Source organism: Beijerinckiaceae bacterium (assembly GCA_004564215.1).
In the GTDB taxonomy this organism is placed as follows: Bacteria; Pseudomonadota; Alphaproteobacteria; order Rhizobiales; family Beijerinckiaceae; genus Methylocapsa.
In genome coordinates, this window is record CP024846.1 from 345,756 (window position 1) to 399,723 (window position 53,968).

Here is a 53,968-nt window from a genome sequence, read left to right on the forward strand (position 1 = left end):
ATATGGCGCGTCGTCGACTTGGTGAGCTTGCCGAATTCGGCGATCAAGCCGAGGGATGGGTCGATGTCTACCATTTGCATGAGCGCTCCTGCCTCACGGTTTCACGGTGGAAGGATAGCCGGCCTCGGTGGTCGCCTTGATGAGCGCCGCCGATCCCGCCTGGTCCGGATCATAAGTGACAGTGGCAGTCTTGTTGCCGAAATCCACCTTGACCTCGCTGACGCCCGTCACCTTCTCCAGCGCTTTCCTCACGGTCAGCGGGCAGACCAGACAGGTCATTTTCTGCACGTCGAGCGTTACCGTCATCGGTGCTCCGGCTAAAGCCACCATGGGCATCGCGACAAGCGAGAGAATTAGAAAACTGCGCAAGGGAAGTCTCCTCGGCTAATAGAACAACGGGGCCGAAAAGGGCACGGCCAGCAAGCCAAAAAGCAATATCGTCACGATCCAGAACGTGAGCCTTTGCCGCTTAAGCGCATCCGTTCCAGCACAGGACGCACCAGGGTTGCATGACCGCGGCACCAGATAGAGCTTGCGGAAGGCAAGACCAAGGAACATCAACGTCAAGCCGCTGAAAATGGAGCGGTAAGGCTCCAGCTCGGTGAGGTTTCCGATCCAGGCGCCGCTTATGCCAAACCCGAGCAATACGAGCGGCCCGACACAGCAGACCGACGCGGCCACGGCGGCCATGGCGCCAGCGATCAAGCTTCGATTTGCAGTCGATTCGGCCATGCGATTATTTTGAACTCACCAGTCGATCGCAGTGTAAACTCTGTACGCAGGTACGGAATCAAGAGGAATTTGCATGGCCCAAGAAGTCACGATTGGCGGCCTAGCCAAACGGGCCGGCGTGAATGTCGAGACGATCCGCTATTACCAGCGGCGTGGTTTGCTCGCCCTCCCCGACCGGCCGCAAGGCGCCTACCGACGCTACGCTGTCGACTTGGCGCAACGGATCCATTTCATCAAACGAGCCCAGGCGCTGGGCTTCACACTGGCTGAAATCGCCGGACTCCCGCGGCGAGACGCAACGCAGGCCTGCGTCACAACGCGCGAACTGGCACTGCATAAGATTGCCCTTATCGATGCCAAATTGGCGGATTTGGCTGCGCGACGCGAGACGCTATCGGCGCTGACGGCGCAATGCTGCACCGAGCTCCAAGGAAACGACTGCCCCATCATCCAGAGCTTGGCGCAAGATGAGAAGATGATCCACGAACCAGTTTCGCGATAAAATCGTGCGAAATGGGCAGCTTAGAGCGAAAGTGCGTTCAAGACACGCGCCCAGCTTCGGGTTCCTTTTTGGAAAGAGGAAAGCTCATATTTCTCGTTCGGCGAGTGAATGCGATCATCTTCGAGACCGAATCCGATCATCAAACTGTCCATCCCCAGATCTTTTTTGAAGGCACCAACGATCGGAATCGATGCGCCGCATCCGGCGAGCACAGGATCGCGGCCCCATTCGGCTTCAAGCGCCCTGCGCGCTCGCGACAAGGATTCCGAACTGAACGGCAAATGCACCGCACCCGAGGCTCCGTGCGAGATAAATTCGGCGCTGCAATCAGCTGGAAGCCGCGCTTTGACGAAGGTTCGGAAGGTTTCCGCGATCTTGTCCGGGTTCTGAGTTCCAACCAGGCGAAACGAGAATTTGGCACTGGCCTCGGCCGGCAGAACGGTTTTCGATCCCTTGCCGGTATAACCGCCAATGATGCCGTTCACGTCGCAGCTTGGGCGCGCCCAGACCATTTCAAGGACGCTTCGGCCCTTTTCCCCGGCGGGCACCGAAAGCCCGACCTCGCCCAAAAATGTTTCTGCGCGAAAGCTCAATTCCTGCCATTGCTGAGCAATCTCCTCCGGCAATTCGGCGACACCGTCGTAAAAGCCCGGAAGGGTAATCTTTCCATTTTCGTCGTGCAGATCGGCGATAATGCGCGCCAAGACATGGATCGGATTGATCGCCGCGCCCCCAAAAATCCCCGAGTGAAGATCGCGGTCGGCGGCACGAATGACGACTTCCTCAAGCACCAGGCCGCGCAGCATGGTGGTAATCGCCGGCGTCGCGCGATCCCACATCCCGGTATCGCAGACGATCGCTAGATCGGCTTGCAGCTCAGCTTTGTTCGCGGCAAGAAAGCCGGGGAGCGAAGGCGAACCGGTTTCCTCCTCGCCTTCCAGCAGGAAGGTGATGTGGCAGGGCAAGTCGCCGGTTTGCTTGTAGGCACGACAGGCCTCGATGAAGGTCATCAACTGGCCTTTGTCGTCCGCGACTCCCCTCCCGACAATGCGTTTACCCGTTTCTGCCTCGACAAGGCGGGGTTCGAAGGGCGGGGTCTCCCAAAGATCGAGGGGATCGGGCGGCTGCACATCGTAATGGCCGTAAAAAAGTACATGCGGGACGTCCGGACGTGCGGCCTTCGCGTGTCCGACGATCATCGGATGGCCAGGCGTCGGGCGTACCGACGCCTCGAAGCCAATGTCTTTCAGTTCCGCCACAAGCCAGTCAGCGGCCTTTGCACATTCACCCGCATAAGCGGGGTCGGTCGAAACGGACGGGATTTCAATCAATTTGAAAAGCCGCCCCAAGGCAAAATCAAGATTTGCGTCTATCTTCGCCAACACCGTTTCGAGCGCCGCCATAGATTCTCCTAACCAATTGTCCCGCAAAGCGGCGGGAGGCCGAATATGGAACATACCCGGTTTACGCCCGGCCTCAACTGCCCGCGCAGCAATATTGCGATCGCGCCGGGATTGCGCCACATAAGGAGGCATTCAAGAAACCACGGTGGTCTCTTTTCAATTGGCTGGCACAGATGAGACGTCCGACGTGACCGATGCAGCCGCTCGACAGGCAGCCTCCGCCGGAGTCCTTGCGCGCCTCGAATCGATCGTCGGCAATAAAAATGTCATCACCGACGAGGCCGCGATGGACGGGTTTCTGCGCGAACCCCGCGATCTCTTTCGCGGCAAAGCGCTGTGCGTCGTGCAGCCCGGTTCGACGCTAGAAGTCGCGGCCGTACTAAAACTTTGCCATGACACCGATACCCCGGTCGTCCCGCAGGGAGGAAATACCGGGCTCGTCGGCGGCCAAAGTCCGAACCTGCGCGGCAATGAAATCGTGCTGTGGCTGGGCCGCATGCAAGCGCTCCGCGAAATCGATCTTGCCTCGAATACCATGACGGTCGAAGCCGGCATGATCTTGGCGCGGGTCAGAACGGAAGCCGAGCACGCCGGGCGGCTGTTTCCGCTTTCGCTTGCTTCCGAAGGTTCCTGCACGATCGGCGGCAATCTTTCCACGAATGCCGGTGGCACACATGTGATCGCCTATGGCAATGCGCGCGATCTCGTCCTCGGACTCGAAGTCGTGCTCGCCGATGGGCGAATTCTTTCCGATCTCTCGAAACTCAAAAAGAACAACACCGGCTATGACCTGAAAAACCTCTTCATGGGCTCGGAAGGGACACTCGGGGTCATCACGGCGGCGGTCTTGAAACTCTTCCCGAAACCCCGCGCCATCGAGACCGCCTTTATCGGTCTCGATTCACCCCGCGCCGCACTCGCCTTGCTTGATCTTGCGCGTGAAGCGGCTGGCGGTGAAATCACAGGTTTCGAACTCATTCCGCGGATCGGCGTCGAATTCGTTCTGGCGCATAGCGAAGGCGTGCGGGATGTGCTGCCCACCAAGCACGCTTGGTATGTGCTGCTCGAACTTAGCTCGCAAAATGAAGCAGGGCTGAACGCCCGGTTGCTCGCCCTCCTCAATGCAGCAAGCCAGAAGCATATCATCGGAGACGCCGTGATCGCCGCCTCCCTCGGTCAACGCGAGAGCTTCTGGAAGCTGCGCGAATTCATGTCCGAGGTTCAGCGCCGCGAGGGCGGATCGATCAAACATGACGTCAGCGTCCCGATTGCGGATATTCCCGCGTTTTTGGAAGAGGTCGAGCACGCCGTCGTTTCCGCCATTCCGGGGGCACGGCTGGTCGCCTTCGGCCATATGGGCGACGGCAACATTCATTGCAATGTCTCGCAGCCGGTCGGCGCCAATAAGGAAGCGTTTTTGGCCCGCTGGGATGAGATCAACGCGCTCGTTTACGAAATCGTCATCGCCCATAAGGGGTCGATTTCCGCCGAACATGGGATAGGGCAATTAAAGCGCGATCTTTTGCCGAAAGTGAAGGATAAGACTTCGATGGAACTGATGCACACGATCAAGCGTGCGCTCGATCCAAAGGGTATTTTGAATCCCGGAAAAGTCCTCTAAAGCGGGATGAGGAAAAGTGGAACCCGGTTTTCCGCCCGCATCCCGCTCTAAGCTTTTGGAATCGATCACGTTCATGATTTTGGATTGAGTCGATCCAAAATCATCGTGATCTAAGGACCTCCGCAGATGCGACAAGAAAGGTTTTTGTGATGCCCCTGACCCGCATATCCCTCTTGAAAGGCAAGCCGCCGGAATATCGTCGCGCCATCACGGAGGGTCTCTATCAGGCGATGCGAGATGTATTCGACGTGCCCGAAAACGATCGGTTCATGACCATCGACGAATATGACAAGAGCAATTTTGTCTTTGGCGAAAACTATCTGGACATCGCCCGCGATGACAATCTGGTGATCATTCAGATCACCGCCAACAATACCCGTGGCCCGGACAAGAAGAAGGCGCTTTACGCCCGCATCGCGGAGCTGTTGGCCAAGAACCCGGGGATCCGGCCGGAGAATATTTTTGTGAATATTCTGGAAGTTCCGAAGGAGAATTGGTCTTTTGGAAACGGCATTGGGCAATATGCCTAAATCTTTCGCCGGTATCGCTGCATGTTATCGCCGGGTATTTTTTATGTAGGCGTCAGGTACACAGGGTAAAACCTTGTCCCTGCCGGCGGCTGCATCTTTTTGGGTTTCGAAGGGACCCAGGAAAGACGATACAAATCCTGGCGTGAAACCTTCAATTTCAGCCGACAACTCCGTGCGTGCGGAGACGTTGCATTTTTGAGCTGCCTGGTTTTTCACGCGCTCTGCCGAACTGAAGGCTAGGTCCCCGTTGCTGGCAGCGAAGGATCCAAGCATCACATACCAGCCGCCGGTCACCGACGTCGGTTGAGTGGGAGAGATCACGGGGGATAGTGTTGGAGGTGGCGATGGGGCGGTAGCTGGAGCTGGCGTCGGAGATATGAGCGGAGCTGGGGCGGGCGGCGAAGAGGGCGAAGGCCATGCGGCTTGATTTTTTCCTGACGGATTTTGAGCCTCGGTCTTAAAATCCGTAAAGATCGTCGGCCAAAAAATGCATAAGGCCAGTATCGCAATACCGGTCAAAAAACTGAGCACGCGAGGAAACGGACCAAGCGCTGGAATTTTTATTTCCTTAACTTCGATTCCACCCCCCAGTATGGCAATGACTACAAGTGCTAGCCCCACCAGGAATGTGATGGACCCGATTGAAAAAAGCATGCAGTCCACCCCGTTGATAGCTAAGCCTAGCCGGCCTGAACAAAACTCTCCAAAACCATTTTGCGGCCGGCCTTATCGAAATCGACGGTGAGCTTGTTGCCGTCGACGGCCGACACTGTTCCATTGCCGAATTTGGTATGAAAAACCCGCGCGCCTTTTGCAAAGGAAGACCGGGCGCCGGAACTGGCGACGAGTTCGCCCTCGATCTGCATCGGACCGCGCCGCGCCCGGCTTTCCTGAAAAGTTTCGGCTCGTCCCTGTGCCTGCCTTGCCTCCTCACCACGACGCTTTGCGCGCTGCCAGCCCGGGGTTGCATAGGATGACCCGTAAGTGTCCATATTGGCAAACCGGGACTGGGCGTAGCCGCCATAAGCGGAACCCGTCGAAGCCTCGACCACTTCGACATGCGGTTCCGGCAATTCATCCAAGAACCGCGAGGGAATGGTCGTCTGCCAAAGACCATGAATCCGCCGGTTGGTAGCGAAATAGATCTTTGCCCTGCGCTTGGCGCGGGTCAGGCCGACATAGGCGAGGCGGCGCTCCTCCTCGAGTCCAGCACGTCCCGATTCATCCAGCGAACGCTGATGCGGAAAAAGACCCTCCTCCCATCCGGGCAGAAACACGGTCTCGAACTCAAGGCCTTTCGCGGCATGCAAGGTCATGATCGAGACGCGCGCGCCGGCATCCGCATTCGTGACCTCCATCACGAGTGAAATATGTTCAAGGAAGCTGCCAAGATCGGGAAACTCCTCCATCGAGCGGACGAGCTCCTTTAGATTTTCAAGACGTCCGGCGGCGTCGGCGGTGCGGTCCTTGCGCCACATATCCGTGTAGCCGGATTCCTCCAGGATGATTTCGGCGAGTTCGCCCTGCGGCTTCGTTTCGATCAAGCTGGCCCAGCGTGAGAAATCAGTCAGGAGACCTCGTAAGGTCTGGCGCTGCTTCGGTTTTAATTCCTCGGTCTCGACGAGCGCCGTTGCCGCTTGAATCAGGGGGATGCGGGCGCGTCGCGCATGATCGTGCAGGATCTGCAGAGTGGCGTCGCCGAGGCCGCGCTTCGGCTGATTGAAGATACGCTCAAAAGCCAGATCGTCGGCGGGCTGCGCCACACAACGCAGATAGGCGAGCGCATCACGAATCTCGGCGCGCTCGTAAAAGCGCGGACCGCCGATCACTCTGTAAGGCAAGCCAAGGGTAATGAACCGTTCCTCGAATTCGCGCATCTGAAAGGAGGCGCGCACGAGAATCGACACTTCGTCCAGGGCATGGCCCTTACGCTGCAACTGCTCGATCTCTTCGCCGACGACACGGGCCTCTTCTTCGGAATCCCAGACCCCGGTCACGGTTGGCTTCTCGCCTAATTCGCCATCGGTGAAGAGCGTTTTGCCAAGCCGACCCTCATTATGCGCGATGAGACCGGCCGCGACCGCCAGAATGTGACCGGTCGAGCGATAATTGCGTTCCAGCCGAACGATTTTAGCGCCCGGAAAATCGGTCTCGAAACGCAGAATGTTATCGACCTCGGCGCCGCGCCAGCCATAGATCGATTGGTCGTCGTCGCCGACGCAGCAAAGATTCTGGCGCCCTTGGCCGAGCAATCTCAGCCACAAATATTGAACAATATTGGTGTCCTGATACTCATCGACGAGCATATAGCGGAAGCGGTCCTGATAAAGTTTCAAGACATCAGGATTTTCGCGAAAAAGTCTCAGGCTTTCAAGAAGCAGATCACCGAAATCGGCAGCATTGAGAATCTTGAGCCTTTCCTGATAGAGAGCATAGAGAATTCCGCCCTTGCCGTTGCCGAATGCCGCCGCCTCACCAGCGGGAACGTGCGGAGGATCGAGGCCACGATTTTTCCAGGCATCGATTTGATACGCGAGCGCACGGGCGGGCCAGCGCTTGTCGTCGATATTCTCGGCTTTCAACACCTGTTTCAATAAACGAATCTGATCGTCCGTATCGAGGATGGTGAATCCCGATTTCAAGCCGACGAGTTCGGCATGACGGCGCAAAATCTTGGTCGAAATCGCGTGGAATGTGCCAAGCCAAGGCATGCCTTCGGCCACTGGACCCGCGAGCATTTCGACGCGCTCTTTCATTTCCCGCGCCGCCTTGTTGGTGAAGGTGACGGCAAGAATTTCATGCGCGCGCGCGCGACCCTGAGCGAGAATATGGGCAATTCTTGTGGTTAGAACGCGGGTCTTCCCGGTGCCCGCGCCCGCCAACACCAAAAGCGGACCCTCGACGGCCTCGATCGCCTCGAGCTGTTCGGCGTTCAATCCGTCAAGATAGCGGCGAGGCCCGGCGGCCGCTCGGGCACGAGCGGCAATTCCCCCAGGCGCAGGTGCATCGAGAGCGGCAAGGGAAAGTTCGTCGGTCAACCGGGCTCGGGCTCCTCAAAGCATGTCAGAAACGAATCACCACGTTGTTGCGCATTATGCGTCAAATCAGCGGGCGCCGAACCTACCGCTTGAGTTGGGTCGCTTCCCGCAAAACGAACACCCGGATCGCCGAGGAAAGATTGGCGCCGCCACGCCCCGCGTCGATCGAGGCGATTATCGAGGCGACCGATTCTCCGCGGGTGTTCGCTATGCCCTTAAGCTCTTCCCAAAACGCAGCTTCGAGAGAAACGCTGGTGCGATGTCCCGCAATTGCGAGGGAATGTTTGACAACAGCGTTCGAGGCCTCCTGCTTTGCCTCATTCATGATCTTCGCTTCCGCGCCCCTCTCGCCGATGCGCTTCGAGGCGGCTCAATTCCAACGCCCTCGCCTCGCTCTCCGCAACGCGGGCTCGCGGGCTTCGGCCGAATTCAATCCGCTTTGCGGTGGCGTCATTGGCGGCCGCTACGCGGGCCTTTTGCTTCCGCGCGCGGCGCAGATTGACGATGTCGCCCATCAGCTCTTCTTGCGAAAAGCTTCGATGGAAACAACTTTTGCTTCACCCTGCGCGGCGGTTTCGGCACCGTCCCCGGCCTCCTCCAGCCCCGCTGAAAGCGCGGCGTCGTTTTCTTGCCCTAGGGGGGGAAGGAGCGGCGCCTGCTCGGGCGGCGACGTTTCGAAAACAAGCGGAGAGGCGCTCTGCGGGTGCGGAAAACCCTTATCATTGGCGCCCGTCTCGACCAGTTCATCGGCGAGTGTAAATTTCAAGTCGAACTCGGCCGACGGATCCGAAAAACGGGTGATGGCGTCGAACGGTATGAGCAGCATTTCCGGAATATTCTTGAACGACAGCCCGACTTCAAACGCCTGGTCGGTGACGTTGAGATCCCAGAATTGATGCTGCAGAACAATCGTCATTTCGTCCGGATACGCTTCGCGCATCCGTGACGATAGCCGCACGCCGCGCGCATGGGTCCGGAAGCTGATGTAGAAATGATGATCGCCGGCAAGGCCGTCGCGCGCCGCATCGGAAAGAACTTTTCGAACGACCCCCCGCAAGGCGTCCTGAACAAGCAGATCGTAACGGATCAGGTCAGCCGCCATTCAGCGCCATCCAAAAGAGAGCTTCCACCCAAAAAAGCCTAATGCTTCGACGCCCAAAAATCCAAGCATAAAGTGGAGGCTTCTGTTGCCAGGTGCCTCCGAACCCCGCCTTAAAGTGCAACCTCCAAGGGCTTTATTTCGGTACCATTACCGCATTACGCAGCAACAGCCACCGGAGCATAGTTGTCGTTGGCAACTATAAGTTCGGCCCGATGACGGCGGAACCATGCCGGGCAAAAGGACATCCTTTACACTCCCCGTCGAACCTATTTCGCCCCCGCCAAAACCCGCCTCCCGCAGAATTGCGGGACAGGCTTTGGTGGAGGCGCCGGGTACCGCCCCCGGGTCCGAAGAGCTTATTTCGACGCCGTTTATCGCCATAGCCGCCGAGGCGGCAAAATGAATATAAGCATTACCGCGCCATTTTCAAAGTTGAATGGCAAACCGCCAAATCCCTTAGCTGAAGACCGGTGGATAACAAGCGTCGCAAGCAGCGGGCATTCCCCCGCCCGTGCTTGGCTGGAAACGGCAGGTGCTGTAGCCTCAGGGCCGCCTCCAAAATTCGCCTCGCTTAAATCCCAGGTCATGAAAGGCAGTTAGACGGTAGTCCGGCACGATTCGCTGTTTCATGTTGTTACCTGTACCTGCGAATGCTCGCTCAAAGAGGAGAAAACCGATGGCCAGCAAATCAGATTTCACCCCCGCCGAATGGACGACCTTGCTCGAAAGCGTGATGATGGCGGGGATTGCGGTGACCGCGGCCGATCCGAGCGGACTTTGGGGTACATTGAAAGAAAGCATTGCCAGCGCCCAGGCGGTCATGAGCGCGGCGCATGACGCGAGAGCCAACGAACTCATCAAGGCTGTTGCCGGCGAATTCGAGACCGGAGATGGGCGCGCAACCACGCGCGAAGCCCTTCGGGCTCAACTGTCCGGGAAGAAACCGGCCGAGATTACCGTGGCGGCGCTGGAGGTCCTCAGACAGGCTGCCGCGATCTTGGATGCCAAATCGCCGTCGAATGCCAATGCTTTTAAAAGCTGGTTGCGCCATATCGCCCAGGCGGTGGCGGAAGCATCGACCGAGGGCGGATTTCTTGGCTTTGGCGGTGTCCCGGTCAGTGAAGCCGAAAAAGCAACGCTCGCCCAAATCTCGGCCAATCTCGGCGTCGCCGCCTAAGCCCAGCTGAACATCAGCCGGTCTATCGCGGCCAGAAGTTTTTAGAAGGTTTGATGCAAGCCTATCTCGATCTCCTCGCCAAAATCCTCAGCGAGGGCGAAGCCAAGGCCGACCGCACCGGGACCGGAACTCGCTCGATTTTCGGATATCAGATGCGGTTCGCCCTCAGCGAGGGCTTTCCGCTCGTCACGACCAAAAAGCTGCATTGGACGTCGATCGTCCATGAGCTTTTATGGTTTTTGCGCGGCGATACCAATATCGCCTACCTCAATGAGCATGGAGTCCGCATTTGGGATGAATGGGCTGACAGCCAGGGCAATCTGGGGCCGGTTTATGGCAAGCAATGGCGTGCTTGGCAGGCGCCGAGCGGGCAGGTGATCGACCAGATTTCCGACGTTGTCACCGAAATCAAGCGCAATCCATTTTCGCGCCGCCTCATCGTCTCTGCCTGGAACCCGGCCGATCTGCCAGCGATGGCGCTCGCCCCCTGCCATTGCCTCTTCCAATTTTACGTGAGCGAAGCGACCGACGGCGCGAAAAAGCTGTCCTGCCAACTTTATCAGCGCTCGGCCGATGTGTTTCTCGGAGTGCCTTTCAATATCGCGAGCTATGCGCTGTTGACCAGCCTGGTCGCGCAGGTCACCGGCCTCGCGGTCGGCGATTTCGTGCACAGTTTCGGCGATGCGCATCTCTACCAAAACCATCTGGAACAGGCGCGCTTGCAGCTCAGCCGGAGTCCGCGGTCCCTGCCCCGGTTGAAAGTCAACCCCAATGTTCGGTCGATCTTCGATTTTCGTCCCGAAGACATTGTGATCGAGGCTTACGACCCCTATCCGACGATCGCGGCGCCGATCGCAGTCTAGAGCCTGTTCCGAAAAAGTTGACCGACTTTTTCGATCAGAACATGCTCCAACTCGTTGAACTTGAGCGATTCCTTTTCGATCAGATGCTTCCGTCCGATCGGGAAGCGCTCTAAGCCGGCACTTAAGGGAATGGCGAGCAGCCGAGGGTGCCTTTGCCGCGCCTAACCGAAGCGCTCGCCCCACCGATGCAACGCTTTCAGCACCGGACCTAAAGCTTGACCTTTTTCGGTCAAATAATATTCAAACCGTGGCGGATGTTTTTCATAAAGCCGCGAGGCGATGAGCCCATGTTTTTCGAGGGTCTTGAGACGCGCTGACAGCGTGTTCGGTGCAATTCCCAAAAGCCCCGCTTCGAGATCCTGAAACCGCAAAGCGCCGTTGCGAAAAAGATCCCGCAAAACCAGCAAGGACCATTTTTCGCCGACGACGTCGAGGGCCTGGGCGATGGGGCAATTTTGCTCATATCCGCTTGGCATATAGCTAAAATAGCAGCCTGGCTTGAATTTTACAAGTAACTATATATTGACAAGTCACTATAACTTATTTAGTTATTAATGAAGGAGGCCTTACCGCGTTTCCATCCACCCAAAGGAGGCACGCTATGACGATTCCTTCCTATCTTCCCTATTTCATCCTCACCGGCACGCTCGTCATGCTGGGAGCCATCCTGTTTGGCTTACACCTGGCCTTGCAAAGAGCCGGCTGGAAGCCGGGCGAACGCAAGGCGAGTGTCGGCTGGGCGGCTGCAATTCTCTTCGGATGGTTTGCGGCGGCGATCGCCCTCGCATTGCTGAACGTCTATGCCGCTGGCTCGAATGACGTACCGACGATTCAATTCGGAATTTTCTTGCCGATCCTGATCGGCGCGGTGCTATTTTGGCGATCGGCCGGGCTGGCGCGAATCCTTCATGCCGTGCCTCAACAATGGCTCGTCGGCGTGCAGCTCTATCGGGCCGAAGGCGGAGTTTTCCTGGTTCTCTATGCAACGGGCTGGTTGCCGGCGCTCTTTGCCTGGCCGGCGGGTTTAGGCGACCTACTGGTCGGCGTTCTCGCACCGGTCATTGCCATCGCCTATGCGCGCGCACCGGGTCAAAATGCAGATCTCGTCAGGGCATGGAACCTCTTCGGCCTCGCCGACCTCTTGGTCGCGGTCACGACAGGATTTCTCACCTCCCCCTCAACACTCCAGTTATTCGCCTTCGATACACCAAATGAACTCGTCAGCAGGTTTCCCTTGGTGCTGATCCCGACATTTCTGGTGCCCCTGTCGGTGCTGCTGCATTTGGCATCCTTGGCGAAGCTCCGCCAGGAGCGCCCCCTGCAGCAAACGCCATCGGTCCATGCCGGGATGTGCGCGTGAGGGCTAAGTTATGGTCTGGGCATAAAGCCCAGACCATTTTCTATTTAGATCATCTCATGCAGCTCGCGCGGAACACGCCCGCTTACGGCGCCGGCGCGAGTCGCCGCACCATCAAAGGAATGGCGGTGCCCTTTAATTCGGGGATCGCGATTTCGCCGGCATAGAAAATGCCCGGCGTCAATGTGTCTGGGATCACGACAGAAAACTGTGCCAGCAGCTGGTCCCGGGGTTTTAGGGCGGCAAGCGGTGGCACGAATATAAAGGGAAGCTCCACCTCTTCAGCGGCACAGCCTTTCAGTTTCGACGCAACAATCTGGCCCTGAACCGGATTTGGTAAAAAATTTTCGACGAGAAACATCCCCCGCGCCGTTTGGCCCGCCGCCGCCTCGAGCACGATCTTGATCGGCTCCAGGACCGGCTTTTGTTGCGAAGGCCGCTCTGGGACCGAGCCGACCGCCGCGGGGGAAGAGCCCGGCTGCAGCGGAGGCACATGGCCTCGAAGCGAACCAAGAATGCGCCGAAAAAGGCGTCGGGGCATGGACATCGGTCAATGTCCAGGGCCGCCGCCAGGCAGGGAATGGTTGCAGTAGAAATGATCGGACCAGCGGTGCACGAAATCCGGCGCATCCTCCACCAGAAGCTCATGGCGGATATCCTTGCCGATCGGCTCGATTCCAATGATCCAGCGCGCATAATGATTCTGGGCGCCGCGAACCCATACGAGCACCTCTCTGTTCGACCATTCCGCGGCATCGGCGGGCGCGGCAAAGGACACGGTCACCCATTCGCGCTCCATCGAGGTCAGGAGAACCGATGGGGGCGTGATTTGAATTTGCGCGACGTCTTCGGGTTTGCCCGCAACTTCGACCGTAATGTTTCGCGTGTTCATGCCACCGTTGGTAATCCGGAGCCGGATCGTCGCGGTCGCGCCGGGCCGAATATAGTTTGCCACCTGCTTAAGCAGACGCGGAGCCCAGCAGGGCGGCGGAAGATCGCAAGCCGATCTGTGAAAGACCTTATCGAGTTTCTCAACAAACTTGTCCTTGAGGACCCGCGCCTTGTCCATGAGGGCAGCCCAAAAGTCCCCTTTCTTCGCCGACAAATCATGCGGAGCAGGTCCTGACGGTGTCATCTCAAAGCCTCCGTGGCGAATGATTTCGAAGTGTCCACCTCCAGGGGCAGAGCCAGATCGCCGAATTCCAATGCTCCGATATAAAGCTTCTCCATCCGCAGCTGCTCGGGCAGGCGAAGGTGCAGGCGAATCGCGCGCATTTCTCCGGGCCGGAGCGGCCCGGCGCCTTCGACCACGCGGATGTGAACAAGGCCGCCATGTTCTTCCGTGAGATTGGCGCCGAGTCGGTCGATCCAACGTTCGCCATCGCTATCGCGCGTGCGATAGGCTTTCCCCAGCGCCGCTTCGACGCCGCCATCGCTAAAGAGTCCAATCGCCGCGGCGGCGGGAATGTCATAATCGCCATTGCCGCCATTGACCAAAGTGAGCTCGACGGAAAGTTGGTCCCCTGCCCCGCCCCGCAGTGCCAGTGAATTTGGAGACGCGCTGAGTTTCGGCCACGGCTTCACGTCGGCCTCGAAGCGTTGACGCCTCCCGTCGAGCTCCAAACTGCCGAGGTAAACGCCGGCGGGGGTTGACGTTGGGAATTTCAGTTTCAGACGAAAAATGCCAGGCGCGAGCTGCCGGGCGAAGACAAGCGGCTGCGGTGGCGATTCGTGACCCTGGTAGGAGGACGACGCCTCCAACGTCGCATTCACGCAAAGAAAACGCCCAGCGTCTGGGATCGAGACGATCGCCTCAAGCTGCCTTGCGGGTCCGCTAAACTTGATCGGCTCCAAACTATCACTTTGCGCCAAAGCCGAACTCCCTTTTTGGACTTCGCCCAAGTTAGTTTTATCCTGCCGGCTTCACACCATAAGAGGAATTCAAGGCGGCGGCGGTTCGCACCGTTCACAAGGGTTTGGGACATAGGGCTCGGTGATGATCTGGGCTTCGCCGCAAAGCCGAATCGAGAAGAGTTCAAACCCCAGAATGGAAAATCCGACTCTGAAATTCGCCGGTAAATGGGCCCTTACGCTTGGCAATTCCCGGATCGCCAAATTCAAGGTCAGCGGATTGACCGTTACCGGATTGATCGTCAGCGGATTAAGTGTGATCGGATCGAGCCCAATCTGAATCTTGGGCAGATGGGTCACGTCGATCTTGAAGGGATCCGGTATGCCCGCAAGCGTGATCGGGCCCACGGGTCCGAAACTCCCCGTCACGCCGGCATTGACAGTCACGGGGCCAACCGGCCCAACCGACCCGGAAAAATCGGCATCGACGGCGAAGGGTTGAGGTATTTTTATGCTCACGAGGGCCTCCCTCGACAAGGAAGGTGACACCGGCACTAGGCTTAGTCAAGCAAAGCTCTGGATTGTCACTCCCGCCGCCCAAAAAAGCGATCCGCCAGAATGTAATAACCTTAGAATCTTAACATTAAGAATTTTACGGCGAAAAACTTGCTTTTGCCAAGCAGCCGGAAGCTCTATGGGCTACAGAGCGCCCGGGTATTGTTTCGAGCGTCAGGATAGACCCTTCGCATGAATCGCTTTTCCGCAGCCAAAGGCGCGAGCGCGCTCCCCGCGCTCGGCCCGCCAGAGCGCTTGCAAGATTTGCCCGTCGAAACGCACAAGCCCTCGATTCGCGCAGGCATTTTGTGGATGCTTGTGACGACCTGCCTGTTCGTCAGTCAGGATTCCACCGCGCGCATTCTGCTTGGTTCCTACCCGGCCACCGAGATCGCTTTCGTGCGATATTTGATCCACATGATTTTGGTCGGTGGATTCATCGCTTGGTACGATCCAAGATTGGTCGTTTCGCGTCGGCCCATCGTGCAGATGCTCCGATCGGGCTTTCTCCTTGGCGCCACCTTGTTTGGCATGTTGGCGCTGAAAATAATGCCCTTCGTCGACTTTTCCGCCATCGTCTGGGTGGCCCCGGTTCTTGTCACCGTCCTGTCGGTGTTTGTCCTTGGAGAAAGAGTAAAGCCAAGCGTGTGGGTTTGCGTGGCAGCGGGCATGCTGGGCGTTTGGGTGATCGTCGGCCGCGCCGGCGTCGATCTCTCGCTGTCCACGTTGTTTCCGTTTCTCGCTGCCCTTGCCAATGCGCTCTATCAGATCACAACCCGGCTGCTGCATCGCTCCGATCCGCCGACAACGACCCTGTTTTACACGGCGATTGCCGGAGTTTTGTTCTGCGGCGGATTTCTTCCTTTTGTCGCTGTTGCCCCCCACCTGGCTGATCTCGGCCTGATGACCCTCTTGGGAGTGCTTGGCGTTGCAAGCCATTTTTGTCTCATTCGCGCCTTCAACGCGGCGCCGGCCAATATTGTCGCGCCCTTTGGCTATACTGCGCTGGTTTGGTCGAGTTTATTCGGCTTTCTGATTTTCTCCGAAATTCCGGGACCGCGAACAATCATCGGGGCGAGCTTGATCGTCGGCGCGGGTTTGTTCATTTTTCTGAGGGGGCGAAAGGGCTAAGCCCTGGCGGCGTTAAAGGTTCAGGAACGTCATGAGTTTTGTGTATTTGGCTTATTGCACCGTTGGCGCGACTTCCGGAGCTTGTCCGGAGGGCTGCGATCACGAAGTTGTTGCCGGACAGTTGTGACCGCGGCTCGACTGAAATGAAATGTCACCTACATTCAAAGAGCAATCGATTTCGCCAGAAGGCATTTGAGCTGGAGATGAGCGAGCAATGGACAGCATGCCGCATAGCGAAGAAATCGCAGCGAAAGCTTTGCCGAGCATTTGGCCTTCGGTCATGAGTGCGCCGCTCGCCATTGTCGCCGCGATTGCCGAAAACGGGGTTATCGGCGATGGACGTGGATTGCCTTGGCGCCTGCCGAGCGATCTTAAGCATTTTCGCGCAATTACCCTCGGCAAACCGCTGCTTATGGGGCGCAAGACCTTCGAATCGATTGGACGCGTCCTGCCGGGACGCGAGACGATCGTGGTTACGCGGGACCCGATGTTTGATCTTGCGCCAGGATCAGGACCCGCCCAGTCCATCCATGTCGCCCATGGGCTCGACGATGCACTCGCGCTAGCGCAAGCGCGGGCGGATGCGATGGGCGCCGAGGAAGTGATTTTGGCTGGCGGCGGCGATCTCTACAAAAGTTTGATCGACCGGGCCGAGCGCATGCACCTCACCTTCGTCGACATTGCCCCCCAAGGCGATGTCGTTTTCCCCGCAATCGACTGGTCTAATTGGTTGGAAGTAAGTAGGGTTCGTCCGCGGCCAGCGGCCAAAGACGAGGCGACCTTCGCATTTGTGGATTTTGAGCGCCGCCGCTGCTCATCATTGTAGTGCCGTTTGGGCTCCCATATAAGATCAACACCTCTGACTGGCTTGCAGAGCGATCGTTCCGCTCTCTAGGCCCTCATCTTCAAAAGGGAATTTCATGCCGTGGAGTAGTGAAGGCGGGAATGGCGGTTCTTGGCAGCCCGGCAGCCCCGGGCCGTGGGGACAAAAGCCTGGTTCGTCACCCCCCGAATTCGAGGAATTCCTGAAACGTGGGCAGGAAAAGATCAAGCAATGGATGCCGGGGAGCGGCGGCATGGGGGGCCGCAGCCTCATCGGCCTGGCGCTGGTCGGCACTATCGTGTGGCTGCTTTCTGGATTTTACACCGTCGGTCCGAACGAAGTGGGCTTGAATAAGATTTTCGGCCGTTACACAGGCAAGACGCCGCCGGGTCTGAATTACAATTTACCCTTCCCGATCGGCGCGGTGGAAAAGCTCCAGGTCACCGACCGCAATGCCATTAATATTGGGTTTGGAATACGCCAGGATCCGCGCACGCCCACCGCGCAGCTTCAAGTCGATCTTCCGGAAGAAAGCCTGATGCTGACCGGCGATGAAAACATTGCCGACGTCAAATTCGTCGTGATCTGGCAGATCGATCCGCTGCACCCCGAGGATTATGCGTTCAACATCGCCAATCAACGCGATACCGTGAAAGCCGTGGCCGAAAGCGCCATGCGAGAGGTCATCGGCCGGGGTCAGATCCAGCGCATTCTGACTGCCGAGCGCCAAACCATCGAGACGGCCGTACAGGAACTTATGCAAAAGGTCCTCAACGAATACAAAGCTGGCATTCTGGTGTTGCAGGTTCAATTGCAATCCGTCGATCCGCCGGAACAGGTCATTGCCGCTTTCAAGGACGTGACGGCGGCCCAGCAAGACCAGAACCGCTTGCGCAACGAGGCCGAGTCCTATGCCAATCGTGTCGTCCCCGAGGCGCGAGGCAAGGCTGCCGCAATCGTCCAGGAAGCCGAAGGCTATCGGCTGCAGACGGTCGCGGAAGCCACAGGTCAGGCTTCCCGCTTCAATCAAATCTACGAGCAATACAAAAGGGCGCCGGAAGTCACCCGTCAGCGACTCTATCTTGAAACCATGGAACGGGTGCTCGGCAGCATGGACAAGGTGATCCTCGACCAACCCTCCGGACAAGGCCAAGGAGTTGTTCCCTATTTGCCGCTGGGCGCGCTGACCCCGCAAGCCAATGACGGAGGCCGCAAATGAAGGGGACATTTGCCATTGGCGTCATCGCCGTCATCGTCGTCGCTGTGATCACGGCGATTGCCTCGACTTTTACCGTTGAACAGACCGAACAGGCGCTCGTCCTGCGTTTCGGTGAGCCGGTGGCCGGGCGCGGCCTCATCACCACGCCTGGACTTCACTTCAAATATCCCTTCATCGAAAATGTGGTTTTTCTCGACAATCGGATTCTTGTGGTCGAGGCGCCAAAACAGGAGGTGCTCGCCTCCGACAACAATCGGCTCGATGTGGATTCTTTCCTCCGCTACAGAATTGTCGATCCTTTGAAGTTCTATCAGACGGTGGGAACCACCGAACGGGCGAACAGTCAGCTCGGCTTTATTTTGAACTCGGCCGTCCGCCGGGTTCTGGGTGAAGCCAATATGACCGAAATCGTGCGTGACAACCGCGCCAATCTCATGGTCAAGATCCGCGATCAGGTGAATCAGGAAGGCGGCCGCCTCGGCATCGCCGCCGTCGATGTGAAGATTCGGCGGGCCGACCTGCCTCGACAAATTTCCGAAAAGGTCTTTAGCCGGATGCAGAGCGAACGGGCGCGAGAAGCTGCCGAATATCGCGCTCAGGGCTCCGAACAAGCGCAGACCATCACCGCCAAGGCGGACCGGGATGTCGTGGTGCTTCGCGGCAATGCGCAGCGGCAGGCTGATCAGACGAGAGGCGAAGGCGACGCGGAAAGAAACCGCATCTTCGCCGAAGCCTTCGGCAAGGATCCCGATTTTTTTGTCTTCTACCGGTCCATGCAAGCCTATGAGGCGGGACTCAAGGGCAAGGATACGCGGATGGTCATCAGCCCCAAATCGGATTTCTTCCGCTTCTTTGGTTCGCCCAATGGGCAGCCGTCCACGTCCGTTACCGCTGCGCCGGTCCCTCCACGCTGACCGGTCGTCCGCAGACAGTTTGAGGCTTTGACGGGGTGACACATTCTTCGCCAAAGCCCATTAATAATATCAGCGGGCGCTAGGCCATGGCAGGGGAAGGCGAAATCACGCGGACGTTTGCCTGGAACGACCCCTTCGATCTCAATGGCCAGTTGGCCGAAGATGAAAGATTGGTGCGCGACTCGGCCCGTGACTTTGCGCAAAAATATTTAGCTCCCCGCGTCACAAGCGATTATCTGGAAGAGCGGTCGGAGCGCGACATCATCCGGCAAATGGGCCGCCTCGGCCTCCTTGGCGCGACGATTCCGCAAGACTATGGCGGGGCCGGCCTCAATTATGTGGCCTATGGACTTGCCGCCCGCGAGGTGGAACGGATCGATAGCGGCTATCGGTCGATGATGAGCGTGCAATCCTCGCTCGTGATGTATCCCATCTTCGCCTATGGCAGCGAGGCACAGCGGCGCAAATATTTGCCAAAGCTCGCGACCGGCGAATGGATTGGCTGTTTCGGACTCACCGAGCCGGAAGCCGGTTCGGACCCTCAGGGGATGCGCACGAAAGCCGAAAAGACAAAAGGTGGATACCAACTTTTCGGCACAAAAACCTGGATCACCAATAGTCCGATGGCCGATGTTTTCATCGTCTGGGCGAGATCGAGCGCGCATCAAAACGAAATCCGAGGCTTCATCTTGGAGCGCGGCATTCAAGGCCTTACGACGCCGCCGATCACTCAAAAGCTTTCTCTGCGCGTCTCGCCAACCGGCGAGATCGTCATGGACGGCGTCGAAATTCCGGCAGAAAATCTTTTGCCCGATGCAATGGGGATCAAGGGACCGTTCGGCTGCTTGAACCGCGCGCGCTACGGAATCGGCTGGGGCACGATGGGCGCGGCCGAGGCCTGCTTTGAAGCGGCGCGAACTTACACGCTGGAACGCCAACAATTCGGCCGGCCGCTCGCCGCCAATCAGCTGATTCAGAAAAAGCTCGCCGATATGGAGACCGAGATTGCACTCGGACTTCAAGCCGCGCTGCGAACCGGCCGCTTATTTGACGAGGGCAAGCTCTCCGCCGAGGCGATCTCGCTGGTCAAGCGCAACAATGCAGGCAAAGCGCTGGAAATCGCCCGCATGGCCCGCGACATGCTTGGCGCAAACGGGATTTCGGCGTCCTTCCCGGTCATGCGCCATCTCACCAATTTGGAAACCGTGAACACCTATGAGGGCACGCACGACATTCATGCGCTCATTCTCGGGCGCGCGATCACGGGCCTGCAGGCTTTCTTCTAGAGCGCTTCCCGATCAGATAGAATCATCTGATCGAAAAGGAATCGCTCAAGTTCAACGAGTTAGAGCATGTTCTGATCGAAAAAGTCGGTCAACTTTTTCGGAACATGCTCTAAGTCGGCGCGGGCGACCCAACTAATCGAGAGCCAAAAGCCCCTTGGCAAATCTCCGCGAATTGGCGACATAACTTGCGGCACTTTCCCGCAGGGCCTGAACCGAGTCCTCATTGAGCGTGCGCAGGAGTTTCGCCGGGCTGCCAACGATCAGGCTGTTGTCGGGAAATTCTTTGCCTTCGGTCACTAAGGCATTGGCGCCGACAAGGCTATTTCGGCCGATTTTGGCACCGTTGAGGAGCGTAGCTCCCATCCCGATCAGGCTATTTTCGCCGATCGTGCAACCATGCAGAATGGCGTGATGACCGATGGTGCAATCGGGACCGATGGTCAGGGGAAAGCCCATATCCGTATGGAGCAGCGAGCCGTCTTGAATATTCGACCGAGCGCCGACATAGATCTCCTCATTGTCGCCACGCAGGACCGCGCAAAACCAAATCGAGACGTCGCTATCGAGACGCACCTTGCCAATGATCTGCGCGTCGGGCGCAATCCAAAACCGGCCATCCGACGGCAGAACGGGCTTGACGCCCTCGAGCGCGTAAAGCGGCATTGTGGTCAAACCTCCAGCGGCTACAGATCTTCGAGATCGAAATCGAGGATCGCCATTTGCAAAGTATAGCTCTTGCAATTGGGGTCGTCCGCCGAGATCACGCCGAGGAAATCATCGCCATTGTTCAATTCGACCGAATCATTTTTCTTGCCCCGCGGGACAATCTTTAATTTGTCCGTTTCGAATAATCGCCGCAAATAATCCTGCAGAACCGGTCGCTCGACGGGAATTTTCATCGCAAAGGCGAAGGACCTGTCGCCATCCTCGTCGTCGACTGCAATTTCGCCGATCTGCCGTTCTCCGAGATGCACGTCGGCATCGTCGGGATTATGTTTGCCTGCCGTAACCTTGACGCCTTGATTGCCGAGGGCTTTGCGCAGGAACTCCTGCAATTTACGCAACTCCGCCTTATCCACCGCATCCCCTCCGAGATTTCAATTCTTTGTAACCGACTTTGCTGAGAGGCGAAGCCAGAGACTGCTTTGTGCCCAACAGGCGGCACCAAAGGCCAAAGCCCAGGCTCGGCCAGCCGGCCCTTCTTGCGACTTCGAGTTTAAGCTATTCTGACAGAGGCGGGGGAGCAAGCATCTGGTCCATGACGCGCGACGGTTCAGCGCACCCCGCGTCGCCCACAATCCTTGCCGGCACGCCGGCCACAGTCTTGTGATCCGGCACCGGCTGCAACACCACGGAACCAGCGGCGATGCGTGAGCATCGGCCGACTTCGATATTGCCAAGAATTTTGGCTCCGGCGCCGATCAGCACGCCGGATTTGATCTTTGGGTGGCGATCCCCGCGCTCCTTGCCGGTCCCGCCCAATGTCACGTCTTGAAGCATGGACACATCGTCGCCGATCACCGCGGTGGCCCCGACGACGAGGCCTGTCGCATGGTCAAGAAAGATCCCCTTGCCGATCCGCGCCGCCGGATGAATATCGGTTTGAAAAACCTCGGACGAACGGCTCTGTAGATTCAGCGCGAAATCATGCCGGCCAACGATCCACAAAGCATGCGCCAGCCGATGCGTCTCGATAGCATGAAATCCCTTGAAATAGAGCACCGGCTCGATCACCCGCGTGCATGCCGGATCACGATCGACGACGGCCGCGATGTCGGCGCGGAACGCGTCCGAGATGGAAGGATCATTGGCGATAACATCAAAATACGTTTCTTCGATAAGCGCGCCTGGAAACGATGAATGACCAAGCCTGGCCGCGAGCCGATGAACAATCGCCGCCTCAAGGGACTTTTGGCCAAGGATCGCCGCATAAATGAATCCCGCAATATGCGGATCATTGTGAACCGCTTCCTCAGCCTCGACGCGGAGACGCGCGAACACGGCATCGGTTTTGGCTAAGCTGACGATTCTGGCTGCGGCTTGTGCGGAAATCACCTAAAGCCTCCCAACGGGCCTTGCCTTCAAGATAGACCGACTGAGCTTCCGACGCTTCAGGAGCGTGTCATTTACCATGGTCCAGCCGCGGGCGCGAGGCCGCGGTCCAAGATATAAGGCGCCTTGACGCCACAATCAGGGGCGCTGTTCAAGAAACCTAAGAACGCTGTCTTTATAGACTTTATCACCTACCGCGCGATTATGATCGCGGCCCGGAATCTCGACCGCCTGGGCGGTTCGGAACAAGGCGGAGAGCCTATGCGGATCGCCGGCAACGTCGTCCTGCGTTCCGACTGCGACCAGGACTGGCAAAGTGATTGCGCCCACTTCTTCCTCGCTTAAAACTTGACGGGCTCCGCGCATGCAGGCGGCGAGCGCCTTGAGATCGCTCTTTGTCGCCTCCGCGAAGCTACGAAAAACCCGCTGCATCGGGTTGGTAAGGTCAGCGAGCGAGGGGGCTTCCATGGCGTCGGCGATGCCAAGGGGAAGTCCGGCCTGATCGACGAGATGATGGCCGAGGCCGCCAAGGATCATCGAGCGCACGCGACCCTTGTGGGCCTTGGCGAGAAAGGCGGCGATCCGGGCACCCATGGAATAGCCCATCACATCTGCGGCCTCGATCCGCAAATGGTCGAGGAGAGAACGGGCATCCTGCGCCATTTTGGGCATTGCATAGGCAGCCGGGTCGTAAAATTTCTGGCTGCGACCATGCCCCCGGTTATCGAAGGCAATCACCCGCCGTCCGGCCTCGGTTAAGGTCTTCACCCATTGCGGAAAGACCCAATTCACCGCATGTGTCGAAGCAAACCCGTGGATCAAAAGAATCGGCTCATTTCGATCCCCGTGCGTGGGTCTTTCGTCGATATAGGCCAAGCGGACGCCGTGGTCCAAGATTTCAAACATGCCTAAGCCTTTTGCGCGGGCGGGAGAATTTGCCACCGTGAGTTTCACGCAGATGTTGGCAAATTTGGCGGAGCCGCGCTATGTTGTTGAAAATAGTTTCCAGTTGAGCCTTATTCCATGAACCGTTATGAGCGCCGGCCAATTTCTTCCGGAGAAGCCGAGGTCGAGTATCTCGATGGCGAATTCCGCATTTTGCGGGCTGGCACTTTCGTGCGCTGCGCGGTCACGGGCACGGCCATAAAGCTTGAGGATCTGCGCTATTGGAACGTCGATCTGCAGGAGCCTTATGTCAGCCCGCTGGCCAAGCTCCAGCGTTTGGGACTTAAGCCGGCGGGATGAAATTGGACGACGGCGAAACGGCGTTTCTCGCCCAGCGTTGGCTACGGCCCACTCGCCTAGCCTAGGAGTTCTGATCTGTAACTATAAGTTCCGCAACCTTCTTTGCCCCTGGGGGAAGAAGCGCCACACTATTTTTTTGCGTGTTAAATTCGATGAGGCGACCTTTATGCAATTTTCGTAAGGTTAGCAGGAAATAAGATTTGTTATTGTATTCAATCCATCGGAGAAGATCATCGCTATCCACCGGCTCAGGGCACGATGCTGTAAGCATTAAGATCTTGTCCCGAAGCGAAAGCCTATCATTAAGCACCCGCTTTACGTTTTCACCTTCCCAAACGATGGGAATCGTGCGCTCCGCCAGAGCATCCACCAACCTTTGGGCTTCCTTGACAGGCAGATTGTGAAATACGCGGACCAGTTCGGCCATGATCCAGTTGCAGGCGGACACGACAAGGGTTGCGTCCATATGGTTCGGGTCAACATCTCCGCCCGCGTGTCCCACTCCCCGATTATTTCGAACCTCGTACAGTGCCGGAAGAGTACGAGGAATTAATATTTGGAAGCTGCGCGGGACACCACTTTTACTTTCAAGTTTTCTACATGCAAATACGAAGTCACGAGGTTTGCATGGCGTTGCCGCATAAGCGCCGGTCCCGTAACCCTCTAAAATTGAAAAAACTATCTCACAAAATTTTCCTCCGCTAAGTTCTGCCGGTGACCATCTATGCTCAAAATAATTCTGCATAATAGAGCGATATTCATCTAATAAAGGGTCGCGAAGTCCGGGAGGAATTGAAGACAATGCATTAGACGGAGTCATTAGATTCCCCAAGAACCTTCAATCCTTCTGGAGTGATAAAAAAGCCATGCTTTGATTTTTCACAGTATCCTTTTGCCGTGTTCTTATTCAGACAGTCAGATGGGTTTGCAAGTCGCTTTTGATGATTTTCACTTAGCGCCTTGGCGACGCCGGAAGTGGTCAGATCCTTTGTTCCGCGATTGCGTAGCCATCCAGCCGTGGCTAAGAACCGCATTACCTGGTTCGTCTCCGCTTCCTTGGATTTGATGTACGATGCAAGCGATAACTTGAAGCTCTGTGAATCGACGAATGGGGACGCATCTGACTTAGGTGTCTCTACAGAGTCTTGGCAGCGCGCCGCGGCAGCTTCGATTACTTTCGTTAGCTGCTCACTGAGCCAATCTTGATCTCCTTCGGCCGAAAAACTCATAGCGCCAATCTTAATTTCAATTTTTCCAGGCAATTTATCTTTCTCGGTCATTTTACTGCCTCGGTACTGGTTCAATTAAAAATGTAATTAATTTTAATATCATTGCCCTACTTAACTTAACATGCGCTTCGGGCGTAGTTCCTCAAATTTGTAGAATTAGGTAAATAGATCGACCCAAAGCTAAAGAGCAAACGCAGCTGTAACTGCCACCAGCTGCGGATCACCCAATAAGGTTCAACTGATTGCGCGGTGTGTCGTGGGCGTTTCTGTAGTGACGTACTCGATCGCCCGTAGAATTCGGCCCGAGGCGCCGCCAAACGTCTCCGCGGTTTGAGCGGCGGCCCGCGCCATCGCCCGCAGCTTGGTATTATCGGACAGAAGCAGAGCCAATTGCGCTGCGAGAGAATCCGCATCCGAAATCATTGCTCCGCCCCCCACTCTATCGAGCGCGGCATAAATTTCTTCAAAATCTTCGACGTCGGGACCGTGCAGAACCGCGCAGCCAAGTTTTGCCGCCTCAACCGGGTTTCGCCCCCCGCCAAAGGCCAGGGATTTGCCGGCAAAGATCACACCCGCGATCCGGTAGAACAGACCCGCCTCGCCGCTCGTCGGAGCGATGAAGATTTCCGGCAAAGACCCACTATCGCGATCGCCAAGCCCCACGGCCAGCCCCATTTTTGCAGCGGCCTGGGTGATTTCAAAACCACGTTTGGGGCTGTGCGGAACGATCACGCTCAAGAGGTCCGGAAATTGCCGGACAAGGCGGCGATGCGCCACCAATGCAATCTCTTCCTCGCCGGGATAGACGCCATCGGCAACCCAAACCGGCCGGGTTCCAATTCGCGCCATCAGACGGGCTAACGAGGGCTGATCGGCGGGCAGCGGCACAAGATCATATTTGAGGCGGCCAACCACCTGAACCTTTTGCGCGCCGAGTTTCGCAAACCACGTCGCGTCCGTCTCCGTTTGGGTGAGGCAAACATCGAAGCGCCGCATGAGCGGACCCACAAAGGCAGAAAATTTGCGCAAAAAGGCAAACGACCCCTCGGAGAGACGCGCATCGACAAGCACGAGTGGAATTCCGCGCCGACTCGCCTCGACGATCATATTGGGAAGAAGCGCGGCTTCCGCGATCAGGATGATATCGGGTTGCCAATGGTCGAGGAACCGCGACATGAATTGCGGTGTATCAAGCGGCGCGAATTGGTGCAGAGTGGTTGGCGGAGAGCGCGAGTCCCGTAGACGGCTTGGAACGCCGCGTCCGGTCGAAATGAGCGTACCGAAGCCAAGTGTTCCCAGCTTTTCAAGAAGCGGCGTCAGGCTCTGGGCCTCCACCGCGCTTGCCGCATGCACCAAGGCAAGCCCGCCTTTCGGTCGCGGCAAGCCTGGCCAGCCTAGCCGCTCGCGGCGCCTGGCAAAGTCCTCGTGCCCAAGCTTCGCCCGCCAGTAGACGACAAGCGGTCCGATCAACCCAAAGCCTGCGCTTGCCCATCGATACATAGCGAGCAGCGGCGATGCCTTCACGGCCGGCCCTTGGGGGTCACAAGGAAAGCCCCTTCACGCGCTCCTGGTTGAATGAAGAATGGGTCATTGCGCTCACGCATTTTCCTTGGACGGATCGAGCAATCGATACAAATGCGCCACGAAATAACGCATATGGGCGTTGTCGACGGTCGCCTGCGCCTTGGCTTTCCAGGCTTGCGTCGCGGACTCATAGTCCGGAAAAATGCCAACGATGTCGATCTTCGACAAATCGCGAAATTCAGTACCGCCCAAATCCTTAAGTTCGCCACCGAAAACAAAGTGGAGAAGCTGCTTATCGTTCGTGCTCATGAGCTTCCTATCCGAAACATTCCTGCGAAGGCTCGTGAAACTGTCCCGTATCCTTGGCCTTTGTCGTCCCTTACGCCAAATTCTGCCTCAACTTTTGCCAATTATCACGGCCGGGCTCCGATCATCGCCTGGCGCGCCGCCGCGGTGACTTCGGCGTGGATTTGCGCCGGGGCTGCGGTGAGAAGGCCGTGGCGGGTATCACGGAGATTATAGACAATCGCGCATCCATCGAGGCTTGCCAACCGTCCTCCTGCTTCATGAAGAATGAGATCGGCCGCCGCAATATCCCAATCATGCGAATTCGCCGACGCGAAACCGGCGTCCAGCGCACCTGAGGCGACATTGGCGATGCGCATCGCCAAGGATGGAATTTTAGGCTGCAAATCGAACTGAAGCCCAACCTGATGAAGCCGCTCAGCTAGAAAAACCGGCGCCGCCACTTTCGCACCAGCCCCCATGGCGTCAAGTTTGGAAACCGCGATCGTTCTGCCATTGAGACGCGCGCCCTCGCCTTTGATCGCGACATAGGTTTCGCCCAGCGCCGGGGCGTGCACAATGCCGATGAGCGGACGACCGAGTTCCACCAGGGCCACCGCGACGGCCCAGCTGCGGTGCCCGGTCATGAAACCGCGCGTGCCGTCGATCGGATCGACGATGAACACCAGATCTTTCGAAAGCCGCGCCGAGCTATCCTCGGTTTCCTCGGAAAGCCAGCCCGCCTCCGGGAGGAGAGCCGCCAGATGCTGCTTTAAATATTGATCGACGAGATAATCTGCTTGAGTAACAGGCGAGCCGCCTTTTTTGTGCGAAATCCCGGCGTTGGTAGCCTCGCCCGGCCGAAAATAGGCCAGCGCCAGCTCTCCGGCGCCCCGGGTAGCTTCCACGAAGGAGGCGACAAGGCCCTCCCGATGCGAGATCGAAACCAAAGCCATTTGCCAGAAATGAGGACAGGTTCTCCCGCTTATCCTGCTGCAGTGCGGGAAACAAGCATTTCCAAGGCGTGCCCTCTTTCGCCGTTCTTGAATTCTCGACCCGACAAGCGTTGCAAAAATATCGACGAAAACTGGTTTACTCTTGATTCACCTAAGAATTTAGCGATTTGGATCCGCTCCCAACCCAAACTCGTCTTTTCATGAAGTCAGAGGTCAATCGCTCAAATGCAAACGGCACAACTCCCCTTCGGCCAAGTCTTCGCGGCACAGCTTGCCGAGGATGCGCGCGCGGATGGCGGACGGCGCATGATTCTCCTTGGACCGCGCTACGTCACGATCAAGCGGCGCCTCCAAGGAGTGAAAATGCATCTCCGTGTGCCGGTCCAGAACTATCTGGGGGTTGTTCTCTCCTGCGAAAAACGGGGCGACCGGGCGTTCTTTCGCGTGCATCTTTCGCATTGCGATCCCGAACTCTGCGTGACATTGCGCGAGTCGAGCGATCAAAGCGACAGCATCGAGGCATGGCACCATTGGGCGGCGTTCTTCACCATGCCCGCCCTTGTCGAAAGCGGCCGCCGCCGGTGGGAAGTTTTGACATTCTGCCCCCGCGCCCCCGCCGGTTCCATGCCGGCCCTTCCGCCTGTCCGGCGCCCCGGCAGGACACGGCGGCGAACGCTGCTTCGAAACAGAGGACGGTGCCGGCGATAAGCCTAGACTAATCGGGGCGGCAGTACTGATGGCCACGAATGATTCGACAGCAATGAATCAAAATGGGCCGGCAAATAAGACGGGTGCGTCTTCGTTGAAGTCACACTCCAGGTAGTTCAATTCCAAACGGCGGAAAGACTATGGACCTTGCACTTGATCCGCTGGTGGCGGCTGGCGTTTTAGGCTGCACCGCCGTCACCGACGCGGCCTATGTTCTTTTCACGGCGGCGGTCTTGGCACGGCGGCGGGTCTGGGCCGCGAACTGGAGCGCCATCTGGTATCTCCTGTCCGCCTTTGCGGTGATCAGCTATACCCACAATGCGATCTACGTGCTGTTTGCCGCCGCTGGTTCATGGCTGGGGGCCTTCGCCTCGGTGAGCTGGCTGGGGCGAAAGACTTCTTGACAGGAACGCGGGCACTGCTCAGCTTCCCCTTCCGGTGTTGCCGCAATCCCACACTTCGTCTTTCCTTCCTGGCCCGTGCGATATTGTCGCAGTTTCGACGCAATGCGGCGACGATTATGTGGGGCGCGGCAAAGTCCCCCCTTTGTTGACGCGCAACAAGCTTCAGGCAACCGGGTTAAGCAATGATCCATTCATCGCGCCGGGATCGCAGGGCGAAGGCAATTGCGGAAGTGTTGGCGATGATTGCCGGCGCTCAGCCAGAACGAATTCCATGTCCGCCGCGTACGCTCTACAAGAGCGGCCAATGGCTGAAGGAGAGCGCCACAAGATTTAGCGCAAACTTGGACGCCGATCAGGCTGCACAAATTAAAAGAGGCAATTAATACGCTGCCTCTTCTTCTCCACCTCCGTATAGCGCCCCTCCATCCAAGCGCTGAGGTGGCGAATAGGCCGCGACAAAAGCCGCGGCAAATTATTCACGTCGGTCAAACCCCATTGACTTGGCAGTCCCAACCGATGAGCGTCGGTGTCGTCGAGCGTTCAGATAGCTTCTGTACGATCAGCTCAAGTCCAAAACCTTCTGTGAGACTCATGCTGAACGCCCTCGTTTTTTTGGTGCTGACGCTCGCGATTGCGGTGGTTGTCTTTGGCCGCCTAGGCAAGCTTCTGGTATTCGACTTTCGCTTGACCGTCCTTTCCGTGGTCCTCGGACTGCTAGCATTGCTGTATGTATATTGGAAATCGCGGCCTTGAGCCGCCGCGCTTCGGCTGCCTCTTCTTTCACGGGCGATTTAGATGATCGGCATCTCCCTCGGGGCCAGCGGCGTCATTTTGATAGAATTTCAAAACCTTGCTCGGTAAAGATCTTTGTCGCCGCCTGGGACGACAAATAGGCCAGGAAATTCACCGCATCGGGGTTTTTCGACGTTTCTACAATGGCTGCCGGATAGATGATCGGGCTGTGGCTCGAGGCCGGAAAGATACCGATGAGTTTCACCTTCGGTTCCGCCTTGGCATCGGTTTTATAGACAATTCCGAATTTTGCTTCGCCGCGGGCCACAAGATTTAATGCGCTTCTGATGTTGTCGGCCTGAGCGAGCTTGGGTTCCACGCTCTCGAAAACCCCCAGCTTCTCTAAGGCTTCCTTGGCATAAATGCCGCCCGGACAGGAAGCGATGGTGCAAACCGCTATTTTGCCATCGCCGGTCGCGCCGGCAAGATCGAAACCTTGCGCAATTTTGAGGGTGCTGTTGGCGTCGGCAGGTTCGATCAGAACCAGCTGATTGCCTAGAAGATTGCGGCGCGTCGCTTTTCGGATGAGCTTATTTTTTTCCAGATAGTCCATCCACTGGAGATCGGCTGAAATGAAGATATCGGCCGGCGCACCTTGCTCGATTTGTTTTGCGAGCACGGCAGAGGAGGCATAAGCGATCGACACCGTCTTGCCGCTGTCGGCTTTCCAAGCGGCGGCGGCCGAATCCAGCGCTGTTTTCATACTGGCGGCTGCGAAAATCATGGGGCCCGCCGCATTGGACGACGCGCCTTGAGGCTTGGCGGCTTCCACGGCAACACCGGCCCGCGGAGCGGCTATTGCCGCAATTGCCAAACCGAACAGCAGAGCAACCATTCCGCGGCGCGTGGCCGCCCTCATCCATCTCGCCTTGTGCATTTAAGAACTTCCCGTGTTTGGTCTTTATGAAGTCGAAATCCGTTAGGCAAAGCCACCAAAACAAGGAGGAACGAGCGGCCGCCGTGTTGGAAATGTCGTCGCCTCAAAATTTTCGAGGACCAATCTAATAGTACGTCATATATTTAATTCATACAACCGAAAGCAGTTGAATTTCGTGAAAATCTGCCAGTCTTTCCGGCCGCTGACCTCTCAGGATTTTAAGGTGATGTGAACCGGTTTTGGGCGCCGGCCTGAAGAAGACGATCTGGTCATTGGCTTGGATCACGATGATTTTGGATTGACTCAATCCAAAATCATGAACGTGAATCGATTCCAAAAGTTTAGAGCGGGATGCTGTCGGAAAACCGGTTTTCGCTTTTCCTCATGCCGCTCTAAAAGCCACCAGACCAGAGTTTTGGAAACGTGCTGGTGGCAACGCGTTTCAAGCGGGCCACCATGAACTCTCAACTACAACAATCCCGCAGCGGAAAGACTGTGGACGCGGAATGGTCTTTCGCGACGGCGCCAGGATGCCCTAGGGAAAATACGTCTGTTGGGCTCACTCGCTCCTGGAGGATTTCGTTCCCAGCAAAGCATTTTTATTGCCGATCGCAGATCCGCCTGGAGCGCTTCCCGATCAGATGGAATCATCTGATCGAAAAGGAAACGCTCAAGTTCAACGAGTTGGAGCATGTTCTAATCGAAAAAGTCGGTCAACTTTTTCGGAACATGCTCTAGAACCCCGTTTGCGTTATCTCCGGCACCACCAGTCCCTTGGTGGTCACGACAACCCACCTGTCACCATGCCGTTCAATGGCAAGGATCCGCACGGCGTCAGGTAGCATGCTGCCCCGCCTTACAACGTGAAGGCCTCGAGTACCTTGCAGGAGCGCCGCACCCTTGTGGACAAATCGTACGACATATTTTCCTGCGGCCCCCCGCGACTTTCCACGGCCGTCCTCAACTGTAGGTACAGCCCGCGCCCCGCCGAGGCCGCCGCGATGAATTGAACCCGTCACGCATTCAGCGAGGCGGCAATTCTCCGTGGCGGCGATCGCTCTAGGATGGGGCCTGTTATGCGCCTTCTGTCCAAAACTTTCCGGATTGACGCGTTCATCAAGCTTCAACGGATGCTGGACCTGGCTGATCATAAGACCTGCGAAAACAGCCGAGCCGACGGCGGCGCCAACGCCAATGGCAGCCAATGCTCGATCGGCCACGACCGCAAGCACCTTTCCTGGATAAATGTTCAAGCCGTCGAATAGAAGCCTCACCTTAGGCCATCCTTTTCTCGTCCTGATGAGGCATGATGCGGTAAAGCGCTCTTGCAGCGCCTCTTTCCTGCTTCTGCCGATGATACAACGGACCGTCGGCATCGCAGCGCATTGCCAATTCCGAGCCCTTGCTCCCATGCGCGAGAGCCCTAGGCAATGAACTCTTGCGCGTCTTCAAGCGATGGGAAATGGCGGCGGCCAAGCATCGTCTCTATTTCGACGCTGCCATCCATGAAAAGCACGTAAGCCCGGTCCTTCAGCCAGCCCCGTTCAACAATTTTTCTTTGCTGCGAACCGGACGGACCAGGGTTCGCGCGGGAAGGCGCGTTCGCGCGCTCAAGCACCGAAGCGAAGAACCTCTGCAACGCCCCAAAACCCGTCTGCAATGCGCCGAGAATTGCTATCCCAAATCCGCTGAGAATGGTGCACATGGCGATGCTTGGAACATTGACAAATGCACCGCTCGATCTGCCGGTGATACTTAACAGAAGTTCGCTTATCTGGGGTGCCGAGAATAAGAGCGCCCATCCCATCGCCACGATCATAAAGCCGGACCAGGTCAATCTGTCAAAAGTCATCGAAAGCTCCATTGTTGGATTTAATTGCTAGAAAACCTTTTTCATCTCCAAACTCCGGCTTCACTCCCTGCGAGGCATCCGAAATTGCCGTAACCATCCCCTCGCTCCAGCGCTTGACCCTTGAGCACTTGCGCGCCTTACTTTGAGATTTCGCGCTTGGCTACATAGGTGAACTCTTCAACCAACAGGTCCTTGACGACCTCTCCGCCGAGACGCTGATTGATTTTTTTCACAAGTGACTTTGTCAGGCCTTGAAGATCGTATTTCTCGAGATGATTGAAGTTCAAATCTGTGGAATAGAGCGTGCGAAACGCCTCGTCGGTTATGAAACTGTCCGGAGGCACGGACAACGCCCGCAGGGCGCTAGGATCGGCAAGATAGGTAAATTGCGCGACGATATATCCCTCCAGAGTTCCATTCGCGATTATTGGGACATTAATTGGAACCATTTTTTTATGCTCGAGATCCGTGGTTACTTTGTTGGGCGTCACCGGTTCGCCGTTCGTTGTTTTCAACATCACGGTCACATAGCTCGACGCCAGGGTCACAAGCATGATCCATAGGCACCCGCCTATTAACCGCTTCATCGCGTCTTTCCGTGCGCGCCAAGTTCTGCCGTATAAGTTCCGTCGGATTCATGCTCTTGGATCGCCCGAGCAATGATCGTCGCGACCGCTGCGCTGGCCGACATATGCATCTGGAGAACCCTGAGATTCTTCTGTAACTTCAGACGCAAGTCTCCCAATCGCGTCTTCGCGTCAAAGCCCAGGGCTGCGAGATCGAGCCCCCGCATTGCAGCCATTGTCCGGCTGAGTTCGAGCAATCCTTGGCTTTTCTTATGATTGAATTCCGTGAGCGCGATCGACTGATGCTGCCCCAGCAATTCGGTTTCAAGCTCGAGGATCCGCTCAAGCCGCTCAACTGTATCGACGAATGAAGCGAAGACCGCCGATGCCTCAGCAACCCGTTCGTTCCCACCTGGACATTGAACGGCCGACAGAAGAAATGCGCGACTCTCGACTCTAACGGAATCGGGCGTTTGGCTTTCAAGTCGAGGCGTAGCCTTGTCGAACATCAAAATTCACAATCGATGTTTGATTGCGTTTTGACTTCGCTCGGTGTCGAATCTGACAGGGGTGCTCCCGAGATTGATGTTTTTCCCAATTTGCGTCGCCAATTGATCGGCCAACATGGACCTCCAAATATCGCCCGCGGTGCCCTCACCGAATGACTCCTTTGGAAGCATGCTTTCCAAGAGGTTCTTCAACACAAGCTGTTCCAAGCCCTTATAGGCTTTTGTCCGAGCATCGACCTGAGGCAGCACCGCGCCGGGCTTGGCGCCACCTGATTCCAATGCCTTTGTCAAAGCGGCGCGACCGGCATCCGCGTTGCTGAGCACCCTATCAAATTCCCCTTGGAAGGATGGACTGGCAGCTGCGGCGCGCAAGAGCCTTTCCGCCGCGGCCTGCGAATTCACAGGGTCGGCCGCCCTTGCCACGTCAAGCACAATGTCTGAAACCGGGTTGATCGACACCAGCTCATCTCCGACGTTCAGGTTTCACGCCTGTCAGTTTGGCTCGCCGAGCTTGCGGGAAGCTGATGATCCATGCCTCAAAGCCGCTTCGATGGCCTCGGTCAGCCGATTTGCCTCCGCCGTCTTTCGAGCTGCATGTTCGCAAGCGGCAACAATGCGCTCGGCGCAACGCAGGCGCCCTCGTTCTTCTCGAAACTGGACCCTTTGCGTTTCTATCTTGCTAGCAATTGCTGACTTCGCCTCGGCCAACGCCTGCAACCGGCACATCATGGCAGCCGCAAAGAGCCCCGTAAAAGCGGACTCTCCATCCATGAAGCGGATCAAGTCCCGATGCCGATCCCCCACAGCCGCCGCTTGCGCTTCGAGATCGACCAGATTCCACGCGGCAAGCCGGTCGAGTTGAAACTGTACAGCCAAGATGCGGCGCGCCGTCCGAAGCCTCTCATTCATCGGCTTCGCCTTGTGGAACCTCGCAGACAGGCTGGGCACGCGCTCGCACTCCGCCACGTTCAAAGCCACCGTCCCCGTATGAGCGACAGAGCATCTTCCTACCCCGTGAGAAGCCAGGTCGCGAAGGCGGCGTTGAAAATTTGCAAAAATGGTTTGCAGATGACGTAAAATAGCATCATTCCACCCGCGATCACGGCCGGCACCGTAATAAAGTAGAGCGGGATCTGCGGGACCAATTTAGCGGCAACGCCGACTGCCAAATTGATGATCAAGGCGTAGACGATGAACGGACTGCTGATCCGCAATGAGATCAAAAATGTTTTCGCGAGGCAATCGCTGACCTGCACCAGTTCGAACCGAGGGTTGAAAAGGCCTGTTACCGGAATCGCCGTATAGGATTCGCAAAGGCCGCGCAAAACTTCCCAATGCAGATTGGTCACGAATAGCAATGTCGTCGCGGTGATCATGATCAGGGATGTGATCGCCGGCAATGGCTCACTCTCTTCAATGGGGACGGCCAGAGCACTTGCCAGTCCAATCGACATCGCGATGACCCCCGCGAGGGTTTCGAGGGCACCGAAAAATATCCGCCCAAGAAAGCCGATAAACACGCCGATCAGTGTTTCCGACGCGATCAGCGTGGTGAGCGACAGGGGATCCAAACCCGACAGGCGTTTGCCGACCTCGAGAGAAAGCAACGGCGCTAAAGCGAGGGTGACGGAAAAGGCAACGAACAGGCGGACGTGGACGGGAATGCGCTGGCTGGAAAACCCCGGCATCAACATCAGGCAACCGCCGATCCGGCAAAACAAGATGAATACCGTCAAGACCAGATCCGGTCCGATTTCTTTCAAGAGATCGTGCCCAATGATTTGACCTCGATGCCCCTGGCGATTTCAAGATGCGACAAGACGGGCAAGGTCGCAAACAAACGCTCGATCACCAACCGCACATAAGGCCGTGCCTCGGGGGTCGCAACAAGTACGAAATGATGCCCTTGATCCATTCGTTCACGAATCGCGGCGGAGGCTTCTTTCCCGAAGCTCTCGATCTGACCGTGATCGAGATCAAACTCGATGATGTCCCCTTTCCCATCACGCTTCAGACTATTGTGGAAAATCAAATCCCACCGATTGCCGAGACGAAGGATCTTGAGGACCTCACCATCCATGAGGTCGCCGCAGATTTGTTGAGCCATCCGCATCCGGACATGTTCCGTCACCTGTTCCGCCCGCCTGGCATGCGGCGCTATCTCCGCAATCGCCTCCAGGATGAGATGCAAATTGCGGATCGACACCCGCTCCGCAAGCAATAATTTCAACACGGCCTGCAGACCCGAATAGGATATTTGCGCCGGACAGATATCGTCGATCAAACGCTTATATTCGGGACCCAAGCGGTCGAATAGTGCGCGCATATCTTTGTAGGATAGGAGTTGGGCCAGATTGTTGCGAATGACCTCACTTAAATGGGTGAGCAGCACCGACATGTTATCGATCGGATGAAACCCCTCCCGCTTCAGCTGATTTGCGAAGGCTTCGGCGTACCACGCCGCTTTCATGCCGAATGCCGGCTCGTGAACTTCGTCACCCGGCAAATCCGGCTTCCGACCATCGCCGATAATTACAAGAGAATCTCCGATTCGGAGCTCATGCGCACTGACAATCGTGCCGTGGATTTTTATCTGATAAGATTTTGCGGGAATCGAAAGACTGTCCGACAATTTAATGTCGGGCACCACGAAGCCATATTGCTTGGCGAATTTACGCCGCATTTTGGTAACTCGGACCGAAAGTTCACTGCGTGAAGCCAGTAATTTGGTCGCGAGCTGCTTGCCCATGCAAAGCTCGATCTCCGCTCCCTTCATCGATTCCTTGACCGACTCGCGCGCCTCCCGTTGCGCTTGGACTTCGGCTTCCGCGGCTATGAGTCCTTGTCTCTCCCGTTCCTTCGCAAGTTGCCGCGGCACGGCATATCCGAGAAATGCCATGATACCGCCAAGGAACACGAACGGAAACATCGGCAGTCCGGGCACGATCGCCAAAATGAACATGAGAAGGGCGGCCACGGACAGAGCCCGCGGATATTTGACCAGTTGGTTGAGTACCGCCTCCTCGGTTGCTCCTCTCGTTCCACCTTTTGAGACCAGCAGCGCAGCGGACAGCGAGACAATCAACGCCGGGATCTGCGATACGAGGCCATCTCCAACCGACAGCTTGGTGAACACATCCGCCGCTTGCGCCAGAGGCATATTGTGGCGGGTTGCCCCAATCACAATTCCCCCAAAAATATTGACCGCCAGGATGATGAGCCCCGCGATAGCGTCTCCCCGAACGAACTTCGATGCCCCATCCATCGAACCGAAAAAGGCACTTTCCTCCTCGAGTTCGCGGCGCCTGCGTTGCGCTTCCTTATCGTCGATCAACCCGGCGGAAAGATCGGCGTCTATCGCCATTTGTTTGCCTGGAATCGCATCGAGCGTAAATCTCGCACCGACCTCGGCGATGCGGGTGGCGCCTTTTGTGATCACAACAAAGTTTACCGTGATCAGGATCGCAAAGACGATGAGACCGATGACAAAGTCGCCGCTCATGACAAGCTTGGAAAAGCCGCCGATGATATAGCCGGCCGCCGTCAATCCCTCTGACCCGTTGGACAGAATCAATCTTGTCGTCGCTATGTTCAGGGCCAAGCGCAATAAGGTCGCAACGAGAAGAATGGTCGGGAAGGCAGAAAAATCCAACGGGCGCTGAATCCACAGCGCAACCATCAGAATGAGGACCGAAAATGCAATCGAAAAGGCGAGGCCGAGGTCGATCAAGAAAGCCGGAATCGGCAAAAAGAAGATCGAGAGTATCGCTATGATGCCGGCGGCAAATCCAATGTCCCGAGAGCTCCTGCGTTCGCCTTCGGCAAGGCCCGGCAACAGGGTGGCAGCCATTCAGTGTCCCTCGCGTGTCACAAGCCCAGCCAGTCTGACCGCTTTAGCTTGCGCGACCATAACGAGGCAGATCGAGGCAGGAAGTGAATGGCAAAGGAGCGGCGCAAATATATAGGCTGCCACGTCACGGCGACGCGACGCTTATATATTGATTCCCCTAATAGCCGTTCTGGATCCGCGAATAGACCCGCTCCGTGAAGGCATAAATTTGGCCGCCGATGAAAGGCGCTCCAATCATCAAGGCGAGAAGGATGATGACAATCTTCGGTACGAATGTCAGCGTCATTTCTTGGACCTGAGTCAAAGCCTGCAGCAGAGCGATTACGAGACCAACAATCATCGCGGAGGCGACCGCCGGACCGGAGCCGATGATGATCGTCCAAATTGCCGCGCGCAAAAGCTCCAGGGCATCAGCTTCATTCATGACGAGCTGACTGTCACGCCGGCACCGAGCGTGATATGCCGTCCGTCGCTCAATGTCGCAACGGCCCCGCCCCCCGAGGCAATTTCAACGGAGACCACTGTCCCGCTGATCGTTCCGTCTGAAGAGATCAACGTCTTGCCGATCACGGTGCTCGCCTGTGCCGAGAGAAGCGCCTCGAGCGTCGCATTGGTTTGCACCTGCTGCCCGACGGACGAAAATGAGGCAAGCTGACTCATATATTGGGTTGGATCGGTTGGACTGGTCGGATCCTGATTGCGTAGCTCCGCAACGAGAAGCTTCAGGAACTGGTTATAATCGACGGTTGGGGCGGCCGGAGACGAGCTCGTAGCCCCATTCCCGGATGGAACACTTGTTGATGTTGCGACACCGCTGATGGCCATGAAGATGCTTCTCCGCCGTTCGTTCAAGCTGCCTGTGTGGGTGAAGCCGTTCGAGCGCCCGCCAATATTTCCGCTTCGACGGGAAACAAGGCGCGCGTTGCCTTCAAGGCTTCAAAGATACGATTGGTTTCAACCAGGGTTTTTAGGCAATGCAAACCGGTGACTAGCGCTTCGTTTTCGGACACTTCGATGGTTGAGCGAATAGATTTTTCAAACATGTCTCGCGCGGCGGCTGAGTCTGTCGGGCTCATCAACATGATCTGAATAATAAAATAGAGTTGGCGCAGCGGCGTCGCCGCCTCCTCCACCTTCATGACATGAGCTTCCAGAAGAAAGGTCGCGTCATTGAGAAGTTCGAGCGAGACCTTTCGATCGCAGCGCAGGACGGCCCCGTTAATATAGATCTTCTCTCCGGCACGAAGCGATATATGCATCTGATCTGCTCACTCCAATCCATCGCGGATCATTGTACAAATCTCGATCAAGCCACGGAAATTTTGCGAATGTCCGGAGCTGATTTGAGTGGCTTCCTTAACAATCCAAAGCCCTACCGAAACGAGATCTGCCCGCAGTACATCGGGCAAGTCATTTTCCGGGTCGACCAGATCCTCGATAAAAACATTCCACAGTTTGGTGAGAAATCCGAGGGCCTCAATTGCCACCGGCGCTTGCCCACCGGCAGCCTCGGCTTTTCTTAAGAGCTCAATCGCATGGTCCAAGGCGAGACGTTCGCGGTCACGGGAACCCTTAAGATTCTCAGCAAGATGTTCAGCGTAAGAAAATTGATACATCTGACCTACCGCAGTGCGGACATTCTCAAAGCACAACTCAAAGATATTTTGCCAGACTCAGCTGGTGAAGCTGCGAGGTTAATGAATAGGAGCTCTCGATTTGGGTTTGAAGATCGGTCACCCGGGTCGCAACTTCATAGCTGTTGACGCTTTCCAGATTGCCGATCTGGGCTGCCAGAATGTTCATCTGCAGGTTCATTTGAGTATTGGCATTCTCAACGCTCGCCTGCACAACACCCATGCTCGCCTGCAGGTCGACGAGCTTGGAAATTGCTGAACTCAAAACAGTCTGGGCGGTGTTCGCCACGGCTTGATAAGCCGCCGGGTTGAGATTTTGGATTCCAAGATCGGCGATCATCGTATAGGCTTGGGCAAGCTGTTGAAAAGCTGTGTCGTTGGCGCTGATTGATGTCGGGACCGTTCGCACTTCGGAAATTCTATTGGTCAGGGTTTGGTTGGTCGCCGAAGACCAATTGGCTGGCCAGTTGGCGCCCTGGAACAAGGGCGCAAACTGATTATCAAGAAAATTCTGCATATTGGGGCCGGTGATGGCCGAGATTCCGCTGTTCGACTGCGACATTCCGAAGGTCGCTAAAAAACTTGTGTCGACCGCTAGTTTATTGGCCGCCGATGGCCCGAAATAATCGGCGATCGGTTGCGTTCCGGTATTTGTTCCCGCGAAGATATAATTGCCGTCGAGGGTTGAATTCATACTCGCGATCAAGGCCTTGAGGTCGCTCCGTCCCGCCGACTGGATCGTGTTGGCGTTTGAGGTGGATCCATTGGCCTGGAGAAGAGCATCCAGCAAATCCTGTGCGGAAGCTTGCAAGCCGCTCAAGATGTTTTGCGTTGTGCTCAGACGTATGGACACAATCTGGTTGGTTTCGGTGAGCGTCTTGAGCATCGAGTTCTCGGCTTGCAGCGAGACCGTCATGCCTGTGCGATCGCCGAGCGTAAGTCCAATATCCGCATGGTTGCCGGTGGCGGTTTCCGTCACGCTGGCGGCGAGTTCGGTTTGCATCCGCAAGACGGATTGGCGCAGCGATGAAGAGATCGTTTGGGTGGAAATGTAGGAGGTCATGCCGGAAGGCTTCCCAGATCAGCTAAAAGCGTGGCGAACATGCCGTCAATCGTCGTGATCAATTTCGCGGTGGCCGCGTATGCCCGCTCGAGATCGAGCATTTTTGCCATTTCATCATCCAAATTAACGCCGGTTTCGTTGGACAAGGCGGATGTTGCGGCACTGAGCATTGCGCCTTGATACGTGCTTTGCGCCGAAACATGAGACCTCTGGCCCTCCAGCCAGCTGACCGAAGCGGATGCGTAAGTACCCAGGCTCGAGGTCGTGGTGATGGCGCCGGCCGGACTGAATGATTGCGGCGCGGCAAGATTTCCAAGCAGTTGGGAAAGCCGGCTTGTGTAACTCGCATCGCCGCTTGTGTTGTAGGTGTAGGCGGGATTTGTCGGAACCGAAATGCCGCCATCGCGGAGGAGAAGGGAATTGCCCCCCTGGGCCGGATCGACATTGGGATTGGCAATGATTTGCCCGGCAAGCCCGGTCGCGCTGACCGGAACCGAAGTAGCGCCCGCAATCGTGAACATGCCCGGCAAATCGGGACCGCTCCCGATTTGGTCGCTTTCCGCAAAGACGTTGATCAAGGTGGCCGCGATGCCATCCAATTGCACCTGGTAGGTGACAGCTATACTATCGCGCAACGTCGCTAGACCCGCGATTTTGCCGGACGCCACAGCCATGGTCGCCGAGGAACCCGTGACGGGCACGCCATCGACATAGACCGCATGGCCAACCGTCGCCGCCGAATAGGTGTTTGTGGCAGAAAAAGCCACGCTTCTTGCCGCGCCGCCTTGGAACAAGGTGACACCGCTGTCCGTATAGATGGACATGTCGTTGTTGGCGCCGCTCGTTGTCGTAATGCCTATCTCATTAGAAAGCTGCTTAAGAATATTGTCGCGCGTATCCTGTGCGTCGGTCACATCGACGCCGGTTGCGGTTCCATTGACGATCTGCAAGTTTACGCTCTGGAATTGGGCCAGCAGGGAGTTGATCGTTCGAACCGAGGAGGACATGCCGGCATCGGCGTCCTCTCGCACACCTTGAACCGTCGCCGAAGCGCTGTTCAATTTATCCGCCAAGGCACCGGCAGCGAATACGGCGGTGCTCGCGAGCGTCGAATTGCTCGGTGAGGCTTCGTAGGCTTGAAGCGCATTTGTGAAATTGCTCAACAAGGCAGCCGGTGAACTTGCGCTCGACGTTGTCCCATCGATACTGCTTGAAACGTCGCCGATCGTCTGGTTCAGCGCGTTCAGACCGGCAGTCAGTGCGTCTTGCGTTGCATTGGAAGATGTCGCGCTCAACATATTTGCGAAAACGGCCAGGTTTGACGCCCGTGCAACGGAGACGAGCTGCGAGCTCCCTGGCGTGGTGGTGACGTTTGCGATCTTACGCGTATAGATCGTCGTGGTGCTCGCCCCGGCGATGTTGCGGGACAAGGTGGCGGCTTCCGCCGTCACCGTGTTTAATCCCGACTGTGCAATACGCGCGGCGCTTGAGAGGCTCATGATGCACGACCCTTGAGGTCACGGATGGATAATTTTATTTCAGCATATTGTTGAGTTGGCTTAGGAGTTCCGAGCCCGTCTGGAAGACCTTGGTATTGGCTTCGTAGCCGCGTTGGGCGACGATCATGTCTGTCAGTTGAGTCGCCAAATCCACCGTCGAAGATTCGAGCCGGAAGGATTTGACGTCTCCCAAACCGCCGGTCCCCGCAGTCCCGATCGTCAGGCTTCCCGATGCTGAATTCACCTGAAAGGCATCGCCGGGCAAATTCGTAAGATTGTCCGGGCTGATGACATTGCCGAGGGCAATCTTGTAGGCCGGGACCTCCTTCCCGTTGGCGTAGACGTAGGACAGCGTACCATCCTGCGATATGCTTACACTTTGCACCTGGCTTGGAGCATTGCCATCCATAGTCGCCGTGGTGACCGTGAAGGCCGACGCCAATTGCGTCATGCTGGAAATATCCAGCGATGCGGTCGTGCCGCCAGGGATCGCCAGAGAAAGAGCCGGCGGCGAGGGGGGAGCAAGCTGGCCGGTCGTGGGATCGAAGGTGAGCGTCTGCGAAGTCAAGGGCACCGCCGGGGCACTACTGTCATAGACCTCGACCTGCCATGTGTTGGTTCCGGTTTTGGAAAAATACGTATCCAAGGTGACCGCATTGCCAAGATAATCATAAGCAACGATCGAGGACTTCTCGGTATAATTGCTGGTTGAAGGCGCTCCAACCACAGCCGTGGAGTTTGAATTGACGTTGGCGGTGAAGGTTCCGGCCGTCGAGGGTGTCGCGATCAGCGCCGCCGCATTGACCGTAATCGGCTGCAATCCGGCCAAACTATTGGTAACGCCCCCGGCCCCCGGAGCCAAACTATAGCCCATGAGCGTGTACCCGGCCGTGTTGACGAGATTTCCGGATGAGTCCTTGGTAAAGGAACCGGCACGGGTAAGATAGATTGCCCCGTTCGCATTGCTGACGAGAAAAAAACCATTGCCTTGAATGGCAAGGTCGGTCGCCGATGTCGTGCTGGCGAGGCTTCCCTGTTCCGAGATATTGTAGCGGACCAAGGTGCTGACTCCCCCGGCATTATAGTCACCCGAGGTGCCGATCGAATCGACGATGTCCTGGAAATGAGTCGAAGCCTGCTTATAGCCGGTGGTGCTCGAATTCGAGATATTTTCTGAAACGGTTGAAAGATGGCTTGCCTGTGCGGCCATTCCAGACACACTCGCAGTCATCGCGCTAAAGAGGCCCATGGGATTCTCCGGGTTGGCAAGCCGGAGTAAACCGAACAAAGCTTGCTCGGGCCTTACTTTCGTTTCGCGAATTGGCGAGAAGCAGCCGATGGCAACGCGGCTGGCGTCAGGATTCAACGCGTCCCAACGCTGCCGCCTGGTTCAGCATCCGTCTGCAGCAGGATCTGCGAGCGTGAGCGGTCTCGACCGGCATAGCCTCAGGGTGCGCCGGGATCGAATTGGCATTGCGCGCCGCCGCCGGCATTTTGCTGGATTTCACCTGGATCGATGGCGCAGCTCAGGTGCGAGAGGCTTTCGTAGATCGTTCCCGCCGCTCCGTCGGGCGGTACGCCGATTTCGACCAGGGTGGCATAGAGTTCGTGGGCTTTGCGTCCCTTGAGGGTCACCGTTTTGCCGGCAAATTTCAAATCGCAGGAACGCCTGGTGATCGCGACATTGCTTTCGCTGCAAACGACCGAATCCGCGTCCACGGCAATTGTTTTGCCTTTGGCATATTTGAAATCGAGCTTGCCCTCTAAGAGATCACCCATGATCTTTTTCTCATGACGGCTCAAAAGCGGGGAGTATTCTGCAACCAGCGAAGCGAAGGCCAAAGGACCATTGCCGGAAACCGCCTGTTTGGCGGACGCGCCGACGGCGAAGGCGAGTTGGCTTGCCAAAAGCGACGAAATCAGAAGATAGGTTTTCTGCGTCATGGTCGCCTCCCAAAATTCATTGAAGATAAGGTTTCGTCCAATTAAACTAAAATAGAACAATGTGAGTATTATCGACATAACATAAACAGAAAGTCGTTGCCGATTTGTATTTTCTGCCTGCGTCCCTTGGTTCAATTCTTGAAAGTCGCGAGCAACAAGCCGGCTTTGACCATGGCCGTGTTAAACCGCAACCGCGACGCCGCACCGCCGAGGGTTAAAACCCTCCGCGGGGGCGATGCCAACGGAGCCTAACTCTTGCTCCGAGTCTCCTTGGGTTGCTGGACCGAGCGGGTCACCTCTTCGACGGCTGCGGCGAGCAGTTCCTCCATCTTCCGGCGGATCTGATGGTCCGATTGCTGGACCCCGGCCTTGTCGAAATCGGCGCGAACCGTTCTAAAGATCGCTTCATCGCCATCGGCTTTGATGTCAGCGGCAACCAGCGCGCCGGCATAGTCCTCTGCCGCGGGTCCGGACTTCCCAAGTTTTTCGGCGGCCCACAGGCCCAGATATTTGTCGCGGCGTGCTTTTGCCTTGAATTTCAGTTCTTCGTCATGGGCGAGTTTCGCCTCGAAGGCGTGCTCGCGCTCGTCGAAAGTGGTCATACTCACTCCCCATTGGAGTTGTTGCGGTCCCGCCCTCAAGCGGAGCGGCGCATAATAGCGATGTTTCCTGAAAGCGCCATGCTGGGGCAAGGCAACGTTGAAGCTCAATTTCCTTACTATATTCGGCTACGAATCTCTGCTACAGACAGGCGCCCGTCATGAGGAGGACCGATCTCTAGGAATTCCGGTGTGTTAGCTTGGCATTGTATGAAAATCCGCTTTCGGATAGGTTGGGTTCGGCCGGCTTGCTCCGCAATGGGAAAGAGCTGGGACCCACCTCGATACCGCGGCGACAAATAAGCGCATAGCCTACGCCTTCCATCCCCGCGACACGCAGCCCAGAGGCGTTCCGGATGCAGGACCTAGGACGTTCAAAGGAGCCACGGCCACCCATGGATCATCTCAAGCCACGGTTAATCCCAATGAATCGCCGCCGGCGCATTTACGAAGGCAAGGCAAAAGTCCTCTATGAAGGACCGGAGCCGGGTACGCTCATCCAGCATTTCAAGGACGATGCAACCGCTTTTAATGCCAAGAAACACGAGGTGATTGACGGAAAGGGCGTTCTCAACAACCGGATATCGGAGTTCGTTTTCCAAAATCTCAACGACATCGGGGTCCCGACCCATTTCATCCGACGCCTCAACATGCGGGAACAGCTGATTCGGGAAGTGGAAATCGTGCCGCTCGAGGTGGTTGTCCGCAATGTCGCGGCCGGCTCGCTCTCGACGCGCTTGGGGATCGAGGAGGGTACCCAGCTGCCCCGCTCGATCATCGAGTTCTATTATAAGAACGACGAACTGAACGACCCGATGGTGTCGGAGGAACACATCACGGCCTTCGGGTGGGCCAGCCCGCAGGAAATCGACGACATCATGTCGCTTGCGATTCGCGTCAATGATTTTCTGTCCGGCCTGTTCCTCGGCGTCGGCATTCGGCTCGTCGACTTCAAGATGGAGTGCGGCAGACTTTGGGAAGGCGACATGATGCGGATCATCGTGGCCGACGAAATCTCCCCCGATTCGTGCCGTCTCTGGGATATCAAATCGAATGACAAGCTCGACAAGGACCGCTTTCGCCGCGATCTCGGCGGGCTGGTCGAAGCGTATACGGAGGTCGCACGCCGGCTCGGCATTCTGCAGGAAAACGAGCAGCCGCGCGCCAGCGGGCCAAAACTCGTTCAGTAGGAACGATTGGCTCTAAGGAGCCGACAACAAAGCTTTCGCTAGGCTGGCCCTTGCGAAAGCCTCTCCCGCCGCCCCCTCGGTTTTCTTCGGATGAGCACTGGCCCGAGCGAAAGGTTAGGATTGCGCCTCGCCGCAAATCGACCTATGCGGGGCCTGTCGCCCGCCTGTTGCGGGCTTCAAGTTTTTGAAGACTTTCCTGCCGCCATCCTCCAAGGGGAGTGAAGATGAAAGCCCGGGTCGTTGTCACGCTCAAGAACGGGATTCTCGATCCGCAAGGCAAGGCAATTGAAGGCGCGCTGAAATCCCTCGACATCCAGGGAATTGATTCGATACGCCAGGGCAAGATTTTCGAGGTCGAACTCGCAACGAACGATCAAGCCACGGCTCGGGACCTCCTGCGCGGAGCTTGCGAGAAATTGTTGGCAAATCAGGTGGTGGAAAATTTCGAGGTCGAAATCCTCTAGGCCTTTGCGACACTAGCCAGCCGCACTCGGTTTCTCTCAGCGAGGAAATCATCGTCGACACATGAAAGCCGCCATCATTCTATTTCCCGGTTCGAACCGTGAGGGCGACGCCGCCCACGCCCTCGAAACGATCGGGAGAACCAAGCCTTCCGTCGTCTGGCATGGCGAACATGCGCTGCCCGCCGGCACCGATCTCGTGGTGCTGCCCGGCGGCTTCTCCTACGGCGATTATCTCCGTTGCGGCGCCATTGCCGCCCGGGCGCCGGTCATGGACGCCGTGCGTGCCCATGCCGCCCGCGGCGGGCTCGTTCTCGGTATCTGCAACGGCTTTCAGATCCTGGTGGAAGCCGGCTTGCTGCCCGGCGTGCTGATGCGCAACGCCAATCTGCATTTCGTCTGCCGAATGCAGCATTTGACCGTCGAGCGAACCGATACGCCTTTTGCTTCCCACTATACAAAAGGGCAAGTCGTCAAAGTGGCGATCGCCCATGGCGAGGGCAATTACACCGCCGACGCGGCGACGATCGCGCGGATCGAAGGCGAAAACCGGGTCGCTTTCCGCTATTGCGACGCGCAAGGCCGCAGGGGCACGGACGCCAATCCGAACGGCTCGGTCAACGATATTGCCGGGATCTATTCAGAAAATCTCAATGTCCTGGGCTTGATGCCGCATCCTGAAAATCTCATCGATCCGTTGGTTGGCGGAACCGACGGATCGGGCTTGTTTGAGAGCTTGGCGGTGGCTCGATCGGTCAACGTCTGTTCCTAATCGGTGCACGAGTGGTTACGCTTGTTAACACTTACGCTTGTTAAAATGTGGCGGAACCAATCGTGCGAGGAAATTTTCAGGTCGGACGATGGTTTTGGGCTTTTATCAAAAGGTTTTTCCTATTCAGCTTGGCCGCAATCGGGGCCTCGAGAGCATACTCGTGGTTCTTTGGTTACGACGATGAGGTTAAGGTTTGGATGCAACAAAACCGACCTTTGATGTTTACGCTATTGATCGTTTCTGCGGTCGTGTATGCTGTTTATGATCTTTTGCAGGAGCAGGATCGATGATGCCGCCGCCTGTGTTGTTAGCTTGTATGATTCTCTTAGGTTGGCCTTCATTGAAATTGATTGCCACACTGTTGAGTTTGCCCAAATGGAGGCGCTTGAGGGATCTTCAGAGAGAACTGAAGGCGGATGTTCGCTACGCTGAACCAGAGTACAAAATTATTGAATTACAAACAAAGGAAGCAAAGGGCGAGCCTTTGCAAGTCCTCTTGCCTGTTCTCACGCTTGTTGGGGGGGTAGGTTTCTCTTTGGTTGAATTCTACAGAATCAAACCATCTAACTTACCAGAGTTGGATCCAAATATGGAAATAGAAGACCTTAGGCAGCAAATTGATGAACTTCGGTACAGACTTGCGGACATTGACTTACCGGATACTCTTCCGCGTAGTTCCGCCCTTTGGAAAGATAGCCGTTTCGTAGACCTACAGCAGCTGGCGTTTGAACTGGCGATGCTGCGATATCCAGTCGCCTCAATTATCACTGGCCTCTCAATCATTATCGTGGCCCCGTTGGTCATGATAGTTGAAGGCTTGCGGGCATCTTGGAAATTGATCGTGATAAAAATCATCCATTCATCAGTCTATTCAAGTAGAGCTTTCGCACGGTCTGTAGGGGTCATTTAGCGAACCTACCTTAAGAGCGAATGGCAGTCGTGAATTGCTCCAAACCGATCCCGACATCACCCCCGAACTCGTCGCCGCGCATGGGCTAAAACCCGACGAATATGCGCGCATCCTCGCCCTCATCGGCCGTACGCCGACATTCACCGAACTCGGCATTTTCTCGGCCATGTGGAACGAGCATTGTTCCTATAAATCCTCGCGCATCCATCTTCGCGGCCTTCCCACCAAGGCCCCCTGGGTCATTCAGGGTCCCGGCGAAAACGCCGGCGTCATCGACATCGGCGATGGTCTCGCATGCGTCTTCAAAATGGAGAGCCATAACCACCCCTCCTTCATCGAACCGTTCCAGGGGGCCGCGACCGGCGTCGGCGGAATTTTGCGCGACGTGTTTACCATGGGAGCCCGCCCGGTCGCCTGCCTGAACCTGCTTCGGTTCGGCGCTCCTGAAAATAGCCGCACGCGCCATCTCGTTGGCGGCGTTGTTGCCGGGATTGGCGCTTACGGGAATTGCTTTGGGGTGCCGACGGTCGGGGGCTCGACCAATTTTCATTCGCGTTACGACGGCAATATTCTCGTCAACGCGATGGCGGTCGGAATCGCTCGCGCCGATGAGATTTTCTACGCTAAGGCGAGTGGGATTGGAAACAAGATCGTTTACCTCGGCTCGAAGACCGGCCGCGACGGAATCCATGGCGCGACCATGGCGTCGGCCTCTTTCGAAGCCGATGCGGAGGAAAAGCGCCCGACGGTTCAGGTCGGCGATCCCTTTACGGAAAAACTCCTGCTCGAAGCCTGCCTCGAATTGATGCAGACCGGCGCGGTCATCGCGATCCAGGACATGGGCGCGGCGGGGCTGACCTCGTCGGCGGTCGAGATGGGGGCCAAAGGGAACCTCGGAATCGAGCTCGATCTCGACGACGTGCCCTGCCGGGAGTCCGGCATGACGGCCTATGAGATGCTCCTGTCGGAAAGCCAGGAGCGGATGCTGATGGTCCTCGATCCGGCCAAGGAAGCCGAGGCCGAAGCCGTTTTTCGGAAATGGGGCCTCGATTTCGCGGTTATCGGCAAGACAACCGACACGCTGCGCTTCACCGTCCGGCATCAGGGCAGGGTCAAAGCGGATTTACCGATCAAGGAGCTCGGCGACGCGGCACCGCTTTATGATCGCCCCTATGCGGCCTCCGAAAAACCGGCGCGAATCGCTGCCAGCGATATTGTCGCGCCGATTCCGCATGCCGAAGCGCTGGCGCGCCTGATCGCCAGCCCTGATCTTTGCTCCAAGCGCTGGATTTACGAACAATACGACCATTTGATTCTCGGCAATACCGTGCAGCCGCCCGGCGGCGATGCCGCCGTCATCCGGATTGGCGATGGTCCCAAGGGCTTGGCGCTCACCACCGATGTGACCCAGCGCTACTGTCAGGCCGACCCTTTCGAGGGCGGCAAACAAGCCGTCGCAGAAGCCTGGCGCAATCTCACCGCGACCGGCGCCCTGCCCCTCGCAGTTACCGATAATCTGAATTTCGGCAATCCCGAACGGCCCGAGATCATGGGCCAACTCGTCGGCTGCATTCAGGGAATCAGCGAGGCCTGCCGGGCCCTCGATTTCCCCGTCGTGTCCGGCAATGTATCCTTGTACAATGAGAGCAGCGGCCGGGGAATTTTGCCCACCCCTTCCATTGGCGGTGTCGGGCTTGTCGCCGATGTGAGGCGCACCGCAACCCTGGCACTCAAGCGGCCGGGTGAAAAAATTCTTTTGATCGGCACGACCGAAGGCTGGCTCGGCCAATCCCTCTATCTTCGGGAGATTTGCAGCCGCGAGGATGGCGCGCCGCCTCCAGTTGATCTGGCGGCGGAGAAGCGCAATGGCGATTTTGTGCGGGAATTGATCGTCGAAGGCGCCGCAAGTGCCGTCCATGACATTTCCGACGGGGGTCTGGCAGTCGCGCTCGCGGAAATGGCGTTGGCAGGCAAGATCGGCGCCACCATGGAGGTGACGGCTCCGCTTGCGGCTCATGGCTTTCTCTTCGGCGAAGATCAGGGGCGCTATATTGTTGTGATTCCGCCAGCAAAACTGGAGTCGATCTTGCTTGCAGCAAGGGCCGCGGGCGTCGCCTGCGAAATCATCGGTGTCACCGGCGGGGATACGTTGACCCTTTGCGGTGGCGCCGCCATATTGCTGGCTGATCTGATGCGGGACCACGAAAACTGGCTGCCGGCCTATATGGCGGGTGCTACTTCTTGAACGGATCCTGATGAAATCGGCCATTTGGCACGGAATATTCGGGAAACCCCGAAAAACCTGCGGCGATCAACAGACAAGGACAAGCTGACTATGCCCCTGCCATCGACTGAAATCGAACGCCTTATCAAGCAAGGCATTCCGGACGCGAAAATCCAGATCACCCCCCTCGCCGACGATAACGACCATTTTGCCGCAATTGTCATTTCCTCAGAATTTGTCGGCAAGTCTAAGCTCCAGCAGCACCAGCTTGTGTATAAGGCTCTGGGCGGCACGATGGGCGGCGAGTTGCATGCGTTGCAGCTTCAAACTCTGGCCCCCAAATAGGCTGCTGGACCCCAGCACCCTCCAAGAACGCACCCCGAAAGGATCAGGCAATGGCTATCAAGGATTCCATTCAGGAAACGATCGACAAGAATGACGTCGTGTTATTCATGAAGGGCACCCCGAACTTTCCTCAATGCGGATTCTCCGGGCAATTGGTTCAAATCCTGAATTATCTCGATGTTGCCTATGAGCCGGTAAACTGCCTTGCCAACGACGAAATCCGTCAGGGAATCAAGGAGTTTTCCAGCTGGCCGACAATTCCCCAACTGTATGTCAAAGGCGAATTCATTGGCGGCTGCGATATCGTTCGGGAAATGTTTCAATCCGGCGAACTCGCGTCGCATTTGACCGGCAAGGGCATCGAGTGCAAGCAGCCAACCAAGGCGTAATCTTGGGCCGCGGCCGCGGTTAGGCACGGGGTTCCTAACGCCGGCCGCTGCGAAGCGCTGCAGCAATGCTTGAGATCATCGTCGCGGACATCACGACACTGGCGCTCGATGCGATCGTAAACGCCGCCAATCCTTCACTGCTTGGCGGGGGCGGTGTGGACGGTGCGATCCACCGTGCTGCCGGACCTGAACTTCTTGCCGCCTGCCGTAAGCTCGGCGGTTGTGCCACGGGCGACGCCAAAATCACCTCCGGCTATCGCCTGCCCGCCCGTCACATTATTCACACCGTCGGTCCGGTTTGGTCCGGAGGCACGCAAGGAGAGGATGCTTCGCTCGCCTCCTGCTATCGCCGCGCCCTTGAAATTGCGCGCGATGAAGGGCTGCGTTCGATCGCCTTTCCAGCGATCTCCACCGGAATCTACGGCTTTCCCCCGGAGCGCGCGGCGACGATCGCGGTCGAAACCGTCTCCAACGCATCGCCGGAGACCTTCAAGCGGATCGTCTTTTGTTGCTTTTCCGACACCTCGGCGGCTCACCATGCCCGCGCAATGACTGCGATCGGCGCCGACCGATCAACCCTGAATGGCCCTCAATAGGGCGACGGCGTCCGGGGAGTCCCATTGCGCCGGACCCGCGAGCGTCCCGATTTCGCAACCGTCCTTGTCAATCAGGATCGTGGTCGGGAGCCCCAGCACCTTGCCTGTTTGTTTCAGACTCTGGAAAGCGCCTGCTGTATTATCCGCATAGAATTTGAGGTTTTTCACACCGATTTCGTTCAAGAACGCCTTAGGGCGGTCGAGTCGGGTCGTATCGATATTCACCGCGAGGACCGTAAAATCCTTCGAGCCGAGGGTGCCCTGGAGCCGGTCGAGCGCCGGCATTTCCTGGCGGCAGGGCACACACCAGGTCGCCCACAGATTGAGGAGAACGGCCTGCCCTTTGAAATCCGCGAGCCTGACCTTGGTGCCTTCGGGAGAATCGAAGCTGAGGTCGGGAATCGCCTTTGGCTCACTTGCAAGGGCGAAAGCGGCGACCTCGCCATGAACCAGCGGTTTGAGGCGCGCCACCCTTTGCGCCGCATTCGGACAAGCCGAGTTGACGGCGCCTTCCTTGCCGGCCGGAGGCTTCATCCCGTATAGGACAAAAGCCAAAACCAGACAGGCCACTACGACTGCAGTAATGACGACGCCGCGCCGGACAGCCGGCGTTCCTTCCGGTTTCGGTGAAATTTCGATCATGCGGACCAGTCTTAAAAGAGCGCGGCGAGATGAGCAACAAAATGTGGGGCGGCCGGTTCGAAAGCGGCCCCGACGCGATCATGGAAGAGATCAATGCCTCGATTGGCTTCGACTACAGGCTTGCCCTGCAGGATATAGCCGGTTCGAAGGCGCATGTCGCCATGTTGCGAGAAACCGGAATTCTTCCGCCCGAAGACGCCAAGGCGATCGAGCGCGGTCTGGATGAAATCCGCCACGAGATCGAGAACGGCACTTTCACGTTTTCGCGGGCGCTGGAAGACATTCACATGAATATTGAAGCGCGGCTGGCCGATCTGATCGGGCCTGCGGCCGGTCGGCTTCACACCGCGCGCTCGCGCAACGATCAGGTTGCATTGGATTTCCGTCTGTGGGTCCGGGACACGATCGATGCCCTCGATCTGCAATTGCGCGATCTGCAACGCGAGCTCGCCGAAAAGGCGGTTTCCCACGCGGGGACCGTCATGCCGGGCTTCACCCACATGCAATCTGCCCAGCCCGTCACCTTCGGCCATCATCTTCTTGCCTATGTAGAAATGTTTTCGCGCGACCGCGGCCGGTTCGCCGATGCGCGCGGCAGGCTCAATGAATCGCCTCTCGGCGCCGCCGCGCTGGCCGGGACTTCGTTTCCGATCGATCGGATGATGGTCGCGAAATCGCTCGGCTTCGACCGGCCGACGGCGAATTCGCTCGACAGCGTTGCCGATCGTGACTTTGTGCTTGAAACCCTGAGCGCCGCAGCCATCTGCGCGATGCATCTTTCCCGCTTCGCCGAGGAGATCGTACTCTGGGCGACGCCGCAATTCGGCTTCGTCGCCTTGTCCGACAAATTCTCGACCGGCTCCTCGATCATGCCGCAAAAGCGCAATCCCGACGCGGCGGAACTTGTCCGCGGCAAGGCTGGGCGCATCATCGGCGCTCTGCATGCCCTCCTCATCGTCATGAAGGGCCTGCCGCTGACCTATTCCAAGGATATGCAGGAAGATAAGGAAGGCACCTTCGACGCCCTGCACTCACTCTCGCTGTGCCTTTCCGCCATGACCGGAATGGTCGCCGATCTCACGCCCGATCCGAAACGGATGAAGGAAGCGGCGGGGTTAGGATATGCGACCGCAACCGATCTCGCCGACTGGCTGGTTCGCACGCTGCATCTGCCGTTCCGCGAAGCGCATCACATCACCGGACGCCTGGTCGGCATCGCCGCCTCGCAAAAAAAGGGCCTCGAAAAGCTCTCTCTCGCCGAAATGCAGGCGATCGAGCCGCGAATCAGTGAGGAAGTTTACGCGGTCCTTGGCGTCGAAAAATCGGTCCGCAGCCGCATCAGTTTTGGCGGCACCGCCCCGAAAAATGTGCGAGCGCAGGCGAATCGCTGGCTAAAACGGCTAAAAAAGCCGTCCTAAGCTAAAACGAAACTGGAGCTATCCACACCTTGCCCTTGTTCATCAGGTCGCGCTGGTCAATCCTGTAAAGGTTCGGTCGCGGCATTTGCCCACCGACACTTGTCTCAACGCAAATTCGGGGGTCAAACGGATGGATAAGACGTGGATCGACCTGATCGAGCTTGGACTTAAAGTCATCGTTGTCTTCGGCGCCGCCGCTTGGGCATTTCAAGTGCTGCGCCTTCTCCGCGATGGCGAGAGCGCTAGTATTTCGGTGCGGAATTCCGAAGCGCAGATCAAAGATGTTGAGCTTCGGCAGAAACAGCAGCCGGTCGTTGCGGTCGACATCAAGCCGACCATTCAACGCAGTCTCGATGGCGACGGTTACATTGTCACTGTGGTTGTGGAGTTGGCCAATCGCGGCGGCCAGAATACGAAGATCAATTGGAAGGACGAGCCACCTGCGTTCCACGTCCGTTTGGCCAAGTTCGACGCCGATGGCAAGCCCAAATACGATCCGCCAAAGAGGTTTCGCGTACCTCTGACCTTGAACCCGAATGCCGGCGCAGTATCCCATGTCATTCGTCCGGGCGGGACTGAATCGATCCCCTTCGCGTTCCGGCTCGCGACACCCGGTCTCTACCTCTTGTCTTTCCGCGGCGTGGTGGATGAGCAAGAGCGCGCCGAGGCACAAAAGCTCGGCACGCAAGCGCCGGAAGCCTGGACCGGAAACAAATATGTGTTGGTCGGCGACGTTGCAGTCCCGCACATCGAGCAACTGGCCGCCTAAAGCCGGTTTCAAGAAGGATCGTGAGCCCAGCCCTGGCTGCTGGTGATGGCCGGCCCGGTCGATGGGGGCGGATCCCTTGCTGGCGGGTCGTTTGGGTTATACCGGCCCTTCAGAAAGCTCGTCCGTCCAGACCCGAAAGCTCGTGAGGGTGTTCGGGCCGAATGTTGTTGTGATCGCGACATCCGCGGCATCCCGACCTCGCGCCAGTAAAACCCTGCCGATTCGTGGGACGTTGTTGCGCGCATCGAAAGTGTACCATTGGCCGCCGAGATAGGCCTCGAACCATGCCGCGAAATCGCCGGGTGGAAAGGGGGGCGGGGTACCGACGTCGCCAAGGTAGCCGGTCGAATAGCGCGCCGGGATGTTTAAGGCGCGGCAGAACGCGACCGCGAGATGCGCATAGTCGCGGCAGACCCCGCGCCCTTCCTGATAGGCTTCCGAGGCCGTTCGCGTTACGCGCGCGTGTTCATAGCCGAAACTGATGCGTTGATGGACAAAATCGCAGATCGCCTGCACCCGCGCCCAACCCGGCGGCGTATCCTTGAACAGGCTCCAAGCCA

At 57.1% G+C, this 53,968-nt stretch carries 71 protein-coding genes, 1 other RNA gene and 1 pseudogene (2 of these 73 only partly in view); 30 read left to right on the plus strand and 43 right to left on the minus strand.

What is annotated here, in order from left to right:
• The 3 genes in view from CU048_01500 to CU048_01510 are tightly spaced (at most 15 nt apart) and all read right to left on the minus strand, a layout consistent with a single transcriptional unit that may run on beyond the window.
• On the minus strand, positions 1-80 hold the start of the coding sequence (locus CU048_01500; protein QBR70169.1) for a carboxymuconolactone decarboxylase family protein. The gene continues 298 nt to the left of window position 1, outside the view; the window shows 80 of its 378 coding nt (coding positions 1-80); it begins with the start codon at positions 78-80; its stop codon lies off the left edge, out of view.
• A 13-nt stretch (positions 81-93) separates the two neighbouring features.
• The gene (merP, locus tag CU048_01505) at positions 94-369 is read right to left on the minus strand and encodes a mercuric transport protein periplasmic component (protein ID QBR70170.1); all 276 of its coding nucleotides are present in this window, start codon (positions 367-369) and stop codon (positions 94-96) included.
• Between the two features lie 15 nt (positions 370-384).
• Positions 385-732 (minus strand): mercury transporter MerT, encoded by a 348-nt coding sequence (locus tag CU048_01510; protein QBR70171.1) that lies wholly within the window; start codon positions 730-732, stop codon positions 385-387.
• A gap of 73 nt (positions 733-805) precedes the next feature.
• On the opposite strand from CU048_01510, the gene CU048_01515 reads away from it, so the two are divergent.
• On the plus strand, positions 806-1,234 hold the full coding sequence (locus CU048_01515; GenBank protein ID QBR70172.1) for a MerR family transcriptional regulator: 429 nt from the start codon (positions 806-808) through the stop codon (positions 1,232-1,234).
• Positions 1,235-1,254: 20 nt separating this feature from the next.
• On the opposite strand, the gene CU048_01520 is transcribed toward CU048_01515, so the two are convergent.
• A complete protein-coding gene (locus CU048_01520; GenBank protein QBR70173.1) occupies positions 1,255-2,637 on the minus strand; it encodes a hypothetical protein in 1,383 nt (460 codons plus the stop codon).
• Between the two features lie 286 nt (positions 2,638-2,923).
• Between CU048_01520 and CU048_01525 the strand changes: the two genes are divergently transcribed.
• The 3 genes and pseudogenes from CU048_01525 (at position 2,924) to CU048_01535 (ending at position 4,788) form a co-directional block, all read left to right on the plus strand.
• Positions 2,924-4,258, plus strand: coding sequence for a hydroxyacid dehydrogenase (locus tag CU048_01525; GenBank protein QBR72570.1), 1,335 nt, complete (start codon positions 2,924-2,926; stop codon positions 4,256-4,258).
• Positions 4,259-4,346 (plus strand): annotated as a pseudogene (locus CU048_01530) (hypothetical protein).
• Positions 4,347-4,407: 61 nt separating this feature from the next.
• A complete protein-coding gene (locus CU048_01535) occupies positions 4,408-4,788 on the plus strand; it encodes a tautomerase family protein (protein QBR70174.1) in 381 nt (126 codons plus the stop codon).
• Between the two features lie 680 nt (positions 4,789-5,468).
• Here the strand turns inward: CU048_01535 and CU048_01540 are convergent.
• The 5 genes from CU048_01540 to ssrA all read right to left on the minus strand — a co-directional run bounded on the left by CU048_01540 (position 5,469) and on the right by ssrA (position 9,363).
• On the minus strand, positions 5,469-7,826 hold the full coding sequence (locus tag CU048_01540; protein ID QBR70175.1) for an ATP-dependent DNA helicase: 2,358 nt from the start codon (positions 7,824-7,826) through the stop codon (positions 5,469-5,471).
• 82 nt (positions 7,827-7,908) lie between these two features.
• Positions 7,909-8,151 (minus strand): hypothetical protein, encoded by a 243-nt coding sequence (locus CU048_01545; protein ID QBR70176.1) that lies wholly within the window; start codon positions 8,149-8,151, stop codon positions 7,909-7,911.
• Positions 8,144-8,341, minus strand: a complete 198-nt coding sequence (locus CU048_01550; GenBank protein QBR70177.1) for a DUF4169 domain-containing protein — start codon at positions 8,339-8,341, stop codon at positions 8,144-8,146. Before CU048_01550 ends, CU048_01545 begins: the two co-directional genes overlap by 8 nt.
• Positions 8,341-8,928 (minus strand): hypothetical protein, encoded by a 588-nt coding sequence (locus CU048_01555; GenBank protein QBR70178.1) that lies wholly within the window; start codon positions 8,926-8,928, stop codon positions 8,341-8,343. The genes CU048_01550 and CU048_01555 overlap by 1 nt, the downstream gene beginning before the upstream one ends.
• Before the next feature lie 71 nt (positions 8,929-8,999).
• Positions 9,000-9,363: a transfer-messenger RNA gene (gene ssrA, locus CU048_01560) on the minus strand.
• A gap of 241 nt (positions 9,364-9,604) precedes the next feature.
• Here ssrA and CU048_01565 point away from each other — a divergent pair.
• Positions 9,605-10,105, plus strand: a complete 501-nt coding sequence (locus tag CU048_01565) for a hypothetical protein (GenBank protein ID QBR70179.1) — start codon at positions 9,605-9,607, stop codon at positions 10,103-10,105.
• Positions 10,106-10,158: 53 nt separating this feature from the next.
• Entirely contained in the window at positions 10,159-10,968 is an 810-nt protein-coding gene (locus CU048_01570; protein QBR70180.1) for a thymidylate synthase, read from the plus strand.
• Between the two features lie 161 nt (positions 10,969-11,129).
• Here CU048_01570 and CU048_01575 read toward each other — a convergent pair whose 3' ends face one another.
• On the minus strand, positions 11,130-11,444 hold the full coding sequence (locus CU048_01575) for a transcriptional regulator (GenBank protein QBR70181.1): 315 nt from the start codon (positions 11,442-11,444) through the stop codon (positions 11,130-11,132).
• A 125-nt stretch (positions 11,445-11,569) separates the two neighbouring features.
• Here CU048_01575 and CU048_01580 point away from each other — a divergent pair, with 125 nt between their 5' ends.
• Positions 11,570-12,328, plus strand: a complete 759-nt coding sequence (locus CU048_01580; GenBank protein QBR70182.1) for an MFS transporter — start codon at positions 11,570-11,572, stop codon at positions 12,326-12,328.
• A gap of 82 nt (positions 12,329-12,410) precedes the next feature.
• On the opposite strand, the gene CU048_01585 is transcribed toward CU048_01580, so the two are convergent.
• From CU048_01585 to CU048_01600, 4 genes are all read right to left on the minus strand, one after another.
• Complete coding sequence (locus tag CU048_01585; GenBank protein QBR70183.1) at positions 12,411-12,872, minus strand: hypothetical protein; 462 nt, start codon at positions 12,870-12,872, stop codon at positions 12,411-12,413.
• A 3-nt stretch (positions 12,873-12,875) separates the two neighbouring features.
• Entirely contained in the window at positions 12,876-13,394 is a 519-nt protein-coding gene (locus tag CU048_01590; protein ID QBR70184.1) for a hypothetical protein, read from the minus strand.
• Positions 13,395-13,456: 62 nt separating this feature from the next.
• On the minus strand, positions 13,457-14,227 hold the full coding sequence (locus tag CU048_01595; GenBank protein ID QBR70185.1) for a hypothetical protein: 771 nt from the start codon (positions 14,225-14,227) through the stop codon (positions 13,457-13,459).
• Positions 14,228-14,266: 39 nt separating this feature from the next.
• A complete protein-coding gene (locus CU048_01600) occupies positions 14,267-14,713 on the minus strand; it encodes a hypothetical protein (GenBank protein ID QBR70186.1) in 447 nt (148 codons plus the stop codon).
• Between the two features lie 210 nt (positions 14,714-14,923).
• Here CU048_01600 and CU048_01605 point away from each other — a divergent pair, with 210 nt between their 5' ends.
• From CU048_01605 to CU048_01625, 5 genes are all read left to right on the plus strand, one after another.
• Positions 14,924-15,862 carry an EamA/RhaT family transporter gene (locus CU048_01605; GenBank protein ID QBR70187.1) on the plus strand — a complete coding sequence of 313 codons (939 nt, stop codon included), beginning with the start codon at positions 14,924-14,926 and terminating at the stop codon, positions 15,860-15,862.
• Between the two features lie 280 nt (positions 15,863-16,142).
• Positions 16,143-16,688, plus strand: coding sequence for a diacylglycerol kinase (locus CU048_01610; protein QBR72571.1), 546 nt, complete (start codon positions 16,143-16,145; stop codon positions 16,686-16,688).
• 94 nt (positions 16,689-16,782) lie between these two features.
• Positions 16,783-17,904, plus strand: coding sequence for an FtsH protease activity modulator HflK (gene hflK / locus CU048_01615; protein ID QBR70188.1), 1,122 nt, complete (start codon positions 16,783-16,785; stop codon positions 17,902-17,904).
• Positions 17,901-18,818, plus strand: a complete 918-nt coding sequence (locus CU048_01620) for a protease modulator HflC (GenBank protein ID QBR70189.1) — start codon at positions 17,901-17,903, stop codon at positions 18,816-18,818. The genes hflK and CU048_01620 overlap by 4 nt, the downstream gene beginning before the upstream one ends.
• A gap of 86 nt (positions 18,819-18,904) precedes the next feature.
• Positions 18,905-20,104, plus strand: coding sequence for an acyl-CoA dehydrogenase (locus CU048_01625; protein QBR70190.1), 1,200 nt, complete (start codon positions 18,905-18,907; stop codon positions 20,102-20,104).
• A gap of 132 nt (positions 20,105-20,236) precedes the next feature.
• On the opposite strand, the gene CU048_01630 is transcribed toward CU048_01625, so the two are convergent.
• The 4 genes from CU048_01630 to CU048_01645 form a co-directional block, all read right to left on the minus strand.
• Positions 20,237-20,767: a gamma carbonic anhydrase family protein gene (locus CU048_01630; protein QBR70191.1), complete on the minus strand. Its 531-nt coding sequence runs from the start codon at positions 20,765-20,767 to the stop codon at positions 20,237-20,239.
• A gap of 20 nt (positions 20,768-20,787) precedes the next feature.
• Positions 20,788-21,183, minus strand: a complete 396-nt coding sequence (locus tag CU048_01635) for a DUF3126 domain-containing protein (protein ID QBR70192.1) — start codon at positions 21,181-21,183, stop codon at positions 20,788-20,790.
• Positions 21,184-21,325: 142 nt separating this feature from the next.
• Positions 21,326-22,159, minus strand: coding sequence for a serine O-acetyltransferase (gene cysE / locus CU048_01640; GenBank protein ID QBR70193.1), 834 nt, complete (start codon positions 22,157-22,159; stop codon positions 21,326-21,328).
• A gap of 135 nt (positions 22,160-22,294) precedes the next feature.
• Positions 22,295-23,062 (minus strand): alpha/beta hydrolase, encoded by a 768-nt coding sequence (locus tag CU048_01645; protein QBR70194.1) that lies wholly within the window; start codon positions 23,060-23,062, stop codon positions 22,295-22,297.
• 117 nt (positions 23,063-23,179) lie between these two features.
• On the opposite strand from CU048_01645, the gene CU048_01650 reads away from it, so the two are divergent.
• A complete protein-coding gene (locus CU048_01650) occupies positions 23,180-23,401 on the plus strand; it encodes a DUF2093 domain-containing protein (GenBank protein QBR70195.1) in 222 nt (73 codons plus the stop codon).
• A 61-nt stretch (positions 23,402-23,462) separates the two neighbouring features.
• Here CU048_01650 and CU048_01655 read toward each other — a convergent pair whose 3' ends face one another.
• The 5 genes from CU048_01655 to CU048_01675 form a co-directional block, all read right to left on the minus strand.
• Positions 23,463-23,867, minus strand: coding sequence for a hypothetical protein (locus CU048_01655; GenBank protein QBR70196.1), 405 nt, complete (start codon positions 23,865-23,867; stop codon positions 23,463-23,465).
• Positions 23,868-24,207: 340 nt separating this feature from the next.
• Positions 24,208-24,681 carry a hypothetical protein gene (locus CU048_01660; protein ID QBR70197.1) on the minus strand — a complete coding sequence of 158 codons (474 nt, stop codon included), beginning with the start codon at positions 24,679-24,681 and terminating at the stop codon, positions 24,208-24,210.
• 183 nt (positions 24,682-24,864) lie between these two features.
• A complete protein-coding gene (locus CU048_01665; protein ID QBR70198.1) occupies positions 24,865-26,154 on the minus strand; it encodes a 3-deoxy-D-manno-octulosonic acid transferase in 1,290 nt (429 codons plus the stop codon).
• Positions 26,155-26,226: 72 nt separating this feature from the next.
• Positions 26,227-26,463 (minus strand): DUF4170 domain-containing protein, encoded by a 237-nt coding sequence (locus CU048_01670; protein QBR70199.1) that lies wholly within the window; start codon positions 26,461-26,463, stop codon positions 26,227-26,229.
• Between the two features lie 104 nt (positions 26,464-26,567).
• Positions 26,568-27,389 (minus strand): 3'(2'),5'-bisphosphate nucleotidase CysQ, encoded by an 822-nt coding sequence (locus CU048_01675; protein QBR72572.1) that lies wholly within the window; start codon positions 27,387-27,389, stop codon positions 26,568-26,570.
• A gap of 231 nt (positions 27,390-27,620) precedes the next feature.
• Here CU048_01675 and CU048_01680 point away from each other — a divergent pair, with 231 nt between their 5' ends.
• From CU048_01680 to CU048_01690, 3 genes are all read left to right on the plus strand, one after another.
• The gene (locus CU048_01680; protein QBR70200.1) at positions 27,621-28,103 is read left to right on the plus strand and encodes a hypothetical protein; all 483 of its coding nucleotides are present in this window, start codon (positions 27,621-27,623) and stop codon (positions 28,101-28,103) included.
• 140 nt (positions 28,104-28,243) lie between these two features.
• Positions 28,244-28,507, plus strand: coding sequence for a hypothetical protein (locus CU048_01685; GenBank protein QBR70201.1), 264 nt, complete (start codon positions 28,244-28,246; stop codon positions 28,505-28,507).
• 182 nt (positions 28,508-28,689) lie between these two features.
• On the plus strand, positions 28,690-28,890 hold the full coding sequence (locus tag CU048_01690; protein QBR70202.1) for a hypothetical protein: 201 nt from the start codon (positions 28,690-28,692) through the stop codon (positions 28,888-28,890).
• Between the two features lie 443 nt (positions 28,891-29,333).
• On the opposite strand, the gene modA is transcribed toward CU048_01690, so the two are convergent.
• Positions 29,334-30,158 carry a molybdate ABC transporter substrate-binding protein gene (gene modA, locus CU048_01695; protein QBR72573.1) on the minus strand — a complete coding sequence of 275 codons (825 nt, stop codon included), beginning with the start codon at positions 30,156-30,158 and terminating at the stop codon, positions 29,334-29,336.
• A 166-nt stretch (positions 30,159-30,324) separates the two neighbouring features.
• Complete coding sequence (locus tag CU048_01700) at positions 30,325-30,513, minus strand: hypothetical protein (protein ID QBR70203.1); 189 nt, start codon at positions 30,511-30,513, stop codon at positions 30,325-30,327.
• 92 nt (positions 30,514-30,605) lie between these two features.
• On the opposite strand from CU048_01700, the gene CU048_01705 reads away from it, so the two are divergent.
• Positions 30,606-30,914 carry a hypothetical protein gene (locus CU048_01705; GenBank protein QBR70204.1) on the plus strand — a complete coding sequence of 103 codons (309 nt, stop codon included), beginning with the start codon at positions 30,606-30,608 and terminating at the stop codon, positions 30,912-30,914.
• Positions 30,915-31,252: 338 nt separating this feature from the next.
• The gene (locus CU048_01710) at positions 31,253-31,441 is read left to right on the plus strand and encodes a hypothetical protein (GenBank protein QBR70205.1); all 189 of its coding nucleotides are present in this window, start codon (positions 31,253-31,255) and stop codon (positions 31,439-31,441) included.
• A 158-nt stretch (positions 31,442-31,599) separates the two neighbouring features.
• Here CU048_01710 and CU048_01715 read toward each other — a convergent pair whose 3' ends face one another.
• On the minus strand, positions 31,600-31,881 hold the full coding sequence (locus CU048_01715; GenBank protein QBR70206.1) for a hypothetical protein: 282 nt from the start codon (positions 31,879-31,881) through the stop codon (positions 31,600-31,602).
• Here CU048_01715 and CU048_01720 point away from each other — a divergent pair.
• The gene (locus CU048_01720; protein QBR70207.1) at positions 31,880-32,059 is read left to right on the plus strand and encodes a hypothetical protein; all 180 of its coding nucleotides are present in this window, start codon (positions 31,880-31,882) and stop codon (positions 32,057-32,059) included. The two genes, CU048_01715 and CU048_01720, sit on opposite strands and share 2 nt — an antisense overlap.
• 106 nt (positions 32,060-32,165) lie before the next feature.
• Here the strand turns inward: CU048_01720 and CU048_01725 are convergent, their stop codons facing one another.
• The 15 genes from CU048_01725 to CU048_01795 form a co-directional block, all read right to left on the minus strand.
• A complete protein-coding gene (locus CU048_01725; GenBank protein ID QBR70208.1) occupies positions 32,166-32,582 on the minus strand; it encodes a hypothetical protein in 417 nt (138 codons plus the stop codon).
• A gap of 29 nt (positions 32,583-32,611) precedes the next feature.
• Positions 32,612-33,103, minus strand: coding sequence for a hypothetical protein (locus CU048_01730; protein ID QBR70209.1), 492 nt, complete (start codon positions 33,101-33,103; stop codon positions 32,612-32,614).
• A gap of 6 nt (positions 33,104-33,109) precedes the next feature.
• On the minus strand, positions 33,110-33,505 hold the full coding sequence (locus CU048_01735; GenBank protein QBR70210.1) for a hypothetical protein: 396 nt from the start codon (positions 33,503-33,505) through the stop codon (positions 33,110-33,112).
• Between the two features lie 90 nt (positions 33,506-33,595).
• Positions 33,596-34,069: a hypothetical protein gene (locus tag CU048_01740; GenBank protein QBR70211.1), complete on the minus strand. Its 474-nt coding sequence runs from the start codon at positions 34,067-34,069 to the stop codon at positions 33,596-33,598.
• Positions 34,070-34,110: 41 nt separating this feature from the next.
• Positions 34,111-34,866 carry a flagellar type III secretion system protein FliR gene (locus tag CU048_01745; GenBank protein QBR70212.1) on the minus strand — a complete coding sequence of 252 codons (756 nt, stop codon included), beginning with the start codon at positions 34,864-34,866 and terminating at the stop codon, positions 34,111-34,113.
• On the minus strand, positions 34,863-36,953 hold the full coding sequence (locus tag CU048_01750; protein QBR70213.1) for a flagellar biosynthesis protein FlhA: 2,091 nt from the start codon (positions 36,951-36,953) through the stop codon (positions 34,863-34,865). The genes CU048_01745 and CU048_01750 overlap by 4 nt, the downstream gene beginning before the upstream one ends.
• Before the next feature lie 157 nt (positions 36,954-37,110).
• Positions 37,111-37,377, minus strand: coding sequence for a flagellar biosynthetic protein FliQ (gene fliQ / locus CU048_01755; protein QBR70214.1), 267 nt, complete (start codon positions 37,375-37,377; stop codon positions 37,111-37,113).
• A complete protein-coding gene (locus CU048_01760) occupies positions 37,374-37,778 on the minus strand; it encodes a flagellar biosynthesis protein FlgD (protein QBR72574.1) in 405 nt (134 codons plus the stop codon). Before CU048_01760 ends, fliQ begins: the two co-directional genes overlap by 4 nt.
• 23 nt (positions 37,779-37,801) lie before the next feature.
• A complete protein-coding gene (locus CU048_01765; protein QBR70215.1) occupies positions 37,802-38,212 on the minus strand; it encodes a flagellar biosynthesis repressor FlbT in 411 nt (136 codons plus the stop codon).
• Between the two features lie 9 nt (positions 38,213-38,221).
• Entirely contained in the window at positions 38,222-38,569 is a 348-nt protein-coding gene (locus tag CU048_01770; GenBank protein QBR70216.1) for a flagellar biosynthesis regulator FlhF, read from the minus strand.
• Between the two features lie 37 nt (positions 38,570-38,606).
• Positions 38,607-39,650 (minus strand): flagellar hook-associated 3 family protein, encoded by a 1,044-nt coding sequence (locus CU048_01775; protein QBR70217.1) that lies wholly within the window; start codon positions 39,648-39,650, stop codon positions 38,607-38,609.
• Positions 39,647-41,149, minus strand: a complete 1,503-nt coding sequence (locus CU048_01780) for a flagellar hook-associated protein FlgK (GenBank protein QBR70218.1) — start codon at positions 41,147-41,149, stop codon at positions 39,647-39,649. The genes CU048_01775 and CU048_01780 overlap by 4 nt, the downstream gene beginning before the upstream one ends.
• A 34-nt stretch (positions 41,150-41,183) precedes the next feature.
• The gene (locus tag CU048_01785) at positions 41,184-42,398 is read right to left on the minus strand and encodes a flagellar hook protein FlgE (GenBank protein ID QBR72575.1); all 1,215 of its coding nucleotides are present in this window, start codon (positions 42,396-42,398) and stop codon (positions 41,184-41,186) included.
• 197 nt (positions 42,399-42,595) lie between these two features.
• Positions 42,596-43,057 (minus strand): hypothetical protein, encoded by a 462-nt coding sequence (locus CU048_01790; GenBank protein QBR72576.1) that lies wholly within the window; start codon positions 43,055-43,057, stop codon positions 42,596-42,598.
• A gap of 284 nt (positions 43,058-43,341) precedes the next feature.
• On the minus strand, positions 43,342-43,695 hold the full coding sequence (locus tag CU048_01795; GenBank protein ID QBR70219.1) for a DUF1476 domain-containing protein: 354 nt from the start codon (positions 43,693-43,695) through the stop codon (positions 43,342-43,344).
• 392 nt (positions 43,696-44,087) lie between these two features.
• Here CU048_01795 and CU048_01800 point away from each other — a divergent pair, with 392 nt between their 5' ends.
• The 9 genes from CU048_01800 (at position 44,088) to CU048_01840 (ending at position 50,579) form a co-directional block, all read left to right on the plus strand.
• Positions 44,088-44,882: a phosphoribosylaminoimidazolesuccinocarboxamide synthase gene (locus CU048_01800; protein QBR70220.1), complete on the plus strand. Its 795-nt coding sequence runs from the start codon at positions 44,088-44,090 to the stop codon at positions 44,880-44,882.
• 224 nt (positions 44,883-45,106) lie between these two features.
• The gene (locus CU048_01805; protein ID QBR70221.1) at positions 45,107-45,346 is read left to right on the plus strand and encodes a phosphoribosylformylglycinamidine synthase; all 240 of its coding nucleotides are present in this window, start codon (positions 45,107-45,109) and stop codon (positions 45,344-45,346) included.
• A 61-nt stretch (positions 45,347-45,407) separates the two neighbouring features.
• Complete coding sequence (locus CU048_01810; protein QBR70222.1) at positions 45,408-46,115, plus strand: phosphoribosylformylglycinamidine synthase subunit PurQ; 708 nt, start codon at positions 45,408-45,410, stop codon at positions 46,113-46,115.
• Positions 46,116-46,162: 47 nt separating this feature from the next.
• Positions 46,163-46,405 (plus strand): hypothetical protein, encoded by a 243-nt coding sequence (locus tag CU048_01815; protein ID QBR70223.1) that lies wholly within the window; start codon positions 46,163-46,165, stop codon positions 46,403-46,405.
• Complete coding sequence (locus tag CU048_01820; protein ID QBR70224.1) at positions 46,402-47,025, plus strand: hypothetical protein; 624 nt, start codon at positions 46,402-46,404, stop codon at positions 47,023-47,025. The genes CU048_01815 and CU048_01820 overlap by 4 nt, the downstream gene beginning before the upstream one ends.
• Before the next feature lie 34 nt (positions 47,026-47,059).
• Positions 47,060-49,270, plus strand: coding sequence for a phosphoribosylformylglycinamidine synthase subunit PurL (locus tag CU048_01825; protein QBR70225.1), 2,211 nt, complete (start codon positions 47,060-47,062; stop codon positions 49,268-49,270).
• A 90-nt stretch (positions 49,271-49,360) separates the two neighbouring features.
• The gene (locus CU048_01830; GenBank protein ID QBR72577.1) at positions 49,361-49,594 is read left to right on the plus strand and encodes a BolA family transcriptional regulator; all 234 of its coding nucleotides are present in this window, start codon (positions 49,361-49,363) and stop codon (positions 49,592-49,594) included.
• Positions 49,595-49,644: 50 nt separating this feature from the next.
• A complete protein-coding gene (gene grxD / locus CU048_01835; GenBank protein ID QBR70226.1) occupies positions 49,645-49,983 on the plus strand; it encodes a monothiol glutaredoxin, Grx4 family in 339 nt (112 codons plus the stop codon).
• A gap of 65 nt (positions 49,984-50,048) precedes the next feature.
• Positions 50,049-50,579, plus strand: a complete 531-nt coding sequence (locus CU048_01840) for an O-acetyl-ADP-ribose deacetylase (protein QBR70227.1) — start codon at positions 50,049-50,051, stop codon at positions 50,577-50,579.
• Here CU048_01840 and CU048_01845 read toward each other — a convergent pair.
• Positions 50,556-51,221, minus strand: coding sequence for a thiol:disulfide interchange protein (locus CU048_01845; protein ID QBR70228.1), 666 nt, complete (start codon positions 51,219-51,221; stop codon positions 50,556-50,558). The two genes, CU048_01840 and CU048_01845, sit on opposite strands and share 24 nt — an antisense overlap.
• Positions 51,222-51,250: 29 nt before the next feature.
• On the opposite strand from CU048_01845, the gene argH reads away from it, so the two are divergent.
• Both argH and CU048_01855 read left to right on the plus strand, forming a co-directional pair.
• On the plus strand, positions 51,251-52,639 hold the full coding sequence (gene argH, locus CU048_01850; protein ID QBR70229.1) for an argininosuccinate lyase: 1,389 nt from the start codon (positions 51,251-51,253) through the stop codon (positions 52,637-52,639).
• Between the two features lie 130 nt (positions 52,640-52,769).
• Positions 52,770-53,408: a hypothetical protein gene (locus CU048_01855; protein QBR70230.1), complete on the plus strand. Its 639-nt coding sequence runs from the start codon at positions 52,770-52,772 to the stop codon at positions 53,406-53,408.
• A gap of 96 nt (positions 53,409-53,504) precedes the next feature.
• Here CU048_01855 and CU048_01860 read toward each other — a convergent pair whose 3' ends face one another.
• A protein-coding gene (locus tag CU048_01860; protein QBR70231.1) for a transglutaminase crosses the window boundary here: on the minus strand, positions 53,505-53,968 show its 3' portion. 355 nt of this gene lie beyond the right edge of the window; the window shows 464 of its 819 coding nt (coding positions 356-819); the start codon falls outside the window, past its right edge; its stop codon occupies positions 53,505-53,507.

Bases quoted from the DNA above. Each gene is read 5' to 3' on its own strand.
- CU048_01510 (QBR70171.1), bottom strand. From the start codon at position 732: ATGGCCGAATCGACTGCAAATCGAAGCTTGATCGCTGGCGCCATGGCC.
- CU048_01515 (QBR70172.1), top strand. From the start codon at position 806: ATGGCCCAAGAAGTCACGATTGGCGGCCTAGCCAAACGGGCCGGCGTG.
- CU048_01520 (QBR70173.1), bottom strand. From the start codon at position 2,637: ATGGCGGCGCTCGAAACGGTGTTGGCGAAGATAGACGCAAATCTTGAT.
- CU048_01525 (QBR72570.1), top strand. From the start codon at position 2,924: ATGGACGGGTTTCTGCGCGAACCCCGCGATCTCTTTCGCGGCAAAGCG.
- CU048_01535 (QBR70174.1), top strand. From the start codon at position 4,408: ATGCCCCTGACCCGCATATCCCTCTTGAAAGGCAAGCCGCCGGAATAT.
- CU048_01545 (QBR70176.1), bottom strand. From the start codon at position 8,151: ATGAATGAGGCAAAGCAGGAGGCCTCGAACGCTGTTGTCAAACATTCC.
- CU048_01550 (QBR70177.1), bottom strand. From the start codon at position 8,341: ATGGGCGACATCGTCAATCTGCGCCGCGCGCGGAAGCAAAAGGCCCGC.
- CU048_01555 (QBR70178.1), bottom strand. From the start codon at position 8,928: ATGGCGGCTGACCTGATCCGTTACGATCTGCTTGTTCAGGACGCCTTG.
- CU048_01565 (QBR70179.1), top strand. From the start codon at position 9,605: ATGGCCAGCAAATCAGATTTCACCCCCGCCGAATGGACGACCTTGCTC.
- CU048_01570 (QBR70180.1), top strand. From the start codon at position 10,159: ATGCAAGCCTATCTCGATCTCCTCGCCAAAATCCTCAGCGAGGGCGAA.
- CU048_01575 (QBR70181.1), bottom strand. From the start codon at position 11,444: ATGCCAAGCGGATATGAGCAAAATTGCCCCATCGCCCAGGCCCTCGAC.
- CU048_01580 (QBR70182.1), top strand. From the start codon at position 11,570: ATGACGATTCCTTCCTATCTTCCCTATTTCATCCTCACCGGCACGCTC.
- CU048_01585 (QBR70183.1), bottom strand. From the start codon at position 12,872: ATGTCCATGCCCCGACGCCTTTTTCGGCGCATTCTTGGTTCGCTTCGA.
- CU048_01590 (QBR70184.1), bottom strand. From the start codon at position 13,394: ATGGACAAGGCGCGGGTCCTCAAGGACAAGTTTGTTGAGAAACTCGAT.
- CU048_01605 (QBR70187.1), top strand. From the start codon at position 14,924: ATGAATCGCTTTTCCGCAGCCAAAGGCGCGAGCGCGCTCCCCGCGCTC.
- CU048_01610 (QBR72571.1), top strand. From the start codon at position 16,143: ATGAGTGCGCCGCTCGCCATTGTCGCCGCGATTGCCGAAAACGGGGTT.
- hflK (QBR70188.1), top strand. From the start codon at position 16,783: ATGCCGTGGAGTAGTGAAGGCGGGAATGGCGGTTCTTGGCAGCCCGGC.
- CU048_01620 (QBR70189.1), top strand. From the start codon at position 17,901: ATGAAGGGGACATTTGCCATTGGCGTCATCGCCGTCATCGTCGTCGCT.
- CU048_01625 (QBR70190.1), top strand. From the start codon at position 18,905: ATGGCAGGGGAAGGCGAAATCACGCGGACGTTTGCCTGGAACGACCCC.
- CU048_01630 (QBR70191.1), bottom strand. From the start codon at position 20,767: ATGCCGCTTTACGCGCTCGAGGGCGTCAAGCCCGTTCTGCCGTCGGAT.
- CU048_01645 (QBR70194.1), bottom strand. From the start codon at position 23,062: ATGTTTGAAATCTTGGACCACGGCGTCCGCTTGGCCTATATCGACGAA.
- CU048_01650 (QBR70195.1), top strand. From the start codon at position 23,180: ATGAACCGTTATGAGCGCCGGCCAATTTCTTCCGGAGAAGCCGAGGTC.
- CU048_01655 (QBR70196.1), bottom strand. From the start codon at position 23,867: ATGGACGCAACCCTTGTCGTGTCCGCCTGCAACTGGATCATGGCCGAA.
- CU048_01660 (QBR70197.1), bottom strand. From the start codon at position 24,681: ATGACCGAGAAAGATAAATTGCCTGGAAAAATTGAAATTAAGATTGGC.
- CU048_01670 (QBR70199.1), bottom strand. From the start codon at position 26,463: ATGAGCACGAACGATAAGCAGCTTCTCCACTTTGTTTTCGGTGGCGAA.
- CU048_01680 (QBR70200.1), top strand. From the start codon at position 27,621: ATGCAAACGGCACAACTCCCCTTCGGCCAAGTCTTCGCGGCACAGCTT.
- CU048_01685 (QBR70201.1), top strand. From the start codon at position 28,244: ATGGACCTTGCACTTGATCCGCTGGTGGCGGCTGGCGTTTTAGGCTGC.
- CU048_01690 (QBR70202.1), top strand. From the start codon at position 28,690: ATGATCCATTCATCGCGCCGGGATCGCAGGGCGAAGGCAATTGCGGAA.
- modA (QBR72573.1), bottom strand. From the start codon at position 30,158: ATGAGGGCGGCCACGCGCCGCGGAATGGTTGCTCTGCTGTTCGGTTTG.
- CU048_01710 (QBR70205.1), top strand. From the start codon at position 31,253: ATGCGCCTTCTGTCCAAAACTTTCCGGATTGACGCGTTCATCAAGCTT.
- CU048_01720 (QBR70207.1), top strand. From the start codon at position 31,880: ATGGCGATGCTTGGAACATTGACAAATGCACCGCTCGATCTGCCGGTG.
- CU048_01715 (QBR70206.1), bottom strand. From the start codon at position 31,881: ATGTGCACCATTCTCAGCGGATTTGGGATAGCAATTCTCGGCGCATTG.
- CU048_01725 (QBR70208.1), bottom strand. From the start codon at position 32,582: ATGCTTGTGACCCTGGCGTCGAGCTATGTGACCGTGATGTTGAAAACA.
- CU048_01730 (QBR70209.1), bottom strand. From the start codon at position 33,103: ATGTTCGACAAGGCTACGCCTCGACTTGAAAGCCAAACGCCCGATTCC.
- CU048_01750 (QBR70213.1), bottom strand. From the start codon at position 36,953: ATGGCTGCCACCCTGTTGCCGGGCCTTGCCGAAGGCGAACGCAGGAGC.
- fliQ (QBR70214.1), bottom strand. From the start codon at position 37,377: ATGAATGAAGCTGATGCCCTGGAGCTTTTGCGCGCGGCAATTTGGACG.
- CU048_01760 (QBR72574.1), bottom strand. From the start codon at position 37,778: ATGGCCATCAGCGGTGTCGCAACATCAACAAGTGTTCCATCCGGGAAT.
- CU048_01765 (QBR70215.1), bottom strand. From the start codon at position 38,212: ATGCATATATCGCTTCGTGCCGGAGAGAAGATCTATATTAACGGGGCC.
- CU048_01770 (QBR70216.1), bottom strand. From the start codon at position 38,569: ATGTATCAATTTTCTTACGCTGAACATCTTGCTGAGAATCTTAAGGGT.
- CU048_01775 (QBR70217.1), bottom strand. From the start codon at position 39,650: ATGACCTCCTACATTTCCACCCAAACGATCTCTTCATCGCTGCGCCAA.
- CU048_01780 (QBR70218.1), bottom strand. From the start codon at position 41,149: ATGAGCCTCTCAAGCGCCGCGCGTATTGCACAGTCGGGATTAAACACG.
- CU048_01785 (QBR72575.1), bottom strand. From the start codon at position 42,398: ATGGGCCTCTTTAGCGCGATGACTGCGAGTGTGTCTGGAATGGCCGCA.
- CU048_01795 (QBR70219.1), bottom strand. From the start codon at position 43,695: ATGACCACTTTCGACGAGCGCGAGCACGCCTTCGAGGCGAAACTCGCC.
- CU048_01800 (QBR70220.1), top strand. From the start codon at position 44,088: ATGGATCATCTCAAGCCACGGTTAATCCCAATGAATCGCCGCCGGCGC.
- CU048_01805 (QBR70221.1), top strand. From the start codon at position 45,107: ATGAAAGCCCGGGTCGTTGTCACGCTCAAGAACGGGATTCTCGATCCG.
- CU048_01810 (QBR70222.1), top strand. From the start codon at position 45,408: ATGAAAGCCGCCATCATTCTATTTCCCGGTTCGAACCGTGAGGGCGAC.
- CU048_01820 (QBR70224.1), top strand. From the start codon at position 46,402: ATGATGCCGCCGCCTGTGTTGTTAGCTTGTATGATTCTCTTAGGTTGG.
- CU048_01830 (QBR72577.1), top strand. From the start codon at position 49,361: ATGCCCCTGCCATCGACTGAAATCGAACGCCTTATCAAGCAAGGCATT.
- grxD (QBR70226.1), top strand. From the start codon at position 49,645: ATGGCTATCAAGGATTCCATTCAGGAAACGATCGACAAGAATGACGTC.
- CU048_01840 (QBR70227.1), top strand. From the start codon at position 50,049: ATGCTTGAGATCATCGTCGCGGACATCACGACACTGGCGCTCGATGCG.
- CU048_01845 (QBR70228.1), bottom strand. From the start codon at position 51,221: ATGATCGAAATTTCACCGAAACCGGAAGGAACGCCGGCTGTCCGGCGC.
- argH (QBR70229.1), top strand. From the start codon at position 51,251: ATGAGCAACAAAATGTGGGGCGGCCGGTTCGAAAGCGGCCCCGACGCG.
- CU048_01855 (QBR70230.1), top strand. From the start codon at position 52,770: ATGGATAAGACGTGGATCGACCTGATCGAGCTTGGACTTAAAGTCATC.